Annotated in this window: 52 protein-coding genes (1 of these 52 only partly in view); 36 read left to right on the top strand and 16 right to left on the bottom strand. The window is 71.7% G+C overall.

Features of this window, described 5'->3' with window-relative positions:
* Both smc and ABGB10_RS05455 read left to right on the top strand, forming a co-directional pair.
* Positions 1-3,361: the 3' portion of a chromosome segregation protein SMC gene (gene smc / locus ABGB10_RS05460; RefSeq protein ID WP_347659753.1), read on the top strand. It extends 254 nt beyond the left edge of the window; the window shows 3,361 of its 3,615 coding nt (coding positions 255-3,615); the start codon falls outside the window, past its left edge; it ends in the stop codon at positions 3,359-3,361.
* The gene (locus tag ABGB10_RS05455) at positions 3,361-3,981 is read left to right on the top strand and encodes an HAD-IA family hydrolase (protein WP_347659752.1); all 621 of its coding nucleotides are present in this window, start codon (positions 3,361-3,363) and stop codon (positions 3,979-3,981) included. Before smc ends, ABGB10_RS05455 begins: the two co-directional genes overlap by 1 nt.
* A gap of 80 nt (positions 3,982-4,061) precedes the next feature.
* Here the strand turns inward: ABGB10_RS05455 and ABGB10_RS05450 are convergent, their stop codons facing one another.
* A complete protein-coding gene (locus tag ABGB10_RS05450; RefSeq protein ID WP_347659751.1) occupies positions 4,062-5,012 on the bottom strand; it encodes a superoxide dismutase in 951 nt (316 codons plus the stop codon).
* Between the two features lie 76 nt (positions 5,013-5,088).
* Between ABGB10_RS05450 and ABGB10_RS05445 the strand changes: the two genes are divergently transcribed.
* Positions 5,089-6,063, top strand: a complete 975-nt coding sequence (locus ABGB10_RS05445; protein WP_347659750.1) for a helix-turn-helix domain-containing protein — start codon at positions 5,089-5,091, stop codon at positions 6,061-6,063.
* Between the two features lie 12 nt (positions 6,064-6,075).
* Here ABGB10_RS05445 and ABGB10_RS05440 read toward each other — a convergent pair whose 3' ends face one another.
* From ABGB10_RS05440 to ABGB10_RS05420, 5 genes are all read right to left on the bottom strand, one after another.
* Positions 6,076-6,597, bottom strand: coding sequence for a DinB family protein (locus ABGB10_RS05440; RefSeq protein ID WP_347659749.1), 522 nt, complete (start codon positions 6,595-6,597; stop codon positions 6,076-6,078).
* Between the two features lie 44 nt (positions 6,598-6,641).
* The gene (locus tag ABGB10_RS05435; RefSeq protein WP_278137909.1) at positions 6,642-7,136 is read right to left on the bottom strand and encodes a universal stress protein; all 495 of its coding nucleotides are present in this window, start codon (positions 7,134-7,136) and stop codon (positions 6,642-6,644) included.
* 9 nt (positions 7,137-7,145) lie between these two features.
* Positions 7,146-8,765, bottom strand: coding sequence for an MDR family MFS transporter (locus tag ABGB10_RS05430; protein WP_347659748.1), 1,620 nt, complete (start codon positions 8,763-8,765; stop codon positions 7,146-7,148).
* A gap of 147 nt (positions 8,766-8,912) precedes the next feature.
* Positions 8,913-9,353, bottom strand: a complete 441-nt coding sequence (locus tag ABGB10_RS05425) for a MarR family transcriptional regulator (protein ID WP_347659747.1) — start codon at positions 9,351-9,353, stop codon at positions 8,913-8,915.
* Between the two features lie 10 nt (positions 9,354-9,363).
* Positions 9,364-11,088 carry an alkaline phosphatase D family protein gene (locus ABGB10_RS05420; RefSeq protein ID WP_347659746.1) on the bottom strand — a complete coding sequence of 575 codons (1,725 nt, stop codon included), beginning with the start codon at positions 11,086-11,088 and terminating at the stop codon, positions 9,364-9,366.
* Between the two features lie 182 nt (positions 11,089-11,270).
* Here ABGB10_RS05420 and ftsY point away from each other — a divergent pair, with 182 nt between their 5' ends.
* The 9 genes from ftsY to ABGB10_RS05375 all read left to right on the top strand — a co-directional run bounded on the left by ftsY (position 11,271) and on the right by ABGB10_RS05375 (position 22,433).
* On the top strand, positions 11,271-12,452 hold the full coding sequence (ftsY, locus tag ABGB10_RS05415) for a signal recognition particle-docking protein FtsY (RefSeq protein WP_278137913.1): 1,182 nt from the start codon (positions 11,271-11,273) through the stop codon (positions 12,450-12,452).
* A 6-nt stretch (positions 12,453-12,458) separates the two neighbouring features.
* Entirely contained in the window at positions 12,459-13,322 is an 864-nt protein-coding gene (locus ABGB10_RS05410; protein WP_347659745.1) for an aminoglycoside phosphotransferase family protein, read from the top strand.
* Between the two features lie 276 nt (positions 13,323-13,598).
* A complete protein-coding gene (locus tag ABGB10_RS05405) occupies positions 13,599-15,011 on the top strand; it encodes an ammonium transporter (RefSeq protein ID WP_347659744.1) in 1,413 nt (470 codons plus the stop codon).
* Between the two features lie 25 nt (positions 15,012-15,036).
* Positions 15,037-15,375 (top strand): P-II family nitrogen regulator, encoded by a 339-nt coding sequence (locus ABGB10_RS05400; protein WP_172862163.1) that lies wholly within the window; start codon positions 15,037-15,039, stop codon positions 15,373-15,375.
* A gap of 17 nt (positions 15,376-15,392) precedes the next feature.
* Complete coding sequence (locus tag ABGB10_RS05395) at positions 15,393-17,669, top strand: [protein-PII] uridylyltransferase (protein ID WP_347659743.1); 2,277 nt, start codon at positions 15,393-15,395, stop codon at positions 17,667-17,669.
* A 173-nt stretch (positions 17,670-17,842) separates the two neighbouring features.
* Positions 17,843-18,994, top strand: a complete 1,152-nt coding sequence (locus ABGB10_RS05390) for a sensor histidine kinase (RefSeq protein WP_347659742.1) — start codon at positions 17,843-17,845, stop codon at positions 18,992-18,994.
* The gene (locus tag ABGB10_RS05385) at positions 18,991-19,647 is read left to right on the top strand and encodes a response regulator transcription factor (RefSeq protein WP_347659741.1); all 657 of its coding nucleotides are present in this window, start codon (positions 18,991-18,993) and stop codon (positions 19,645-19,647) included. Before ABGB10_RS05390 ends, ABGB10_RS05385 begins: the two co-directional genes overlap by 4 nt.
* 114 nt (positions 19,648-19,761) lie before the next feature.
* Positions 19,762-21,321, top strand: a complete 1,560-nt coding sequence (ffh, locus tag ABGB10_RS05380) for a signal recognition particle protein (protein ID WP_347659740.1) — start codon at positions 19,762-19,764, stop codon at positions 21,319-21,321.
* Positions 21,322-21,353: 32 nt separating this feature from the next.
* Positions 21,354-22,433, top strand: a complete 1,080-nt coding sequence (locus ABGB10_RS05375) for an amidohydrolase family protein (RefSeq protein ID WP_347659739.1) — start codon at positions 21,354-21,356, stop codon at positions 22,431-22,433.
* A gap of 303 nt (positions 22,434-22,736) precedes the next feature.
* On the opposite strand, the gene ABGB10_RS05370 is transcribed toward ABGB10_RS05375, so the two are convergent.
* Both ABGB10_RS05370 and ABGB10_RS05365 read right to left on the bottom strand, forming a co-directional pair.
* Complete coding sequence (locus ABGB10_RS05370) at positions 22,737-23,333, bottom strand: TetR family transcriptional regulator (RefSeq protein WP_347659738.1); 597 nt, start codon at positions 23,331-23,333, stop codon at positions 22,737-22,739.
* Between the two features lie 21 nt (positions 23,334-23,354).
* Positions 23,355-23,912 carry a hypothetical protein gene (locus ABGB10_RS05365; protein WP_347659737.1) on the bottom strand — a complete coding sequence of 186 codons (558 nt, stop codon included), beginning with the start codon at positions 23,910-23,912 and terminating at the stop codon, positions 23,355-23,357.
* 69 nt (positions 23,913-23,981) lie between these two features.
* Between ABGB10_RS05365 and proS the strand changes: the two genes are divergently transcribed.
* The 12 genes from proS (at position 23,982) to ABGB10_RS05305 (ending at position 32,299) form a co-directional block, all read left to right on the top strand.
* A complete protein-coding gene (gene proS, locus ABGB10_RS05360; protein ID WP_347659736.1) occupies positions 23,982-25,388 on the top strand; it encodes a proline--tRNA ligase in 1,407 nt (468 codons plus the stop codon).
* Positions 25,389-25,464: 76 nt separating this feature from the next.
* Positions 25,465-26,112: a DUF402 domain-containing protein gene (locus tag ABGB10_RS05355; protein WP_347659735.1), complete on the top strand. Its 648-nt coding sequence runs from the start codon at positions 25,465-25,467 to the stop codon at positions 26,110-26,112.
* A gap of 229 nt (positions 26,113-26,341) precedes the next feature.
* Positions 26,342-26,815, top strand: a complete 474-nt coding sequence (gene rpsP, locus ABGB10_RS05350) for a 30S ribosomal protein S16 (RefSeq protein WP_347659734.1) — start codon at positions 26,342-26,344, stop codon at positions 26,813-26,815.
* 1 nt (position 26,816) lies between these two features.
* The gene (locus ABGB10_RS05345; RefSeq protein WP_013284588.1) at positions 26,817-27,050 is read left to right on the top strand and encodes an RNA-binding protein; all 234 of its coding nucleotides are present in this window, start codon (positions 26,817-26,819) and stop codon (positions 27,048-27,050) included.
* A complete protein-coding gene (rimM, locus tag ABGB10_RS05340) occupies positions 27,050-27,655 on the top strand; it encodes a ribosome maturation factor RimM (protein ID WP_347659733.1) in 606 nt (201 codons plus the stop codon). Before ABGB10_RS05345 ends, rimM begins: the two co-directional genes overlap by 1 nt.
* Before the next feature lie 11 nt (positions 27,656-27,666).
* Positions 27,667-28,440: a tRNA (guanosine(37)-N1)-methyltransferase TrmD gene (gene trmD, locus ABGB10_RS05335; RefSeq protein ID WP_347659732.1), complete on the top strand. Its 774-nt coding sequence runs from the start codon at positions 27,667-27,669 to the stop codon at positions 28,438-28,440.
* Between the two features lie 143 nt (positions 28,441-28,583).
* Positions 28,584-28,940, top strand: a complete 357-nt coding sequence (gene rplS / locus ABGB10_RS05330; protein WP_074317771.1) for a 50S ribosomal protein L19 — start codon at positions 28,584-28,586, stop codon at positions 28,938-28,940.
* A gap of 181 nt (positions 28,941-29,121) precedes the next feature.
* Entirely contained in the window at positions 29,122-29,994 is an 873-nt protein-coding gene (gene lepB, locus ABGB10_RS05325; RefSeq protein WP_347659731.1) for a signal peptidase I, read from the top strand.
* A 10-nt stretch (positions 29,995-30,004) separates the two neighbouring features.
* Positions 30,005-30,640, top strand: coding sequence for a signal peptidase I (gene lepB, locus ABGB10_RS05320; protein ID WP_347659730.1), 636 nt, complete (start codon positions 30,005-30,007; stop codon positions 30,638-30,640).
* 47 nt (positions 30,641-30,687) lie between these two features.
* Complete coding sequence (locus tag ABGB10_RS05315; protein WP_347659729.1) at positions 30,688-31,173, top strand: NUDIX domain-containing protein; 486 nt, start codon at positions 30,688-30,690, stop codon at positions 31,171-31,173.
* A complete protein-coding gene (locus ABGB10_RS05310) occupies positions 31,167-31,979 on the top strand; it encodes a ribonuclease HII (RefSeq protein ID WP_347659728.1) in 813 nt (270 codons plus the stop codon). Before ABGB10_RS05315 ends, ABGB10_RS05310 begins: the two co-directional genes overlap by 7 nt.
* Positions 31,976-32,299, top strand: coding sequence for a DUF2469 domain-containing protein (locus ABGB10_RS05305; protein WP_007075222.1), 324 nt, complete (start codon positions 31,976-31,978; stop codon positions 32,297-32,299). The genes ABGB10_RS05310 and ABGB10_RS05305 overlap by 4 nt, the downstream gene beginning before the upstream one ends.
* A gap of 54 nt (positions 32,300-32,353) precedes the next feature.
* On the opposite strand, the gene ABGB10_RS05300 is transcribed toward ABGB10_RS05305, so the two are convergent.
* Positions 32,354-33,481 carry a sulfite oxidase gene (locus ABGB10_RS05300; RefSeq protein WP_347659727.1) on the bottom strand — a complete coding sequence of 376 codons (1,128 nt, stop codon included), beginning with the start codon at positions 33,479-33,481 and terminating at the stop codon, positions 32,354-32,356.
* Positions 33,482-33,708: 227 nt separating this feature from the next.
* On the opposite strand from ABGB10_RS05300, the gene ABGB10_RS05295 reads away from it, so the two are divergent.
* Positions 33,709-34,350, top strand: coding sequence for a peptidoglycan DD-metalloendopeptidase family protein (locus tag ABGB10_RS05295; RefSeq protein ID WP_347659726.1), 642 nt, complete (start codon positions 33,709-33,711; stop codon positions 34,348-34,350).
* 40 nt (positions 34,351-34,390) lie between these two features.
* Here ABGB10_RS05295 and ABGB10_RS05290 read toward each other — a convergent pair whose 3' ends face one another.
* Together ABGB10_RS05290 and ABGB10_RS05285 are read right to left on the bottom strand one after the other, a co-directional pair.
* A complete protein-coding gene (locus tag ABGB10_RS05290) occupies positions 34,391-35,572 on the bottom strand; it encodes an aminotransferase class V-fold PLP-dependent enzyme (RefSeq protein ID WP_347659725.1) in 1,182 nt (393 codons plus the stop codon).
* A gap of 43 nt (positions 35,573-35,615) precedes the next feature.
* Complete coding sequence (locus ABGB10_RS05285) at positions 35,616-36,707, bottom strand: tyrosine-type recombinase/integrase (protein ID WP_347659724.1); 1,092 nt, start codon at positions 36,705-36,707, stop codon at positions 35,616-35,618.
* An 807-nt stretch (positions 36,708-37,514) separates the two neighbouring features.
* Between ABGB10_RS05285 and ABGB10_RS05280 the strand changes: the two genes are divergently transcribed.
* Both ABGB10_RS05280 and ABGB10_RS05275 read left to right on the top strand, forming a co-directional pair.
* The gene (locus ABGB10_RS05280; RefSeq protein ID WP_347659723.1) at positions 37,515-41,240 is read left to right on the top strand and encodes an ALF repeat-containing protein; all 3,726 of its coding nucleotides are present in this window, start codon (positions 37,515-37,517) and stop codon (positions 41,238-41,240) included.
* Entirely contained in the window at positions 41,237-41,821 is a 585-nt protein-coding gene (locus ABGB10_RS05275; RefSeq protein ID WP_347659722.1) for a hypothetical protein, read from the top strand. Before ABGB10_RS05280 ends, ABGB10_RS05275 begins: the two co-directional genes overlap by 4 nt.
* Here the strand turns inward: ABGB10_RS05275 and ABGB10_RS05270 are convergent.
* From ABGB10_RS05270 to ABGB10_RS05260, 3 genes are read right to left on the bottom strand one after another with little or no spacing between them, the layout of a single operon-like run.
* Entirely contained in the window at positions 41,796-42,992 is a 1,197-nt protein-coding gene (locus ABGB10_RS05270; RefSeq protein WP_347659721.1) for a DNA-protecting protein DprA, read from the bottom strand. The genes ABGB10_RS05275 and ABGB10_RS05270 overlap by 26 nt on opposite strands.
* Complete coding sequence (locus tag ABGB10_RS05265; RefSeq protein WP_347659720.1) at positions 42,989-44,509, bottom strand: YifB family Mg chelatase-like AAA ATPase; 1,521 nt, start codon at positions 44,507-44,509, stop codon at positions 42,989-42,991. The genes ABGB10_RS05270 and ABGB10_RS05265 overlap by 4 nt, the downstream gene beginning before the upstream one ends.
* A gap of 32 nt (positions 44,510-44,541) precedes the next feature.
* The gene (locus tag ABGB10_RS05260; RefSeq protein WP_347659719.1) at positions 44,542-44,901 is read right to left on the bottom strand and encodes a YraN family protein; all 360 of its coding nucleotides are present in this window, start codon (positions 44,899-44,901) and stop codon (positions 44,542-44,544) included.
* Positions 44,902-45,247: 346 nt separating this feature from the next.
* On the opposite strand from ABGB10_RS05260, the gene ABGB10_RS05255 reads away from it, so the two are divergent.
* The 5 genes from ABGB10_RS05255 (at position 45,248) to frr (ending at position 50,315) form a co-directional block, all read left to right on the top strand.
* On the top strand, positions 45,248-46,396 hold the full coding sequence (locus ABGB10_RS05255) for a hypothetical protein (RefSeq protein WP_347659718.1): 1,149 nt from the start codon (positions 45,248-45,250) through the stop codon (positions 46,394-46,396).
* A 485-nt stretch (positions 46,397-46,881) separates the two neighbouring features.
* Positions 46,882-47,784, top strand: a complete 903-nt coding sequence (rpsB, locus tag ABGB10_RS05250; protein ID WP_347659717.1) for a 30S ribosomal protein S2 — start codon at positions 46,882-46,884, stop codon at positions 47,782-47,784.
* 134 nt (positions 47,785-47,918) lie between these two features.
* Positions 47,919-48,746 carry a translation elongation factor Ts gene (tsf, locus tag ABGB10_RS05245; protein WP_347659716.1) on the top strand — a complete coding sequence of 276 codons (828 nt, stop codon included), beginning with the start codon at positions 47,919-47,921 and terminating at the stop codon, positions 48,744-48,746.
* Positions 48,747-48,907: 161 nt separating this feature from the next.
* Entirely contained in the window at positions 48,908-49,675 is a 768-nt protein-coding gene (gene pyrH / locus ABGB10_RS05240; RefSeq protein ID WP_347659715.1) for a UMP kinase, read from the top strand.
* An 82-nt stretch (positions 49,676-49,757) separates the two neighbouring features.
* Positions 49,758-50,315: a ribosome recycling factor gene (frr, locus tag ABGB10_RS05235; protein WP_278137942.1), complete on the top strand. Its 558-nt coding sequence runs from the start codon at positions 49,758-49,760 to the stop codon at positions 50,313-50,315.
* Between the two features lie 77 nt (positions 50,316-50,392).
* Here the strand turns inward: frr and ABGB10_RS05230 are convergent, their stop codons facing one another.
* A complete protein-coding gene (locus tag ABGB10_RS05230; protein ID WP_347659714.1) occupies positions 50,393-50,836 on the bottom strand; it encodes a hypothetical protein in 444 nt (147 codons plus the stop codon).
* Between the two features lie 382 nt (positions 50,837-51,218).
* Between ABGB10_RS05230 and ABGB10_RS05225 the strand changes: the two genes are divergently transcribed.
* From ABGB10_RS05225 to ABGB10_RS05215, 3 genes are all read left to right on the top strand, one after another.
* Complete coding sequence (locus ABGB10_RS05225; protein WP_347659713.1) at positions 51,219-52,673, top strand: phosphatidate cytidylyltransferase; 1,455 nt, start codon at positions 51,219-51,221, stop codon at positions 52,671-52,673.
* Positions 52,674-52,777: 104 nt separating this feature from the next.
* Entirely contained in the window at positions 52,778-53,935 is a 1,158-nt protein-coding gene (gene rlmN, locus ABGB10_RS05220) for a 23S rRNA (adenine(2503)-C(2))-methyltransferase RlmN (RefSeq protein WP_269680629.1), read from the top strand.
* A gap of 31 nt (positions 53,936-53,966) precedes the next feature.
* The gene (locus ABGB10_RS05215; RefSeq protein WP_347659712.1) at positions 53,967-55,151 is read left to right on the top strand and encodes a DivIVA domain-containing protein; all 1,185 of its coding nucleotides are present in this window, start codon (positions 53,967-53,969) and stop codon (positions 55,149-55,151) included.
* Between the two features lie 85 nt (positions 55,152-55,236).
* On the opposite strand, the gene ABGB10_RS05210 is transcribed toward ABGB10_RS05215, so the two are convergent.
* Positions 55,237-55,458: a DUF2631 domain-containing protein gene (locus ABGB10_RS05210; protein ID WP_088946662.1), complete on the bottom strand. Its 222-nt coding sequence runs from the start codon at positions 55,456-55,458 to the stop codon at positions 55,237-55,239.
* Positions 55,459-55,656: 198 nt separating this feature from the next.
* Between ABGB10_RS05210 and ABGB10_RS05205 the strand changes: the two genes are divergently transcribed.
* Complete coding sequence (locus tag ABGB10_RS05205; RefSeq protein ID WP_347659711.1) at positions 55,657-57,237, top strand: Rieske 2Fe-2S domain-containing protein; 1,581 nt, start codon at positions 55,657-55,659, stop codon at positions 57,235-57,237.
* The last annotated feature ends 126 nt before the right edge of the window (positions 57,238-57,363 follow it).

Here is a 57,363-nt window from a genome sequence, read left to right as displayed (position 1 = left end):
CAACACCGACGGCGCGTTGCCGATCGAGTACACCGAGGTCTCCATCACCCGCCGGATGTTCCGCTCCGGTGAGAGCGAGTACGAGATCAACGGCAACTCCTGCCGGTTGCTCGACATCCAGGAGCTGCTGTCCGACTCCGGCATCGGCCGGGAGATGCACATCATCGTCGGGCAGGGCCGACTCGACGGCATGCTGCACGCCAAGCCGGAGGACCGCCGGGCGTTCATCGAGGAGGCGGCCGGCGTCCTCAAGCACCGCAAGCGCAAGGAAAAGGCCCTGCGCAAGCTCGACGCGATGCAGACCAACCTCAACCGCCTCACCGACCTCACCGCCGAGCTGCGCCGCCAGCTCAAGCCACTGGGCCGGCAGGCCGAGGTGGCCCGTCGCGCCGCCGCCATCCAGGCCAACCTGCGCGACGCCCGCCTGCGCCTGCTCGCCGACGACCTGGCCACCCTGCGCACCACCCTCGACCGGGAGATCGCCGACGAGACCGCGCTGCGCGAGCGGCGCGAGCAGATCGAGGGCGAGCACGTCGAGGTGCAGGGCCGACTCGGCGAGCTGGAGGCCGCCCTCGCGGAGGACGCGCCGCTGCTCGCCGCCGCACAGGACACCTGGTACAAGCTGTCCGCCCTCCAGGAACGCTTCCGCTCGATCGAGCAGTTGGCCCGGGAACGGCTGCGCCACCTCAGCGCCAGCGGCGACGACGAGCGGCCCGGCCGCGACCCGGACCAACTGGAGGCCGAGGCCGAACGGGTCCGCGAGCAGGAGGAGGAACTGCGCGCGGCGCTCACCGACGACCAGATCCGGCTGGCCGAGGCGGTCGAGCACCGCCAGGAGCTGGAACGGCAGCTCGCCGCCGCCGAACGGGAGCTGGTCGCCGCCGCCAAGGCCATCGCCGACCGGCGGGAGGGGATGGCCAAGCTCACCGGCCAGGTCAACTCGGCCCGCGCCCGCACCACCAGCGCCGGCGAGGAGATCGAACGACTCGCGGTCGCGCACGCCGACGCGCTGGGCCGCGCCGAGCAGGCGCAGGCCGACCTGGACGCGGTCGCCGCCCAGTCCACCGAGGCCGACCGGGACAACGCGGACCTGGACGCCCGGCACGCCGAGGCGGTCGCCGTGCAGGAGCGGGCGCAGGCGACCGTACGCTCACTGGCCGACTCCGAGCGGGCGGCGGAGAAGGACGCCGCCACCTGGAAGGCCCGCGAGGAGGCGCTGGCGCTCGGGCTGCGGCGCAAGGACGGCGCGGGCGCGCTGCTCGCCCGCGCCGACGACGTACCCGGCCTGCTCGGCAGCCTCGCCGGGCTGCTCACCGTCGCGCCGGGCCACGAGGCCGCGCTGGCCGCCGCGCTCGGCGGCCTCGCCGACGCGGTCGCCGTCAGCGGGGTGGACGAGGCCGTCGAGGCGATGCGGCTGCTGAAGATCTCCGACGCCGGTCGGGCCGGCCTGCTCGTCGGGAGCCCGGCGGGCCCGGGCATGACCGGCTCCGCCGACGCGCTGCGCCCGAAGCTGCCCGACGGCGCCCGCTGGGCCCCCGACCTGGTGGAGTGCAGCGCGGAGCTGCGTCCGGCGGTGCACCGGGCACTGCGGGACGTGGCGCTCGTCGACGATCTCGCCGCCGCCGCCGACCTGGTCGCCAGCAACCCCGAGTTGCGGGCGGTCACCCCGGACGGTGACGTGGTCGGGGCGTACGCGGCGGCTGGCGGGTCGGCCAAGGCCCCCAGCTACATCGAGGTGCAGGCGGCCGTCGAGGAGGCTCGCGCCAACCGACTGACCGCCGAGCGCGCCGGCGCGGAACTGCGGGACCAACTCGTCGAAGCGCGCGCCGAGGTGACTGCCGCCAAGGAGGCCGTGCAGCACGCCGCCGCCGAGAAGCGGGAGGCGGAGAGTCACCGCAACGCCGCCGCCCGCCGGCTGGCCGAGCTGGGCGCGGCGGCCCGCTCGGCGAAGGCGGAGACCGACCGGCTGGGCGAGTCCCGGTCCCGCGCCGAGGCCGCCCGACAGCGGGATCTCACCGCGCTCGACGAGCTGGAGGAGCGGCTGCGACTGGCCGAGGAGACGCCGGTCGACGCGGAGCCCTCCACCGAGGAGCGGGACCAACTCGCGGCCATGGTGCCGCAGGCCCGGCAGAACGAGATGGAGGTCCGGCTCGCGGTCCGTACCGCCGAGGAGCGGGTCTCCTCGATCGCGGGCCGGGCCGACTCGCTGGCCCGGCAGGCCACCGCCGAGCGGGCCGCCCGGGAACGCGCCGCGGCCCGGCGGGCCGCCCGCACCCGGGGCGCGGGCATCGCCCGAGCCGTCGCCGGCGGTGCCCGGGAGGCGCTCACCCGACTCACCACCTCCATCGCGACGGCCGAAGAGCACCGCGACGCGGTCGCCCGGGAACGCGCCGCCCGCGAGGCGGAGCTCCAGGAGGTACGCGGCGCGGCCAAGCGACTCGGCGCGGAGCTGGAGCGGCTGACCAGCCAGGTGCACCGCGACGAGGTCGCCCGCGCGGAGCAACGGCTGCGCATCGAGCAGTTGGAGGCGAAGGCCGCCGAGGACTTCGGGTTGGACGTGGAGACGCTTGTCGCCGAGTACGGCCCGACGCAGCCGGTCCCGCCGACCCCTGTCGACATCGCCACGGCCGAACGCGACGGCCTGCCGGTGCCCGAGCCGGTCCGTTACGAGCGGCCGGTGCAGGAGAAGCGGGCCGCCAAGGCGGAACGGGAGCTGACCCTGCTCGGCAAGGTCAACCCGCTCGCGCTGGAGGAGTTCGCCGCGCTGGAGGAGCGTTACAAGTTCCTCTCCGAGCAGTTGGAAGACCTCAAGGCCACCCGCCGGGACCTGCTCACCGTGGTCAAGGACGTGGACGAGCGGATCCTGGAGGTCTTCGCCAGCGCGTTCGAGGACACTGCCCGGGAGTTCGAGCAGGTGTTCAACGTGCTCTTCCCCGGCGGCGAGGGGCGGCTGATCCTCACCGAGCCGGAGGACCTGCTCACCACAGGCGTCGAGGTGGAGGCCCGCCCACCGGGCAAGAAGATCAAGCGGCTGTCGCTGCTCTCCGGTGGCGAGCGGTCGCTGACCGCGGTGGCCATGCTGGTGGCGATCTTCCGTGCCCGGCCCAGCCCGTTCTACATCATGGACGAGGTGGAAGCGGCCCTGGACGACGTCAACCTGGGCCGGTTGATCACGTTGATGGCACAGTTGCGGGAGAAGAGCCAGCTGATCGTCATCACGCACCAGAAGCGGACGATGGAGATCGCTGACGCGCTCTACGGGGTGACCATGCGCAGCGGGGTCACCCAGGTGATCAGCCAACGGCTCAACCGGGCCGACGAGGACGACGAGCGGCACGGCCGCGGCGAGGAGAACGGGTAGTGGCTCGGGAACGCGCGACGGCGCTCCTGCTGGATCTGGACGGCGTCCTGCGCCGGTTCGACCCGGCGGTGGCCGCCGGGGTGGAGCGGGAGTACGGCCTCGCCGACGGGGTTCTTCTCGAGATCGCCATGCAGTGGGGCCGGCTCCGGCCGGTGCTCACCGGCCAGGTCAGTCACGCCCAGTGGGTGGACAGCGTGGCCGACGCCCTGGCCGAGCCGGCCGGCGGCCCGGACCGTGCCCGGGCGGCGGTGGAGCAGTGGCAGCGCTACCGGGGCGAGGTGGACACCGAGGTGCTCGACTTCGTCCGGGAGGCGCGCACGGCCGGCATCAAGGTCGGCCTGGGCACCAACGCCACCGACCTGCTCGACGCCGACCTGGCCGCCCTCGGCCTGGCCGGTGAGTTCGACGTGGTGGTCAACTCGTCGACGTTGGGCGTGCACAAGCCCGCCCCGGAGTACTTCGAGGGCGCCTGCCGGGCGCTGGCCACCCCACCGGCCCGGGTGCTCTTCGTCGACGACGAGGACTGGGCCGTGCGGGGTGCCCGCGCCGCCGGGCTGTCGGCGCACCGCTGGGGCGGTCACGCCGACCTCCGCTACCTGCGGGCCGCCCTGGACTACTGAGCGGGGTGACCTCGGCGCGGTCGTCGATGTGGCGGTGACCCATTCATGGTGACGCCGCCACGTCGGCGCGTCGGGGCGGGTCAGCGCAGGCCGGGGACCTGGGTGACAGTGAAGGGTGGTGCCGGGGTGGGCGCGTTGAGCTGGCTGTTCACCCAGAGCAGGCGACCGGCGTCGCGGACGACGGTGGTCGGTGACTGCGACAGGTCGGCGGGGCGCGACTGCCGTACCACCCGGGCGGTTCGCCGATCGGCGTCCAGCATCGCCAGATTCACCGCGAAGGCCCAGCCGCCGGCGCCGTCGGGGAAGTTCACCACCCCGTAGAGCCTGTCGCCCTCCAGCAGCAGCCCGTCGGCGCCCATCTGTCCGTCGACCACCTCGACGGCCGTCGCCGTCCGCTCGACCAGGTCGACCCGCCACAGCCGCTCGGTGCCGGGCTGGCCACTGCCCTGGTCGGCCACGAGCGCGATCCGTCCGCCGTCGGTGACGACGATGCCGTTGAGGAAGCCCGGCGCGACCGGGAAGTCGGCGGCGGTGAGCCACCGTACGAGGTTTCCGACCTCCGGGCCGTTCAGCGTTGCCCGCCACACCGTGCCGGTGGCCGAGTCGGTGAGGTAGACCGCGTCGGCGGTCAGCGCCACGTCGTTGAGGGCGGCACCCGGTCCCGTCCGGCGGGCCAGCAGCTCACCGTCCGGGGCGTGGACGAACAGCGCGCCGGTGTCCCAGCCGGCGACGAAGAGCCGGCCCTTCCGGTCGACGTCCAACCCGGCCGCCCGGGTACGCCCGTCCGCCCCCGAGGGCAGGAATGGTCGCAGCTCCCGGTTGCGGACATGACCACGGTAGACAGCACCGGTGCCGACACTGGAGACGTAGAGGGTGCCGTCCCGGTCCACCGCGATCCCCTCGGGCAGCACCCCTGGTTCCCGGGAGACCACGTACGTGTGGGGGCGCGAGCCGACGGCGAGCGCCGGCGTGGGCACGGCGACGGTCAGCACGGCCAGGCCGGCGGTGGTCGATGCGAGCAGCTTCTTCATCCGCAGAGGATCACCGCACCGCCGGCCAGTCTCCAGCCCCTTTCATACCTGGCCGAAAGGTGGCTAGCGTCGAGCCATGGTGACCCTGCACCTGAGCGCGGCGGACCTCAGCCGCACCGTGCTGCGCTCCGAGCCGTCGGTGCTGCTGGAGCTGGGAGCGTCCGGGCAACGGGTGTTCCAGACCACCGTGCCGGAACACCTGGTCGCCTGGCGGGCACGCACCCGGGCCGCACTGCGTCCGGTCATGTGGCCCTACCTGGACCTGTGCCGCCAGGAGCGGTGGTTTCCGGACTTTCTCACCCCGCCCAGCTTCGGCAGTGAGCTGGGTCCAGCGCTGGCCGAGGTCGCGGCAACCCCCGCGGCGACCCTCACCGCGGAGCTACGGCCCGGGATCGAGGCCGGCGAGCTACCACCCCGGGTCGGTCCGCTCGCCGCCGGTGAACCGGCTGCGGTACGCCGCCTACTCGATGCGATGGAGGCGTTCCACGCCGTCGCGATAGGTGCGTACTGGGAGACGATCGTCGCGGCGGTGCACGCCGACCGGGCGGTACGCGGTCGAGCCATCGTGGACGCCGGGCTCGACCGCGTGCTCCGTGGCCTCAGCCCTCATCTGCACTTCACGCCGACGGGGGACACGTACGAGCTGTCGTACCGGTGCGCCTTCGGTGGCGACGTCGGTCTTTCGCCGGGCGGCAAGGGTGTCACGCTGGTGCCCTCGTACTTCGTGCCCCAGCCTGCGGTGCTCGACGACCCGACCGGCCCGCTGGTGCTGAGCTACCCGATCCGGCCTGCCCGGCGGGAACTGGCCACCGGCCAGCCGCTCGCCAACCTGCTCGGGCGGAGCCGGGCCGCGGTGCTGGGAGCGGTCGTCGATGGCCTCAGCACGTCACAGGTGGCCCGAGCGGTGGGCATCTCGATCGCCTCCGCCAGCGAGCACACCAGCACCCTGCGCCGGGCCGGACTGATCGCCACCCATCGGGCCGGTTCGTCGGTGGTGCACACGCTGACCCCGCTGGGCGAGCACATGCTGCGGGCGGGGCGGCCAGACTGACGGGTGGACCGGTCACTCGCCGGTGACGCCGTCGATGCGTTCCCGGAGCAGGTCGGCGTGGCCGTTGTGGCGGGCGTACTCCTCGATCATGTGCACGTACACCCAGCGCAGGTTGAAGGTGCGTTTCTTCGCGCCGACCTCGGTGAACGTCTCGTCGAGCGAGTGGCCGGCGGCGGCCTCGCGGGCCAGTGCCACCTCCCGGTGGAAGATGGCGAGGTCGGCCTCGGCGTCGGCGTCGCTGACGTCGTGGTCGGCGTCCGGCGTCTCCGGGGTGTAGTACGGGTAGTCGACCTGCTGGCCGGCGAAGTTCTCCCGGAACCACCAGGCCTCCACCTCGGCCAGGTGTCGGACCAGGCCGAGCAGGGTCAGCCCGGAGGGCGGCACGCTCGGCGTCCGCAACTGCTCCTCGGTCAGCCCGGAGCACTTGAGCAGCAGGGTCTGCCGGTGGTAGTCGAGCCAGCCGTCGAGCATGGTGCGCTCGTCGCCGACGTACGGTTCAGGGGTCCGGGTGATCTCCGGTGCGGTCCACGTCATGCCGCGCATCCTGCCCGGCACACCTGACATGTCGCGACGGGTTATCAGGGCACCACGACGACGGGCCAGCGACCAGCGCGCACCAGGCGGGTGGCGACCGAGCCGACCAGCCGGTGACCGGCCTGCTCGGAAGCGCCCACCAACACCATGTCGGCCTGGAACTCGTCGGCCGCCGCGCACAACTCGCCGTACGCGTCGCCGCGCCGGCAGACGAAGGTCACCGGGATGCCCCACTGCTCGGCCCCACGCCGGCACTCCCGGCGCAACTCGTCGGCCAGCTCCTCGTGGGTGCGCTGGACCGCGCCGGCGTCCATGCCGGGCACCAGGGCGGTCAGGCCGCTCGCCGAGCTGACGAAGACCACCACCAGGGCGGCGCCCTGCCGGCGGGCCAGACCCGCGGCGTAGGAGCCGGCCCGCTCGGAGGTACGGGTGCCGTCGATGCCCACCATGATCACCCGAGGGCCGTCCGTGCCCCGTTCGAAGGGCAGCGGTCGGGTCCGGGGGCCGTACTCCTCGCGGTCCGGTGCTCCCACGCCCATGGTTCTACCTCACCTCTGCTCGCCGGTACGGACCACGGCCGCGCCAGCGCCGGCAGCGAGTGTCGATTCCCGCTCGACCTCCGCCGAAACCGGGTCGCCGTTGTGCTGCCGCAGCGGTACCTCCTTGATGAAGGCCACCGCGATCAACGCGATCAACGCGAAGGGTGCGGCGGCCAGGAAGATGTCACCGGCGCCGTGGCCGTACGCGCTCTCCACCACGGCCCGCAGCGGGCCGGGCAGGGTGTGCACGTCGGGTAGGGCGCCCCCGGACCCGGAGCTGGAGGCGGGGATGCCGAGTTGGGCCAGCCCGTCGGCGGTGTAGTCCTTGACCTTGTGGGCGAGGACCGCGCCGAGGGCGGATACGCCGATCGCGCCGCCGAGGCTGCGGAAGAAGGCGACCACCGAGCTGGCCGCGCCGAGCTCGTGCGGGCCGACGGTGTTCTGCACGGCGAGGACCAGGTTCTGCATGGTCAGGCCCAGGCCGACGCCGATCAGCACCATGTAGACGCTGAGCAGGGTGAAGCTGGTGTCCGCGCGGAGGGTGCCCATCAGCGCGAAGCCGATGGTGAGCAGCGTCGAGCCGATCACCAGGAACCGCTTCCAGCGACCGGTCCTGGTGATGATTCGTCCACCGACGGTGGAGGCGACCAACAGGCCGAGGATCATCGGCAGGGTCATCAGGCCGGACATGGTCGGGCTCTGACCGCGGCTGATCTGGAAGTACTGGCCCAGGAAGATCGACGCGCCGAACATGCCCACGCCGACCGCGATGCTGGCGACGACGGCGAGGGTGATGGTGCGGTTGCGGAACAGCCGCGGCGGGATCATCGGCTCGGCGGCCCGGGTCTCGACCCGGATCGCCAGGGCGCCGAGGACCAGGGCGCCGAGGACCATGGCGGCGGTCTGCCAGGACGCCCAGGCGAACTGGTCACCGGCGAGCGAGACCCAGATCAGCAGCACCGACACGGCAGCGGTGATCAGGGTGGCGCCCCACCAGTCGATCTCGGCCTTCCGCTTGACCACGGGCAGGTGCAGGGTCTTCTGCAGCACGATCAGCGCCACGACGGCGAACGGCACGCCCACGTAGAAGCACCAGCGCCAGCCGAGCCAGGAGGTGTCCACGATCACGCCGCCGATCAGCGGGCCGCCGATGGTGCCGACGGCCATAACGGCACCGAGGTAGCCGCTGTAGCGGCCCCGCTCGCGCGGCGCGATCATCGTTGCCATGATCACCTGGGCCAGCGCGGTGAGGCCGCCGGCGCCGACGCCCTGCAGCACGCGGCAGGCGATCAGCTCGCCGGTGCCCTGGGCGAGGCCGGCCAGGATCGAGCCCAGCACGTAGATGCCCAGGGCGAGCTGGACGAGTGTCTTCTTGCTGGTCAGGTCGGCCAGTTTGCCCCAGATTGGGGTGGTCGCGGTCGTCGCGAGCAGGGCTGAGGTGACCACCCAGGTGTACGCGGACTGGCCGCCGTGCAGTTCGGTGATGATCCGCGGCAGCGCGTTCGAGATGACCGTGGAGGAGAGAATCGCGACGAAGAGGCCCAGCAGCAGGCCGGAGAGGGCCTCCAGGATCTGCCGGTGGGTCATGGTCGCGGCGGTCGCCTGGGGAGGCGCTGTCGCCTGGCTCATCGTTTGGTGCCTCCGAGCGGAGTCGAGGTGGAACAGCGGCGGGCTGGTGCGCACGGGCCGCCTGAGAGTTGCCTGAAGCAACCGTATGCCTTGGTTGCCTGAAGCAACAACTTGGCGGATCGCCGTGCTATTCCCCGGTCGGTGGCCCTACTGCCAGGAGTCGTTGAACCGGCCGAGCAGCCGGGCGAACTCCTCGACGTCCCGGTCCGGCCAGCCGTCCAGCGCGCGCAGGAACTCGCCCAGCCGGGCAGACCTGGCCACGTCGAACCGACGCTGCCCCTCCTCGGTGAGGCTGATCTGCGCGGCCCGCCGATCACTCGGATCGGGGTCGCGGTAGACCAGGCCCAGGACCTCCAGGGCGTTGATCTGCCGACTCAACGTCCCCTTGCCCACACCGAGCCGCGCCGCCAACTCGGTCAACCGGATCGACCCACTACGCCGCAACCAGAGCAACAACCCGTAGGTGTTCGGCTCCAGGTTCGGGTGCACCTCGCGGGCGATCTCCCAGGAGACCGCCCGCCCACGACGCAGCAGGGCGGTCAACTCGTGCTCGACCGCCCTGATCGGTTCCGGCAGGTGCTCGTCCACGGCGTAGAGACTACGGCGAGGTCGGCGGGGAGGCCGACAGCCGACGCCGCATCACGGTGCGTAGGTGCCCGTCCTTCGTGGTGCCCTCGATGACCACGTCGGCCCCGCGCCCCCGATGCGTCAGGGTGGCGACCGCGTTGCCGAAGTAGGGCCCGGCCAGCTTGCGCCACCGCACCCCGGGCCGGCGCACACCGGCGGAGCGAGCCAGCGCCCGGGTGGCACCGGCCGGACCAGCCGACCAGCCCAGGCGCATCAGCGGACGAATGCCAGCCGGTACCTGGTTGTGGATCGGTGAACAGGTGAGCTGGTGCACGGGCGTGACCACCGCCGGGTCGCCGAACCGGGCCCGGGCCACGTACGAGTGGTGCACATCCCCGGAGAGCACACTGATCGACGCCGGTGGGGCGTACGCCGGACCGGCGCCGACCCGTGCGCCGGACTCCCTCGGAGTGCCGGTGCCGATCCGGGCGAACGTCTCCGCGAGCCCCTCGAAGGAACGCCGGAACGCCGCCCAGTGCTCCAGGTCCAGTGCGCGGCGCAGCTTCTCCGCCCCGCGCGCCACCCAGGGGCGGGGCGAATCCGCCAGCTTCTCGTTCCACGCCTCGATGTGGTGGATGCCCTGCGGCAGCAACCAGGGCAGCGAAGCGCCGACCACCAGGTGGTCGTAGACCCCGTGCGCCTGGTCCAGGAACCAGGACCACTCGCCCGGCGGCAGCATCGCCCGGCCGCCCGGGTCGAGCACCCGACTGCACCGGTTGTCGAGCATGACCAGGCGGGTACGGCCCAGGTCCAGTGCGTAACTCCACTGGTACTGCACCGCGCGCCAACGCTCGGTGTCGTGCGCCACGTCCGACTCCTGGTCGACCCGGTGCCCGAACTCGCGCAGCACACCTGTCGCGTCCTCGGCGGCGGCGACCTTCGCGAAGACCGGGTCGGCGACGACCTCGTCCGGAGAGAGGTTGCCCAGGTGCTGGTAGACCCAGTACGAGGCCAGCCCGCTGCCGATCCGCTCCTGCCACCACGGCTGCGCGCGGACCTCCGCTCGCCACGCCGCCGAGGTGTTCCAGTCGTCGATGATCTCGTGATCGTCGAAGATCATCACGCTCGGCACGGTGGAGAGCAGCCAGCGGATCTCCGGGTCACGCCACGACTCCAGGTAGAGCTTGGTGTACTCGTCGAAGCTCACCACCTGGTCGGCCGGTGCGCCCTTCGGACGCCGCCGCCGCCGACGCAGCAACCGGCGCACCGTGGGTGAGGTGACGTCGGCGTAGACCTGGTCACCGAGCAGCACCAGCAGGTCCGGAAGCGGGTTCGACTCCGGGTCGGCCATCAACCGTCGGGCGTACGCGTCCAGTGCGTCCGGTGGCAGCTTGCGGGTCGTGGCGTGCTGGGTGGTCTCCCGGCACGAGCCGAAGATCAGGCTGACCGGCTGGTCCCGGTCGTCGGCGGCCCGCGTGCGGATCACGCTCGGCGGGAAGCCGCTGCTCGGCACCGGCCAGACCACCTCGTCGTCGACCAGCACCTCGTAGGTGGTCGCACTGTCCGGAGTGAGCCCCTCCACGACCACGAGCGCGTAGTGGTGGTCGTACGCCGAGAAGGTGGGCGCGGTGCCGGTGGCGCCGCCCGCGGTCCGGACGCTGACCACGGCGGGCGCGGCGGTCTCCACCCAGATGGTCGCTCGGGTGTCCACCACTCGCCGCAGGAGTGGGCCGATGAGGAGGTGGGCGGCGGGCATGCGGCCGAGCCTACCGCCGGTTTCCTGCGCAGGCCGGAGTGCGGTGGTTGCGACCCCCGGCACCGCTCGGGGTGCGGTGGTTGAGGCTCCGGCACCGCCGGGGGTGCGGTGGTTGAGGCTCCGGCACCGCTCGGGGGTGCGGTGGCTGGGACGCGGTCGCCCGCATCTGACAGGATTCCGGCATGGCCGAATATCTCGTCCTCGCTCTGGTCCTGCTCGGTGTGCTGATCGCCGGCACAGTCGGGCTGGTCGTGCCGCGATTGCGGCGGCGACCTGAGCCCCCGTTGCCGCGCACGGAGGTCGACACCAGGGCAGAGGAGGATCTCGCCGGCCCGCCGGTCGAGGCACCGGAGTCCGATCTGTCCACCGGCGTCCTGGTCGAGCCGCCGCCGGTCGTCGAGGCACCCGTCGAGGTGCCCGAGCCGACCGCCGGGCGGCTGGTCCGGCTCCGCTCGCGGCTGTCCCGCTCGCAGAACGTCTTCGGCAAGGGACTGCTCGGCCTGCTCGCCCGCGACCACCTCGACGAGGACGTCTGGGAGGAGATCGAGGACAGCCTGATCACCGCCGACGTCGGCGTCGACGCCACCCGCGACATCGTCGACCGGCTCCGCGAGCGCACCCGGGTGCTCGGCACCCGCTCGGCCTCCGAGCTGCGGGCACTGCTCGCCGCCGAGTTGGTCAACGCGCTCGACCCGAGCATGGACCGGTCGTTGCGGACCGCGCCGAAGGAGGGCGTGCCGGCGGTCGTCCTGGTCGTCGGCGTCAACGGCGCCGGCAAGACCACCACCTGCGGCAAGATCGCCCGCGTGCTGGTCGCCGACGGCCGCAGCGTGCTGCTCGGCGCCGCGGACACCTTCCGGGCCGCCGCCGCCGACCAGCTGGAGACCTGGGGCTCGCGCGTCGGAGCGGAGACCGTCCGGGGGCCCGAGGCCGCCGACCCGGCCAGTGTCGCCTTCGACGCGGTCAAGCGCGGCATCGACACCGGCGTGGACACCGTGCTCATCGACACCGCCGGACGGCTGCAGAACAAGGTCGGCCTGATGGACGAGCTGGGCAAGGTCAAGCGCGTTGTCGAGAAGCAGGGCCCGATCGACGAGACACTGCTCATCCTGGATGCCACCACCGGCCAGAACGGCCTGGAGCAGGCCCGGGTCTTCACCGAGGTGGTCAACGTGACAGGTGTCGTGCTGACCAAGCTCGACGGCACCGCAAAGGGCGGCATCGTGATCGCGGTGCAGCGCAAGCTCGGCATCCCCGTGAAGCTGGTCGGCCTCGGTGAGGGCAAGGACGACCTGGCCCCGTTCGACCCGGCGCAGTTCGTCGACGCGTTGCTGGGGACCGAGGCCACCGGACGGGACGCGTAGTCTCGGGTGTCCAGTGACAACCGCGCGTACGCGGGCTGGCGTGAACCCGGCCACCCTTCGCAGCGCCTCGGGAGACCGTACGTGACTTCGCAGGAGATCCCGCTGCACGGCGGCAACGTGAGCACCGTCGTCCGCGTCGGTGACACGGTCCGCCGCAACGCCGGGCCATGGACACCGTCCGTGCACGCCCTGCTGCGGCACCTGGAGTACGTGGGATTCACCGGTGCCCCGAGAGCGCTCGGCATGGACGAGCGCAACCGTGAGGTGCTGTCGTACCTGGAGGGGGAGTGTGGGGAGTACCCGCTCGCCCCGCACTGGGTGACCGACGAGGCGCTGGTGACCGTCGCCACCATGCTGCGAATGTTCCACGACGCGCAGTACGGCTTCACCCCGGCGCCGGGGGCGGTCTGGCGCTCGTTCGGCCCCCCTCCGCCGGACACCGAGGTGATCTGCCACCACGACGCCGCGCCGCACAACGTGATCTGGCGGCCGGACGGCACCCTCGGGCTGATCGACTTCGACCTCGCCTCGCCCGGCGCACGGATCTACGACGTGGCGTACGCGGCCTGGACCTGGGTGCCGATCTTCGCGGACCGGGACTCGATCACGCTGGGTTGGAAGCACCCGGACCGGCCGCGCCGGCTCCGGCTCTTCGCCGACGCGTACGGGCTGATCCCCCGGGACCGACACCGGCTGATCCGGACCATCCGCAAGCGGATCGTGGACCATGTCGAGGGGATCCGCCGGATGGCCGCCGCCGGTGAGCCGGCGTTCGTCCGGATCGTGCACAAGGGCCACCTGCGCCGACCGATGCGCGATCTGCGGCTGCTCGACTACGAGCGGCACGCGCTGGAGAACGCCCTCCGCTGAGGGTCGACCGGTCGATGCTCGGACGGTTCCGTCGAGCGGACCGGTCGATGGGTCGGGCCGGTCAGCCATCGACGTCCGCCGTCCGGTCGATCCACCTTCGTCCATGCTGCTGACTGTGCGGAGTTCGTGACACGTACGAAACAACCCGTCACGAACCGGAAACCCGCACGGGACCCTGGGTGAAACAGCCGGCCGCGAAGCTTCCGCGCAACCGGCCTACGGGCGACGCTGCCCCGGAAAGCCGCGAAGGAGGACTTCACCCTTTAGGAGGCCAGCGTGCCTGAAGCACCGACGATCGACGGCGCCAATACCACGTGGCTGCTGGTTTCGACCGCGCTCGTGCTGCTCATGACCCCCGGACTGGCGCTGTTCTACGGCGGCCTCAACCGGGCCAAGGGCGTACTCAACATGATGATGATGAGCTTCTCCGCCATCGGGCTCATCTCTATTCTGTGGTGGTTCTACGGTTTCAGCGTCGCCTTCGGGACCGACGTGAACGGCTTCTGGGGTGACCCGGGCGCGTACCTCGGCACCAAGACCTTCCTCGCCGAGACCGACCTGTGGGGGGCCACGGCGGAGAACCCCAGCGGCATCGGGGTCCCGCTCTACGTGTTCATGGCCTTCCAGATGGTCTTCGCGGTGATCACCGTCGCGCTGATCAGCGGTGCCATCGCCGACCGGGCCAAGTTCGCCGGCTGGCTGCTGTTCGCCTTCGGCTGGGCCACCCTGGTCTACTTCCCGGTCGCCCACTGGGTGTGGGGCGGCGGCATCATCGGCGCCGACATCCACGCACTGGACTTCGCCGGTGGCACCGCGGTGCACATCAACGCCGGTGCGGCGGCCCTGGCCGTGGCGCTGGTCCTCGGTAAGCGGCTCGGTTGGCCGCGCGAGGGCATGAAGCCGCACAACATCCCGCTGGTCGCGCTCGGTGCGGGCCTGCTGTGGTTCGGCTGGTTCGGGTTCAACGCCGGCTCCGAGCTGACCGTCGACTCGGTCGCCGGCCTCGCCTTCATCAACACCCAGCTCGCCACGGCGGCTGCGGTGCTCGGCTGGATCGCGGTCGAGTGGGTCAAGACCCGCAAGCCGACGATGGTCGGTGCCTCGTCCGGCGCCGTCGCCGGCCTGGTCGCCATCACCCCGGCCTGTGGCTTCATCGCCCCGTGGGCGTCCGTCCTGCTCGGCATCGTCGCCGGTGCCGTCTGCGCGCTGGCCGTCAGCCTCAAGTACAAGCTCGGCTACGACGACTCGCTCGACGTCGTCGGGGTGCACTTCGTCGGTGGCTGGATCGGGTCGCTCTGGCTCGGCCTGTTCGCCACCAACTCGGTCAACGCCGCCATCACCGACGTGGTGGGCGCCTCCGACGGGCTCTTCTACGGCGGCGGCGTGACCCAGCTCGGACGGCAGGCGCTCGCTGGCGTGATCGTCACCGTCTGGTCGTTCGGCATCGCCTGGGTGCTCGCCTTCGTCATCGAGAAGACGATCGGCTTCCGGGTCAAGGCCGAGGCGGAGGTCGAGGGCATCGACATCGGCGAGCACGCCGAGAGCAGCTACGACCTGTCCCCGGCCGGTGGCGGCACGGGCAGCGCCTTCGCGATGGCTGGCATCGGCACCCCCGGTGGCGGCACGACCAGTGGTGCCAAGCCGGAGGCGGAGCCCGCCGAGCCGGTCAACGAGAAGGTCGCCGGTTAACGTTCCTGGGATGGAGGGGTTGGACATGAAGCTGGTGACCGCAGTCATCAAGCCGTACCAACTGGACGCAGTGAAGGAGGCCCTGCACGCCCTCGGGGTGGCCGGGCTGACCGTCAGCGAGGTCCAGGGGTACGGGCGGCAGAAGGGGCACACCGAGGTCTACCGGGGTGCCGAGTACACGGTCGAGTTCCTGCCCAAGATCCGGGTCGAGGTCCTCACCGACGAGATCGACGTCGACAAGGTGGTGGACGCCATCGTCGGGGCAGCTCGTACGGGCAAGATCGGTGACGGCAAGGTCTGGGTCACCGGTGTCGAGGAGGTCGTCCGGGTGCGTACCGGCGAGCGCGGCCTAGACGCCCTCTGACGACGACCACGACCGACATGACCTCGTTGATCAAGAAGAACGCGTCAGGGCACGCCGCCGATGGTGACGCGAACCTCTTGATCAACGAGGTCGTCGGTGTCAGCGGGGGGATCGGGGAGGCCGCGCGGCTCGCGCGGGCGGCGGCGTACGACGAGTTTCTGCGCGGGTTGCTGCCTACGCGGGACGGGGTGGCGCTACTCGCCGTCGGTGGGTTGGGTCGGCGGCAGTGCGCCCCGTACGGCGACCTCGATCTCGTTCTGCTGCACGCCGGGGTGCCCGGCACCGACGAGGTGGCCGCCTCGGTCTGGTACCCGATCTGGGACGCGGGCCTGCGGCTCGACCACTCCGTACGCACCGTCTCCGAGGCGCTCTCCGTGGCCCAGGACGACGTCAAGGTCGCCCTCGGGCTGCTCGACGCCCGCCTGGTGGTCGGCGACCGGGCGCTGGCCGACTCGCTGATCCGCACCGCCGCCGACCACTGGCGGCGCACTGCCGTCCGGCACCTACCCGGCCTGCGAGAGGTCACCGAGGCCCGCTGGCAGGCGCACGGCGAGCTGGCTTTCCTGTTGGAGGGCGACCTCAAGGAGGCCGCCGGTGGTCTGCGCGACGTGGGGCTGCTGCGGGCGATCTCCGCCGCCGGCATCACCGACGCGTTGCGTCCCGCCGTGCGCGCGGCTCACCTGCGCCTGCTGGACACCCGGGACGCGCTGCACCAGCAGGTCGGCCGCCGGGTCGACCGGCTGGTCGCCCAGGAACGTGACGGAGTCGGCCGACGGCTCGGGCTGGAAGACGGTGACGCGCTCCTACGCCGGGTCGCCGGTGACGCCCGTACGGTCAGCCACGCGCTGGACGACGCGTTCCGTGCCGCCGACCGGTTGCGCTCCGGCCGGTCCCGGGGTGGCGGCGGTCGCCCCGCGCGCCGCCCGGTGGCCCGTGACGTGGTGGAGCACGACGGCGAACTGGTGCTGGCCCGGACGGCGATCGGGGCACGGCCCGACCCGAGCCTCTCCCTACGGGTGGCCGCCGCGGCGGCCACGACCCGACTGCCGATCGCCCGAGCCACCTGCGAGTGGCTGGCGGCGTACTGCCCGCCGCTGCCCGCGCCCTGGCCGGCTGACGCCCGGGCCGCGCTGACCACCCTCCTCGGCGCCGGTCCCGGCCTGGTGCCGGCCTGGGAGACCTGCGACCGGTACGGACTGATCGACAACTGGCTGCCCGAGTGGACCCGGTTACGCAGCCTGCCGCAGCACAACCCGGTGCACCGCTACACCCTCGACCGGCACCTCGTGCAGACCGCGTACGAGGCGAGCCAGCACGCCCGCGAGGTCGAGCGTCCGGACCTGCTGCTCCTCGGCGCACTCCTGCACGACATCGGCAAGGGACTCACCGGTGACCACAGCACGGTCGGCATACCACTGGCCCAGGCGGCGGCGACCCGGATCGGTCTGCCCGCCGCCGAGGTCGAGCTGATCGGCACGCTGGTCCGGTTGCACCTGCTGCTGCCCGACGTGGCCACCCGCCGCGATCTGGCCGATCCGGTCACCATCGCCTCGGTGGCCGAGGCGGTGGGGGACACCGCCACCCTCGACCTGCTGCACGCGCTGGTCCGCGCCGACGCGGCGGCGACCGGGCCGGCGGCCTGGTCGGACTGGAAGGGTCGACTCGTCGCCGAGCTGGTCGCCCGGGTCCGCACCGCACTGGACACCGGCGTACTCCCCGAACCGCCCACCCCGGACCCGGCGCTGCTGGCCGGGCCGCTGCCGGTCGTCCACCTGACCGGCGACCGGGTGTCGGTCGCCGCGGCCGACCGGCGGGGCCTGCTCGCCACGGTGGCCGGCTGCCTGGCCCTGCACCGCTTGGAGGTGATCTCCGCGGACGCCTCGGTGGTCGACGGCCGTGCCCTGGTCGAGTGTCGGGTGCAACCCCGCTACGGCCTCCCGCCGGACCCGGTCCCGCTCCGCGCGGACCTGCGTCGGGCTGTCGGCGGTGACGTGTCGGTGACCCAGCGGCTGCGCGGCCGTGCGCTCGCCGCCCGGGGCGGCGGGGCTGCTCCCCGGGTGGTCTGGCACCGCGAAGCGGCCACCGACGCGGTGCTGCTGGAGTTGCGGGCCGCCGACGCCGCCGGGTTGCTCTACCGGGTCGCCTGCGCGCTCGACGAGGCGGGCGCGCTGGTCCGCGCGGCCCGCATCTCCACTCTCGGCGCCGACGTGGTCGATGCCTTCTACCTGGTCGGCGGCTGGCCGGACGATGCCACCAGGGCCCGCCTGGAGGCTGCGGTCCTCGACGCCGTCTGAACGGCGGTCGCTGCCGTCACTCGGGCTCGACGCCGGGCCGTCGGGCTCCCCGCCGCGACCCGACGCGGAGAAGCGGCGGGCCCCGCTGGTGGCGGCCGATACGTCGGCGGACGTAGCGGCGGTGCCGCCGACGGACGCACGCCGAGGCCGGTCTGCGCGGGCAGAATGACGGCATGTGGCGCGGTGGTCAGCGGGGGTGGCGGTGGGCAGCGGCGGACGTCGCGCTCGCCCTGGCGCTGCTCGTCATCGGGTTGGTCGGCACCGACCTGGCCGGCGAGGACCAACCCGGATCGAGGCCGGTGGACGCCGGCTGTCGGGTGTTGATCGTGGTCGCCGCGCTGGCCCTGACGCTGCGGCACCGGGCGCCGGCGGCCGTCCTCGCCGTGGTCAGCGTGGCCACCACGATCTACCTGGTGATCGGGTACCCGTACGGGCCGATCCTGCTGACGCTCCTGGTGGCGGTGTACACCGTCGCGACATGGTTGCCGGTGCGCCCGGCGGCACTCGCCACCGGTGGCGCACTCGTTCTGCTCCTCACGCACGCCTTCCTCCCCCTCGGCCCGGCCTCCGGTTGGACGGCGACGCTGCCCACGTCGGCCTGGGTGGTCGTACCGTTCGCGGTGGGGGTGGTGGTGCGGGTCAACCGCGAGACGGCCGCGCGCAGCCTGGAGGAGGAGGCCCGCGGTCGCGCCGAGCAGGCTCGGCGGCAGACCGACGAGGAGCGGTTGCGCATCGCGCAGGAGGTGCACGACGTGGTGGGGCACGGGCTGGCCGCGATCAGCATGCAGGCGGAGATCGCCCTGCATCTGCTGCCGAAACGGCCGGAGCAGGCGGAGACCGCGTTGACCGCGATCAGTCGGACCAGCCGGGAGGCACTGGACGAACTCCGGGTCACCCTCGGCGCGGTGCGGCAGGGCGCCGAGCGAGGGCCGGTGCCCGGCCTGGCCCGGCTCCCGGCGCTGCGTGACCGGCTGGCCGGCGCCGGGCTCGCCGTCGACACGCGAGTGATCGGTGACCCTCGCGAGCTGCCGACCGCCGTGGACCTGACCGCGTACCGGGTGGTGCAGGAGGCGTTGACGAACGTGCTGCGGCACGCGGGGGTGACCAGCGCGGAGGTGACCGTGGACTACCGCGCCGACGAGGTGACCGTCGAGGTCACCGACCGGGGGACGGGCGCCGGGGCAGCTCAGGCCGACGAGGGCGGGCACGGTCTGGCCGGGATGCGGGAGCGCGTCGCGGCCCTGGGCGGGCGGCTGGCCGCCGGGCCGCGCGTCGGCGGCGGGTTCCGGGTGTACGCCCGGCTGCCCGTGGAGCCGACCGCATGATCCGGGTGCTGGTCGCCGACGACCAGGACCTGGTCCGGCTCGGGCTGCGGGCGCTGGTGGAGAGCGAGGACGACCTGGCGCTCGCCGGTGAGGCCGCCGACGGGCTGCGGGCGGTCGAGCTGGCACGCCGGGAACGGCCGGACGTGGTGCTGATGGACATCCGGATGCCCGGCATCGACGGCATCGAGGCGACCCGGCGAATCGTCGCGGACCCCGACCTGACCGGCACGCGGGTGGTGGTGCTGACCACCTTCGAACTGGACGAGTACGTCTTCGACGCGCTGCGGCACGGCGCGAGCGGGTTCCTCACCAAGGACACCCGACCGGTCGACCTGCTGCGCGCGATCCGGCTGGTCGCCGAGGGAGAGGCGCTGCTGTCACCGTCGGTGACCCGCCGGGTGGTGCGGGAGTTCGCCACCCGGCCGTCCCGGGTCCTTCGTCCGCATCCCCGGCTGGGCGCGCTGACCGATCGGGAGCGCCAGGTCGTCGGCCTCGTCGGTGAGGGCCTGAACAACGAGGAGATCGCCGCACGGTTGGTGGTCAGCCCGGCGACCGCGCGGACCCACGTCAGCCGGGCGATGGGCAAGCTGGGAGCCCGGGACCGGGCCCAGCTCGTCGTGTTCGCGTACCAGTCGGGGTTGGTGTCGGGGTGAGGCCCGGGCCGGGCGACAGCGGCCTTGCGGGCGGGCGGTTACCCTAGCGGTGGCCGGACTCCGCAGTGCCGGCCGCGTTGTGCCCGCCGGAACACTGACAAACGGGATGTTCGCGTGTTTGACACCTTGAGTGACCGCCTGTCCGGGATCTTCACCAAGCTCCGCGGCAAGGGTCGGCTCACCGACGCCGACATCGACGCCACCGCGCGCGAGATCCGCCTCGCGCTGCTGGAGGCGGACGTCGCGCTGCCGGTGGTCAAGGGCTTCATCGCGGCCGTCAAGGAGCGGGCCCGCAGCTCCGAGGTCTCCCAGGCGCTGAACCCGGCCCAGCAGATCATCAAGATCGTCAACGAAGAGCTGATCAACGTGCTCGGCGGTGAGGGGCGACGGCTCCAGTTCGCCAAGCAACCGCCGACGGTGATCATGCTGGCCGGTCTCCAGGGTTCCGGTAAGACCACCCTGGCCGGCAAGCTGGCCCGCTGGCTGAAGGCCCAGGGGCACCAGCCGCTGCTGGTCGCCGCCGACCTCCAGCGCCCCAACGCCGTCGGGCAGTTGCAGGTGCTCGGTGGCCGGGCCGGTGTCGAGGTGTACGCCCCGGAGCCCGGCAACGGCACCGGTGACCCGGTGCAGGTGGCGCGCGCGTCGATCGAACACGCGAAGCGGGCTGCCCGCGACATCGTCATCGTCGACACCGCCGGCCGGCTCGGCATCGACGCCGAGATGATGCAGCAGGCCGCCGACATCCGCGACGCCGTCTCGCCGGACGAGGTCATCTTCGTCATCGACGCGATGGTCGGTCAGGACGCCGTCCGCACCGCGGAGGCGTTCCGCGACGGCGTCGGCATCACCGGCGTGGTCCTCTCCAAGCTCGACGGCGACGCCCGTGGTGGTGCCGCGCTGTCGGTCCGCGAGGTCACCGGGCAGCCGATCCTGTTCGCCTCCACCGGTGAGAAGCTGGAGGACTTCGACGTCTTCCACCCCGACCGGATGGCCAGCCGGATCCTCGGCATGGGCGACGTCCTCACTCTGATCGAGCAGGCCGAGCAGGCCTTCGACTCGGATCAGAAGGAGAAGATGACCGCCAAGCTGATGGGCGGTGAGCAGTTCACCCTGGACGACTTCCTCGACCAGCTCATCGCGGTGCGGCGGATGGGCCCGATCGCCAACGTGCTGGCCATGATGCCCGGCATGGGGCAGATGAAGGACCAGCTCGCCGAGTTGGACGACAGCCACTTCGACCGGGTCACCGCGATCATCCGGTCGATGACCCCGGGCGAGCGGACCAACCCGAAGATCATCAACGGTTCCCGCCGGGCGCGCATCGCCAACGGCTCCGGGGTCACCGTGATGGACGTCAACCAACTGCTCAACCGCTTCGCCGACGCGCAGAAGATGATGAAGCAGATGGGCGGCATGATGGGCCTGCCCGGCGGTGGCCGACGCAAGGCGACCAAGTCTCCGAAGAACAAGCGCAAGGGCACCAAGGGTGGCGGTCGGCCGCGTACCGGCGCCGGCGCCGGGATGCCGGGCGGCTTCCCGGGTGGCATGCCGCAGCTCCCGCCGGGGATGGACCCGAACGACCTCGCCGGTGGCCAGGGCCTTCCGCCCGGGTTCAAGCTGCCGAAGATCGACTTCAACAAGCTCGGCAAGGGCGGCGACAAGGGCCCGCGCTGACTCGTGTCGCGTGATCGGGTAGGACTGTGCGCATGGCTCTTCATGTGCGCGGCGTGCTGCTCCCCGACGACGAGGTACGGGATCTCTGGCTGGTCGGCGACCGGGTGACCTTCACCCCGGTGCCGGACGCGGAGACGGTGGTCGACGGCGGCTTCGTCCTGCCCGGGCTGGTCGACGCGCACTGTCACATCGGCATCGCCCGAGGCGGCGCCCCGATCACCTCGCTCGACCAGGCCCGCGAGCTGGCCCACCTCGACCGGGACGCCGGCGTGCTGGCGATCCGTGACGCCGGTTCGCCGTACCCGTACCCAGAGTTGGACGACGAGCCGGACCTGCCGCGACTGGCCCGCGCGGGCCGGCATGTCGCCCCGCCGAAGCGCTACCTGCGGGACATCGGCGTAGAGGTCGCCGCGACCGAGGTCGCCGCGGCGGTGGCCGCCCAGGCGACGGCCGGCAACGGTTGGGTCAAGCTGGTCGGCGACTGGATCGACCGGGGCGTGGGCGACCTGGCGCCGGCCTGGGACGCGGACACCCTCACCGCCGCCGTGCGGGCCGCGCACGACGCCGGGGTACGCGCCGCGGTCCACACCTTCTCCGAGTCCGCCGTCGAGATCATGGTGCGGGCCGGGGTGGACTCGGTGGAGCACGGCACCGGGCTCAGCCTCGACCTGATCGACGAGATGGCCCGGCAGGGCACCGCGCTCGTCCCCACAATGATCAATATCGCCACCTTCGGAGGCATCGCCGAGCAGGCGCGGGGCAAGTTCCCCGGGTACGCCGAACACATGCTCGCGCTGCGCGACGGTTTCCCCGAGGTGGTGCGCGCCGCGTACGAGGCGGGTGTGCCGATCTACGTGGGCACCGACGCCGGCGGTGGCATCGACCACGGGCTGGCCGCCGAGGAGATGATGCTGCTGCACGAGCGGGCGGGAATGGCGCCGATCGACGTGCTCGCCGCCGCCTCGTGGGGCGCGCGGGAATGGCTCGGCTTCCCCGGCCTGATCGAGGGCGGCCTCGCCGACCTGACTGTCTACCCGGAGGACCCCCGCCTCGACCTGCGCGTCGTCCGCGCCCCGTCCCGCACGATCCTCCGCGGCCGCGTCGTCTGCTGACCCGCGCTCCGCGCATAACCCCCGCGCCGTGCGCCCCGCCCCCTGCCCCGCGCGCCCGGCCCGCGCCCTGCACCTCGCCCCAAGATCCGCGCAACTTCGGTGAAGTTGCTGCCTCAGCGTGCGACAAGCCAGCACTTTCCCCGATGTTGCGCGGATCTTGGACGGGCAAGGGTGTGCGGAGCGGTCAGCTCCCGCGCGGAAGGGTGTCCCGGCCCCAAGATTTCGCAAGAACCAGGATGTAGTGGTGTCGGCGCGTCGGTGAGGCCCCGAATTTCCTGGTTCGTGCGCGGGGCGCGGGGCGGGTCAGCGGGGTGGGCGGACGGCGGCGCTGAAGAGGTGTACGGCCAGGTCGGCGAGGGCTGTGGCGGTCTGGTCGATCGGGGAGCGGGGGAGCACGATGTGGCTCACCACCAGCCGGACGACCGCGTCGGCGGCGAAGGCCAACGCGGCCTGGTCCGCTCCCGGCAGGTGGTCGCCGGCCCAGTCGATCAGCGCGCCGGACGCTTCGGTGAGCACCACCTCGGCCCGGGTCGTGAGGTACGGAAGTAGCTCGTCCGAGCCGCCTCGGGCGCTGCTCAGGATGGCTTTGACCAGGGGGTTGTCCGCCGCGGTGGTGAGGGTGTGCGCGATCGCCGCGTACGCGCCGGCCCGCACGTCCGAGCCGTGTGCGAGCAGTGCGGCACGGACGTCGCCGACGAAGCGGTCCACCTCGTGCCGCGCCAGCGCCTCGGCCAGCCCGGCCTTGCTGCCGAACTCGTTGTAGACGGTCTGCCGGCTCACCCCGGCGGCAGCCGCGACGGCGCCCATCCGGACACCGCCCCACCCGGTCGCGACGGTCAGTGCGCGGGCGGCGTCGACGATGCTGTCCCGCACCGGGGTGGCGCCCCTCTGCTCAATCATGGTGGTCGAAGTGTAGGCGGTTCAGCGCACGTCGATCTGGTACTGCGCCTCGACCCAGAACCTCCCACCGTCGGTGCCACCGAAAGTCAGCTCGTGCTGACCGGGGGCGGGCGGCGGTACCAGTCCCCACAGGCCCCAGCAGGAGACCTGCATCGGCCACGGCCAGACGGTGACGACGTTGTTGAAGAAGCCGCGAACCGGGAACGACGTGGCCGAACCGGCCTCGCTCAGGGCGACGGCCACTCCGTCGAGCTGCGCGTGGCCGGTCGCGCCGTCCATGGGCTCCGCCGGTTCGGCCGTGCGGCCGACCTGCCACCAGTTGAACGCCGGGAAGAACAGCGGCCGTCCGGCGGGAACCACGCAACGCCGTTGCGCAGAGCCACCGAACGTGCCCGCGAGGAACCACACGTCGGCGGGTTGGTGGTGCCCGGCGTGCCGGCCGGACCGGTCGGCGATCGGATTGGCCGGTTGCCGGTGCCGGGCCACCCAGCGCACCCATCGGGTCGCGAGGTGTGCCAGCTCGGCAGGGTCGGGCGCCGGGTTGAAGGCCGCGCCGGGGTGCGGATCGAGGGGGGTCATGACGGCAGATGCTAACGATGCCGCGCCCGAGCGCACTGCCCCGACGAGCGGCGCATAGGATGTGCGGTCATGGCACGCGTGCTCACTCCCCGTGCGGAGGATTTCCCCCGCTGGTACCAGGACCTGATCGCCAAGGCAAAGCTGGCCGACAACGGCCCGGTCCGCGGCACCATGGTCATCCGACCGGCCGGCTACGCCATCTGGGAGCGTATGCAGGCCGAGATGGACGCCCGGATCAAGGCGGCGGGTGCGGAGAACGCGTACTTCCCGCTCTTCATCCCGGAGAGCTACCTGAAGCGTGAGGCCCAGCACGTCGAGGGCTTCTCGCCGGAGCTCGCCGTGGTCACCCACGGTGGCGGCAAGCCGCTCGCCGAGCCGGTGGTGGTGCGTCCCACCAGCGAGACGGTCATCGGCGAGTTCATGGCCAAGTGGATCGACTCGTACCGGGACCTGCCGCTGCTGCTCAACCAGTGGGCGAACGTGGTCCGGTGGGAGCTTCGTCCGCGCATCTTCCTGCGTACCAGCGAGTTCCTCTGGCAGGAGGGGCACACCGCGCACGCCACCCGCGAGGACGCCCGGGCGTACGCGCGGCGGATCCTGCACGAGGCGTACGAGGACCTGATGGTCAACGTGATCGGCATTCCGGTGGTGGTGGGTCTGAAGACGGCCCGTGAGCGGTTCGCCGGGGCAACGGCCACGTACACCTGCGAAGGCATGATGGGCGACGGCAAGGCGCTCCAGCTGGGCACCAGCCACGAGCTGGGTCAGAACTTCGCCAAGGCGTTCGACATCAGCTACTCCGCCAAGGAGGGCGGCCGGCAGCACGCCTGGACCACCTCCTGGGGCACCTCCACCCGGATGCTCGGCGGCCTGATCATGGCGCACGGCGACGACAACGGTCTGCGCGTGCCGCCGAGGTTGGCCCCGATCCAGGCGTACATCATGATCGTCAAGGACGGGGAGGGCGTCGCGGAAGCGGCGGCCAAGCTGCGCGACGGCCTGCGCGACGCCGGTGTCCGGGTCGCGCTCGACGACCGGACCGACACCGCGTTCGGCCGCCGGGCCGTCGACGCCGAGCTGCGTGGCTATCCGGTACGCGTCGAGGTCGGCCCTCGCGACCTGGCCGTGGGCAACGCGACGGTGGTGCGGCGTACCGACGGGTCGAAGTCCCCGACGCCGGTGGCCGACGTGGTCGCCGCGGTGCTGGCGGCGCTGGAGACCGACCAGCAGGTGCTGCACGACCAGGCGCTGGCCAACCGCGAGTCGCGCACGGTGGAGGTCGCCACCCTGGCCGAGGCGATCGAGGCCGCCGCGACCGGCTGGGCCCGGGTGCCGTGGTCGGCGGTCGGTGTGGCCGGTGAGGCCGAGGCGAACGGCCAGGGCGTCACGGTGCGCTGCCTGCTGCGCGCCGACGGCTCGGTGCCGGACTCCGAGGACGAGCCCGACCTGGTCGCCATCCTCGCCCGCGCCTACTGAGGCGTAAGGAAGGGCACCTTTTTAACGCCTGCGGTAGAGGAAGGGCCCCCTGCTAACAGCCCCGGAGGTGGGTGCGGTGCACTTCGCGCCGGGTCGGTTGATCATGCATCGGAACGTGCGGCACGGCCGGATCGGATGGGTCCGGCCGGGCCGCGTGGTCAGCGACGACGAGCGGGGTCTGCTGGTGTGGATCGCTCGGGACTCGCCGGTGGCCCACGAGGTGACCGAGGCGGGGCTGGGCATGCGGGCGATGCCCTTCGCCCAGTGGATCTCGTCGTCGTACCGGTTGGCACACGGGCGCTGGAACGGCCCGCCGCTGTTGAAGTTCCTGCCGACCGGGGCGGCGCACTCCGTCTGGTGGTTCCGCGACGCGCAGGGCCGGTTCGCCCACTGGTACGTCAACCTGGAGGAGCCGGGCGTCCGCTGGGACGACGGCTCGGTGGCCGGCGTCGACGTGGTGGACCAGGACCTCGACGTGCTGGTACGCCCGGACCTGAGCTGGGAGTGGAAGGACGAGGACGAGTTCGTCGAGCGGCTCGCCTTCGGTGCCGACTACTGGGTGACCGACGAGAAGGCGGTCCGGGCCGAGGGGGAACGGGTGATCGCCCTCGCCGAGGCCGGAGAGTTCCCGTTCGACGGCACCTGGTGTGACTTCGCACCCCCACCAGACTGGGACGTACCGGATGAACTTCCGCCGGGATGGGGTCGTCCGCCGGTGCGCTGAGAGGTGTCCCGCGTCACCGGTGACGCGGTGTCCGGGTCCGATGCGTGCGATCGGCATCGGATCTGGCAGAATGGGTCGCTGGTATCCGGCGCGCGTCCGGCGCCCTCTAACCCGGGCACGTCGCTAGTCCACCGAGTAGTCTCCGGCCCAACCCCACGGGTCCGGTCGGCGCTCACCCATGCACACCGCCCGCACGGGCCGGTGAGATCGCAACAGGAGCGAAACAACTGTGGCCGTAAAGATCCGGCTCCTGCGGATGGGCAAGATCCGCAACCCGCAGTACCGCATCGTCATCGCCGACTCGCGCACCAAGCGTGACGGTCGGGCGATCGAGTTCGTCGGGGTTTACCAGCCGAAGGAAGACCCTTCGATCATCGAGGTCAAGTCGGAGCGGGTCCAGTACTGGCTGTCCGTCGGCGCTCAGCCGAGCGAGGCGGTTCAGCGGCTGCTGGAGCTGACCGGTGACTGGCAGAAGTACAAGGGCCTGCCGGCCCCGCCGCCGCTGCTGGTCGCCCCCGAGCGGGCCGACCGCAAGGCGGCGTACGAGGCTGAGGCGAAGGCTGCCGCCGGGCTCGCCCCGGAGACCCCGGCCAAGCCGGCCAAGAAGGCCGCCAAGGCCGCCGAGGCTCCGGCCGAGGCGCCGAAGACCGAGGCTCCGGCCGAGGCCCCGGCTGCCGCTGCCGACGCTGGTGAGCAGGCCTGACATGCCTCTGCGTCCGGCGTTGGAGCACCTGGTCAAGGGCATCGTCGACCACCCGGACGACGTCCGGGTGCGGATGGTCGATTCCCGTCGGGGCAAGCGGCTCGAAGTCCGCGTGCACCCCGAGGACCTCGGCACGGTGATCGGGCGGTCCGGCCGGACCGCCAAGGCGCTGCGTCAGGTGATCGGCTCCATCGGCGGGCGCGGCGTGCGCGTCGACATCGTCGATTCGTACTGATGCAGCTCGTCGTCGGCAGGATCGGCAAGCCGCACGGTGTCCGCGGTGAGGTCACCGTGGAAGTGCGGACCGACGAGCCCGAAGCACGGTTCGCCCCCGGCACAGTGCTGCGCACTGCGCCGGGGGCGACGCCCCCGACCCCTCCGCGCAACACTGTGCTGGGAACTGAGCCGGGGGCGACGCCCCCGCCAGCCACCGATGAGCCCGGCGTTCCGTTCCGGGTTCCGGCGGAGCTGACCATCGAGGAAGCCCGCTTCCACCAGGGCCGGGTGCTCGTCGCGTTCGACGGCATCCTGGACCGCAACACCGCTGAGGCGCTGCGCGGGACGCTGCTCGTGGTGGACAGCGCCGACGTGGCCCCACCGGACGACCCGGAGGAGTTCCACGACCACCAGTTGGTGGGGTTGGCAGTGGTGACCCCGGCCGGCGAACGCCTGGGCGAGGTCGCTCGGATCGACCACGCCCCCTCCTCGGACCTGCTGGTGCTGCGTCGCCCCGAGGGGCGTACCGCGTTGATTCCGTTCGTCCGGGCGATCGTTCCCGAGGTCGACCTGGCCGGTGGACGTGTGATCGTCGACCCGCCGGCCGGCCTGCTCGATCTTTAGGACCGCCCCGCATGCGTGTCGACGTCGTGTCGATCTTTCCGGAGTACTTCGCCCCGCTGGACCTGTCGCTGATCGGGCGGGCGCGGGCCAACGGCGTACTCCAGCTCGCTGTGCACGACCTGCGGACCTGGACCCACGACGTGCACCGCACGGTCGACGACACCCCCTACGGCGGCGGGCCGGGGATGGTGATGCGTCCGGAGCCATGGGGTGCGGCGCTGGACGCGCTCGCGCCGGCCGAGGCCCCGCCGCCCCGGTTGCTGGTGCCGTCGCCGGCCGGTGCCCCGTTCACCCAGGCCATGGCGTACGAGTTGGCCGCCGAGTCGCATCTGCTCTTCGCCTGCGGCCGGTACGAGGGCATCGACCAACGTGTGCTGGAGCACGCCGCCACCCGGATGCCGGTCACCGAGGTCTCGCTCGGTGACTACGTGCTCTTCGGCGGCGAGGTCGCCGTGCTGGTGATGGTGGAGGCGGTCACCCGGTTGCTGCCGGGGGTGCTGGGCAACGCGGGTTCGCTGGACGAGGAGTCGCACGCGCACGGGTTGCTGGAGGCGCCGATCTACACCAAGCCGCCGAGCTGGCGTGGGCACGACGTGCCGGAGGTGCTCCGCTCCGGAGACCACGGCAAGATCGCCCGTTGGCGGCGCGAGGAGGGCCTGCTGCGGACCGCCGCCCGTCGCCCCGACCTGCTGGCGGCCCTGCCCGCCGATCGGCTCGACAAACGGGACATCGCGGCCCTGGACCAGGCCGGATTTCAGGTGCCGCCGGGGGATGTGGCAAAGTAGGGGGGTTGCCGCATCCGTCCGCGCCCGTGGGCGGCTGCGAGGATCCCCGACCGGGGTCGGCCCGCCGACCACCACCCGGAGATCAGAATCACCCACCCGCGCACCGAGTGACGGTGCGCCGTGAGCCTTACGAGGACGCAGCGATGAACATCCTGGACGCCCTTGACGCCCAGTCGAAGCGGACCGACCTCCCCGACTTCCGGGCCGGTGACACCGTCAAGGTGCACGCCCGCGTCGTCGAGGGCAACCGGTCCCGTGTCCAGATCTTCCAGGGCGTCGTGATCCGCCGCCAGGGTGACGGTCTGCGCGAGACCTTCTCGGTCCGCAAGGTCAGCTTCGGTGTCGGCGTCGAGCGGACCTACCCGCTCAACGGCCCGGGCATCGACCGGATCGAGATCGTGACCCGTGGCGCCGTGCGCCGCGCCAAGCTCTACTACCTGCGCGAGCTGCGCGGCAAGAAGGCCAAGATCAAGGAGAAGCGGGAGAAGCAGCCCAGCTGACTTCCCGCTCGCCACGCCGCCTGAGCTGCGCGTATGCCGTACCGACCAGACCGCACTACCCTGGTCGTACGGGCGCAGCGAGGCGGCGGCCCCGCCCTCGTGGCGGGAAGCCGTTCACTACCGCCCGTGGAGCCTCGTCGAGGCTCCCGGGCGGTAGTGCTTCTGTGGACCGGGGAGTGGCGTGGTGCAGACGCTTGACGAGGACGGCACCGTCGATCCGTGGCGCCGGCGGTCTCGCCGTACCCGCCGCCAGATGCCGCTCTGGCAGGAGCTTCCGCTGCTGCTGGTGGTCGCGTTCTGCCTCGCCGTGCTGATCCGCACGTTCCTGCTCCAGGCGTTCTTCATCCCGTCCGGCTCGATGGAGGACACTCTCCTCATCGGGGACCGGGTGCTGGTCAACAAGGTCGTCTACGACGTTCGCGACCCGGTACGCGGTGAGGTGGTGGTCTTCCGGGGCACCGACCGCTGGGCGCCGCAGGTCGACGAGCAGCCGAAGCCCGGCGTCGCCGGTCGACTCGCCCGCACCGTCGGCGACCTGGTCGGGGTGAGCCGCCCCGGCGAGAAGGACTTCATCAAGCGGGTGATCGGTCTGCCCGGGGACCGGGTCGCGTGTTGCGACAGCCAGGGGCGCGTGACCGTGAACGGCACGCCCCTCAACGAGCCGTACGTGCTGCGGGACTCCCCACTGGACCTGCCGCCCAACCCGTCGGAGTGCCGCTCCCGGCGCTTCGACGAGGTCGTCGTACCGCCCGGTCAGCTCTTCGTGATGGGTGACCACCGCGAGGTTTCCCAGGACGCGCGTTGCCAGGGCCCGGTGCCGATCGACAACGTCGTCGGTCGGGCCTTCATGGTCGTCTGGCCGTCGTCGCGGTGGAGCGCGTTGTCGGTGCCGTCGACGTTCGACGACGTGTCCGGGCCGGCCACGGCCTCCTCCGGCGCACCGCCGGTGCGACCGACTCCGCAGGGCAGTGTGCTGCTGATGATTCCGCCGCTGGTAGCCGCACTGCGTGGTTCCCGCGCGTTCCGGACGATGACGTCCAGCCCGGCAACGTAGGCTCCTTGGCGTGATTGACGAGCAGACCGACAAGCCGCGCAGCTCCTTCTGGAAGGAGTTGCCGATCCTGCTGGGTGTGGCGATCCTGGTTGCGGTTCTGGTCCGCGCCTTCGTGCTGCAGACCTTCTTCATCCCGTCCCCGTCCATGGAGAACACACTCAAGATCGATGACCGGGTGTTGGTCAACAAGCTGGTCTACGACTTCCGGTCGCCGCACCGCGGCGAGGTGATCGTGTTCAAGGCCCCCACCACGTGGAGCGGCAACCCCGACGGTGAGGACTTCATCAAGCGGGTGATCGGCATCCCGGGTGACCACGTGGTCTGCTGCGACCCGCAGGAACGGCTGGTGATCAACGGTAGGTCGCTGGACGAGCCGTACATCTTCTCCATGGACGGGATCCGCGACAAGCCCGCCGACCAGGAGTTCGACATCACCGTGCCAGAGGGTCGGCTGTGGGTGATGGGTGACCACCGTTCGGCCTCCGGTGACTCGCTGGAGCACTGGCAGCAGTCCGGGCAGAACATCACCGAGGCCACGATCCCCGAGGACGACGTGGTCGGGCGGGCGTTCACCGTCTTCTGGCCGGTCAGCCGGGCCACCTGGCTGACCGTGCCCGATCAGTTCGACGGTATTCCCAAGCCGTAGACGACCGGGGCGTGGGCGATCCGCCGTCGGTCTGGCAGGCTGGTGCGGTGACCGTCTACACCCCTCGACGCGCGGCCCGCGTGCTGCTCGTCGACGCGGCCGGTCGGGTCCTGCTGTTCGAGGGCTTCGACCCGGCCCGACCAGGGCATCGATACTGGTTCACCCCCGGTGGCGGGCTCGATCCGTTGGAGACCCCGGCAGCCGGCGCGGCACGGGAGCTGGCCGAGGAGACCGGGCTGCGGCTCGACCCGGCGACGCTTGGTGAGGCGGTCTGGTCCGACACGACCGAGTTCACCTTCGACGGCACCTGGTACCGCCAGGAGCAGGATTTCTTCCTCCTTCGGGTGCAGTCCTGGCAGGTCGACACCACCGGCTTCAACGACATCGAGCAGCGCAGCATCGCCGATCATCGCTGGTGGTTCCCCGACGAGCTGGCGGCCAGCGGCGAGCGGTTCTACCCGCCCGAGTTGCCGGCCCTGCTGACCCGGCTGGGCCAGTCGACGGCCGCAGGTCGGGACGAGGCGTCGTGCTGACCCCGCCGCGCACGGTCGTGCGCCGGGAGGCCGGCCTCTACGCCCTGGAACGAGCGCTGCAGCGGCGCGGGTTCCGGCACGTGGCCGGCGCCGACGAGGCGGGCCGTGGTGCGTGTGCCGGCCCGCTGGTCGCCGCCGCGGCGGTGCTGCCCGAGGGGCGGCGCGGCGAGATCGAAGGGCTGGCCGACTCGAAGCTGCTCACCCCGGCCAGCCGGGAACGGGTGTACGCGGAGGTGGTGGACCGCGCCCTCGCGTACGCCGTGGTGGTCATTCCCTCCGACGAGGTCGACGCCCGAGGGCTGCACGTGTGCAACCTGGCGGCGATGCGCCGGGCGCTCGCCTCGCTCACCACCCGCCCGGAGTACGTGCTGACCGACGGCTTCGGCGTGGACGGCCTGGGCGTGCCCGGCCTGGCGGTGTGGAAGGGCGACCGGGTGGCCGCGTGCGTGGCGGCGGCCAGCGTGCTCGCCAAGGTCACCCGGGACCGGATCATGGTGGAGCTGGACGGGGTGTTCCCGGCGTACGGCTTCGCCGAGCACAAGGGTTACATCACCCCGGAGCACTCCGCGGCGCTGCGGGAGCACGGACCGTGCCGGGAGCACCGGTTCTCGTACGTCAATGTCGCCGCGGTCTCCGGCCGCGACGGCCGGCCGCCGCGCGCCCGACGGCCCGGCGGCCACGCCTCGGAAGAGCCGATGGAGCGCTCCTGGGCGTCAGGGGGTACCGTCGGCGTGGCGTTGGGCGAGCAGCCTCGGCCTCCGGCGCCGGTGGGGGAAGATGTGGCCATGGAAGGCGGAGTGCGATGAGCGCGGAAGATCTCGAGAAGTACGAGACCGAGATGGAGCTGCAGCTCTACCGGGAGTACCGCGACATCGTCCGCCAGTTCTCGTACGTGGTGGAGACGGAACGCCGGTTCTACCTGGCCAACCAGGTCGACCTGCACGTGCGTAACTCCGACGGCGAGGTCTACTTCGAGGTCGAGATGCACGACGCCTGGGTGTGGGACATGTACCGTCCTGCCCGCTTCGTGAAGAACGTCCGAGTGATGACCTTCAAGGACGTCAACGTCGAGGAGCTGGAGAAGCCAGACATCTCGCTGCCCGCCGACTCCGGCTTCGGCGGCTGACCGCGCCCGGCTACACCACGGGCCCCCCACCCGTGGTGTAGCACCTGCTGCCGATCACTCGGCCGGCACCACGACCTCGACCCGCTGCACCAGGTTGTTGGCGAAACCGCCGCGGTTCCACGGCTGCTCGACCGGCTGGGTCCGCCCGGACGCATCGGTCGCCCGGGCACCCAGCACATATCGGCCCGGGCTGGCGGTCCACTCGTACCGCCAGCGCCGCCAGGCGAAATCCCCGGCTCCCGCAGGGTCCAGCTCGGCGGACGCCCAGCTCTCCCCACCGTCGGTCGTCACCTCCACGGCCACCACCGGGGCGTGCCCGGACCAGGCCCGACCGTCGATGGTGCACCTGCCGGGACGCAACACGCGGCGGCGGGACATGAAATCGGGGAAACCAGGCGGGCGGACCAGCGCACGCGGCTCGATCCGGGTGACCGGCACGCCCGGGTCGTCGGCGTCCCGGCGTACCCGGTAGGCCACCGCGTTCTGGTACCCCTCGAACGGCTCCGTCCGGACCTCGATCGAGCGCAGCCACTTGACGTGCGCCATGCCGTACCAGCCGGGCACGATCAGCCGTAGCGGAGCGCCGTGCTGTGGCAGCAGGGGAGCGCCGTTCATCTCGTACGCCAGCAGCACCTCCTCGCGCAGCGCGTCGGCGACCGGCAGCGCACGCTGGTAGTCCTGCTCGACCCCGCGCTCGACGCCGTGATCGGCGCCGGTGAAGACCACGTCCAGCGCGTCCGGCCCGAGGCCCGCCTCCCGCAGCAGCGGAGCGAGGGGGGTGCCCGTCCACTCGGCGTTGCCGACCGCCTCGACCAGCCACGGCTGGCTGACCGGCCGGGGGTGCAGCAGGGCTCGGCCGTTGCCGGCGCACTCCAGGGTCACCTGTCGGGTGACCCGTGGCCGCTCGCGCAGGTCGGCGAGGGTGACCGTCAGCGGGCGGTCCACCACGCCCCCGACGGTCAGCGTGTGCGCCGCCGCGTCGACCTCCGGAATGTCGTAGTGGATCAGCAGGTAGTGCAGCCCGGCCGGCGTGACGTCGTAGCGCAGCGCCTCCAACGGGATGCCGTGGTTGCGGGCGGCGAGCTGCAACTCCTCGGCGCTGATCGCCTCGTCCGGCTCCGCGAGCCGGGACGGGTCGCTCACGTCGGCCACCGTCGGCGTGCGGTCATCGACAGTGGTCATGCCTGGGCCTCCCCGGTCCACACGGCGGCACCCGCCGCACGCCGCCCAGCCTAGGCCCTCCCTGGCAGCCCGAACACGGCCCGGCGGGATGGTGGGGTGAGGGCGGTGCTGACCGGGCCGTAGCAGATCGTCGGCGTCTCTGGGTGGTCGTCCACAGGACCTCCGGTTGTCCACAGCTCCGACGGACGGGCTGGCGGACGACCCGGCTCCGGCCGGAGGCTGCCGTCATGCGCCCGCCATCCACCCCTTCGATCCGCCGCACGGTGTTGCTCTTCACCGCGCTCCCGCTCGCACTGACCGTCCAGCTCTGCGGGCTGGCGGTGCTGGTCGCGGCGGTGCCCGGCCAACCACCGACGCCGACCGTGCCGGTCGCGGCCCTGGGGGAGCCGGTCGCGGCCCTGGCGGTGCCGGTGGCGGACCCAGCGCCCGCCGGGCGGTTCCGCTGGCCGGTCGACGGGCCGCCTCGTCCGGTACGCCGATTCGACCCGCCACCCCGGCCGTGGCTGTCCGGCCATCGCGGCGTCGACCTGGCCGCCCCGGCCGGAGCGGTGATCCGCAGCGCCGGTCCGGGCACCGTGCTCTTCGCCGGTCTGGTGGCCGGGCGACCGGTGGTCACCGTGGGGCACGCCGACGGGCTGCGAACCACCCACGAGCCGGTCCGACCCGCCGTACGTCCCGGCCAGCAGGTCACCGCCGGCACGCCGCTGGGCGAGCTGCTGCCCGGCCACCCGGGTTGCCCGGCCGCGGCATGCCTGCACTGGGGCCTGCGCCGAGGGACGGACTATCTCGATCCGCTGGCACTGCTCGGCCTCGGCCCGGTGCGACTGCTACCGGTCGGTGCGGCCGGCCCCCCGGCTGCCGGTCAATGAGGCCGGGCCTCCGCTGCCGGTCCGTGGGGCCTCCGCAAGGTCAGCGCTGGGCGAGCAGCGCGGGCAGCCGCACGGCCAGCCGCTCGTACTCGACGGCGGTGTTGTAGACCTGACCGGTGAGCCGCAACCACCCACGGCCGTTCCAGCTCATCACCGCCACCTCGGCGGCGAGCCGTTCGCCGATCCGCGCCTGCAACGCCCGCGCCGCGTCGATGGTGGCGGCCGTGCCGGCCGGCAACGGGATGAGGCGCAGAGACACCCCCGGTCCGCCGGGGTCGGGCAGTTGGGCGGGAGGCACCCCCAGCGCGTCCCCCACCACCCGCTGGCCGTACGCGGCGAGCGCGGCGTTGTGCGCCCGTACCCGGTCGAGGCCGAGACTGCGCAGCGTGAACAGCCCTGCCGGGGCGGCCAGCCAGGACGTGTAGTCGAGGGTCGCCTGCCATTCGATCCGGGCCGGGAAGCCCGACTCCTGCTCCCAGGAGACCACCAGCGGCTCGATCCGGTCCCGCCACTGGGGTGCCACCGTCAGCAGGGCGGTTCCGCGCGGGGCGTACGCCCACTTGTGCAGGTTGCCCACCCAGAAGTCGGCGCCGATGCTGGCCACCGTCGTGGCCAGCATCCCCGGGGCGTGTGCGGCGTCGACCAGGACCGGTATGCCGTGTTCGCGAGCCACCCCGACGATGGCGGCGGTCGGGAAGAGCTTGGCCGTGGCCGAGGTGAGCTGGTCGACGACGAACAGTCGGGTCCGGCCGGGGCGCAGGCCGTCGCGGACGATCTGCACGAGCTGCTCGTCGCTCGCGGCCAGTGGAATCGGCAGGACCCGGCTGACCGCCCCGGTGCGACGGCACTCGCGCTGGATGGCCAGGCTCACCGCCCCGTACCCGTGGTCGGTGCTGAGCACCTCGTCGCCGGGTTGCAGGCCCAGCGACTGGAGCACCACGGCGACGCCGGTCGTGGTGTTGCCCACCAGGGCGCTGCCGTCCGGGTCGGCACCGAGGAACCCGGCGAGGTGCCGGCGGGTGTGCGCGATCCGGTCGACCAGCCCCTGGGTGAAGAAGCGCAGCGGGTTGGACTCCATCTCGTCACGCAGCCGCTGCTGGGCTCTCTGCACCCCGATCGGGACCGCGCCGAACGAGCCGTGGTTGAGGTGACTGACCGCCGGGTCCAGGGAGAAGAGCAGGCGGGCGCCCGGAATCGGCTCAGGGGACTGCGGGACGCTCACTTGATGATCGTAACCGCCAGGGGCCCCGCCCTGCGGCGCTTGATCAGGCGCGCGGGTGGGCCTGACGGTAGGCGGCACGCAGCCGCTCCACCGAGACGTGCGTGTAGATCTGTGTGCTGGCCAACGACGAGTGGCCGAGCAACTCCTGCACCGCGCGCAGGTCCGCACCACCCTCCAGCAGGTGGGTGGCCGCCGAGTGGCGCAGACCGTGCGGGCTCGTCCGGGGCAGGCCGGTGGCCTCGGCGTACGCACCGACGATCTGACGGGCGGTCGTCGGGTTGAGCCGACCACCCCGGGCACCCAGCAGCAGCGCCGCCCCGGAATGCGCGCTCACCATCGCCGGACGTCCCCGGTGCAACCAGTCGTCCAACGCCCGCTGTGCGGGCACCCCGTACGGCACCGAGCGCTCCCGTCCGCCCTTGCCGAACACCCGGATCACCCGTCGACCGTGGTCGACGTCCCCGACGTCCAACCCGCAGGCCTCACTGACCCGTACGCCGGTGGCGTAGAGCAACTCCAGCAGCACCCGGTCGCGCAATGGCACCGCGGTGTCCTTCGGTGTGCCCGCCGCCGGGTCGGTGCGTGCGGAATCAGTGCGGGCTGGGTCTGGGCGTGGTGGGTCTGTGCGGTCTGTGCGTCGTGGACTTGTGCGTGCTGGCTGTGGCTCCGGCAGGTCTCTGGGTGCCGGGTTGGTGGGTGTTGCTCGCCGGGCCGGCGCCTCGACCAACGCGGCCGCCTGGTCGGCGCGCAGCACGCTGGGCAACTCCCGGTGCGCCCGCGGGCTGGCCAGCGCCGCACCGACGTCGACGGAGAGCAACCCGGCTCGGTGCGCCCAGGCGCTGAACGCCCGCGCCGACGCGGCCCGCCGGGCCAACGAGGTGCGCGCCGCGCCGGTCGTGCGCTGCCGCGCCAGCCAGCTGCGCAGCACCGACAGGTCCAGCTCGGCCAGGTCGACACAGCCCATCCGTACCGCATGGTCGAGCAGCGAGACCAGATCGGTGACGTACGCGCGGACGGTGTGCGTCGACCGGCTCCGCACCCGGGACAGGTGCTCGGCGAAGTCGTCGACGGCGTCCCGCAGCGCTGGCGGTAGTGCCTGGTGCATGGCCCGGGTGCTCCGGTCGGGCCGGCTCATCGCGGACGCGCCGGTCTGCCGGCCGGTTCGTCGGCCCCGGCGCCCTCACTGGCAGCTGACACGCCACCAGCCTACGGCCGATGGGTGCGCTCCACCGGTCACGATGATGCCGATGTCCGGGCCCATGGCTATCGGCGGTTGCTCCTCTTGACCAGGAACACGACCAGGCCCACGACGAGCACAGCGGTCGTGACGAGACAGCACAGGATCGTGACGTGCCACGGCTTGATCGCACCCATGACCACGCACCGTACCGGTAACGCCCACGGCCCGGTGTCCCCTGCCGAGACAGCCTCAGGCCGATCCGGACCGTCCCGTCAATTCACCGTTGATACCGAGCATGTCGATCTCGATGAGGAACAATATTCATGACAGCCGTTGCCAAACCTCTGTCGAGCATCAAGGATGTAGCGCGACGCGGCATACACGCGGATCCCGGTGAACGGGTCCCGTGGGCCAAGCGGGGGCACGCCGCGCGATCACGGGGAGTGGTAGATGCGCGAACCAGTGCCGATCTGTCTGTCGAGGTCACGTACGGGTGCCTCAGTGGCACCTCCCATGCTTCGGCGATTCGCCTACTGAATCGGGCTGCCGCCCACCTGGTCGCCTCGGTAAGCGACATCGACGCCTGATTCCTCCGCCAAACCCGTTGCGGGCTCCTCCCCGACATCGTGCGGCGGCCGGGCCTGAATTGTCGGTCCAGGGGTGCTCGCCCCGCGATCCGACGCCCCATGCGCCGACCTCTCGTCGGCTCGACTTCACAGCCAGAGCGACTCAGCTCAACAACGATCAACATCGGGGACAAGTATGCGAACGGTTGGTAGGTGGCGGACTCCGGCACGCCTTCGGAGGCTCGGAACAGCGATGTTGGCGGGAGTCGTCGCTTCTGGACTCTTGGTCGCACCGGCGAGGGCAGTCGAGACCGCACCGGAATTCAGCGCGCGGCAGACCGTTCTGCGGATGATGCTCAACGGCAGCACCAACGTGTCTCGTGCTGCTCAGGCTGCACTGGTCGGTTCTGACGCGGACGTTACCGAGTTCCTGCGTACCGGTCTGGGTGTCGCTGGTGACCAGGACGACAAGGTGCGGATCGAGGAGATGATCGCCATGGGCGGTCCTGCTCTGACTCCGGTAGCCCAGACCGCCCTCGCCGGGACGACTGTGGACCGTCAGAAGTTCCTGGCGGGCGGCTGGGAGCCGTACTGGGAGCAGGACGAACGGGTTCGGGTAGCCCGCGTGATCACGGTAGGCGGACCCAGTGTCCAGCAGGCGGGCCAGAACGCGCTGAACGCCGGCAACGACGCCATTGCCGAATTCCTCAACACCGGGCAGTTCACCGCGCAGGCGATCGACGACCGGATCCGGGTCGCGCAGATCATGGCGGCCGGCGGCCCCGAGGTCAGGGCCGCGGCGCAGAGTGCGTTGAACGGCGCGCCCGAGGAGATGCGCGAGTTCATCGAGTACGGGCAACACGTCGCTCGCGCCCGCGATGCCGAGTTGTTGACCGTCTCTCAGCTGGCCGGTCTAGCCAAGGAGGCCAGCCAACTCGCGGCGACCGAGACGCAGCAGGCCGAGGACGCCGCGCAGCAGGCAGTACGGGCGGCCGCTGCGGCGAAGGCGGCGGCTGAACGGGCGGCAGCGGAGACGGCTGCGGCGCGGGACTCGGCAGCCAAGGCGTCCGCAGCCGCAGGGCGGGCTGCCGACTCGGCGGCACGGGCGGCGAAAGCGGCGCAGACCGCGATCGGTGCCGCGAACGCCGCGTCGGCTTCAGCCCGAGTGGCCTCACAGGCCGCGGCGAAGGCGGCGAACGCTGCGGCGTTAGCAGGTGATGCGGCGTCCCGGGCGCAGACGGCGGCGTCGGCGGCCTCCTTGGACGCGGGTAAGGCAGCCGACGCTCGCGCGGCGGCGCAGCGGGCGCGGGACGCAGCGGCTGGAGCCCGGAAGGCGGCCGACGCGGCGAAGCAGGCGGGCGTCGCCGTGCGGGCGGCGGCAGATGCCGCCACGGCTGCTGGCGGTGCCGTCACGAACGCAGAGGCGGCCGCCGCTGCGGCAATGGAAGCGGCCGGACAGGCCGGAGTGTCGGAGGCTGAGGCGGCCAGGGCGCGGGCTGCTGCGGCCAAGGCGAGGACCCAGGCCCAAGCCGCGAGGCGGGCCGCCAACTCGGCGCAGACGCTGGCTCGTCAGGCTGCGTCTGCAGCCGATGACGCGCAGCGGTTCGCGTCCGACGCCGCCGCCCACGCGGAATCGGCGGCCAGGGCCGCCGATGAGGCCGCCGACCAGGCTGGACAGGGAGCGGACGCGGCGGCCCGAGCGACCGCGCACGCAGCTGCCGCGATGACGGCGGCAGAGGCGGCTGCGGCCGCAGTGGCGAAGGCTCGGCTCGTCGAGGAACAGGCACGTGTCGCGGACGCCGAGCGGTTGGCAGCCCTGACCGACCAGGCGACCTTCGAGGCGGACCTGGCGCGGCAGGAGGAACAGAAGCGACTCGGGCAGGCTGCCTGGGACGCTGAGGAGCAGACCCGCCGCGATGCCGAGACGGCGCAGTGGCTGGCGCAGGCACGGGCTCCCGGAGCACCACGGGCGACGGTGGTCACCAACGGACGCCTAGCCGCAGCGCGACTGGCGGTCAGCGGCGGGCCTTGGTCGAAGGCGGCTGCCGAGCGGGCACTGGTGGGCGATGACGACAACGTCGTGCAGTACGTGACCAGTGGTGCCGATCTCGCGGCGGAGCAGGACGATCGGGCGAAGGTTGGTCTCGTTGCCGACAGTGCCGAGAAGCCGGCCCTGAAGACGGCGGCCGAGCAGGCGCTCTCCAAGCCCATCGCGGACGTCCGGACGTTTCTCCGTACTCGCGCCTACCCGGGTAAGGAGACCGATGACCGGGTGAAGATCGCCCAGGTGATCAGCGCCGGTGGGCCGGCCACGAGAGTGGCAGCCGACGCCGCTCTCAACGGCACCGATGCCGATCGGCAGGCATTTCTGACCTCTGGCCAGTTCGCCGCGGCGGAGACGGACAATCGGATCCTGGTGGCCCAGGCGATCAGTGCGGGTGGCCCCGAGGTGAAGGCTGCAGGGCAAATTGCCCTCGCCGGGCCGCGATCCGCCATCCGGCACTTCCTCACCGTTACCCGCTTCAAGGCTGAGCAACGTGACGCCGAAGCGGCGGCGCATGCTTCCAAGATCCGAGCGCTGATCCTGGACGCCGCACGCGATTCCAGTACCGCTTTCAAGGAGGCGGCGAAGGCCGCCGAGGCCGCTGCCCGGGCCCGCAACGCGGCTTCCGAGGCGGCTGGCTACGCCGAGCGGGCGGCCGCGTCCGCGCAGCAGGCCGAGGGGTATGCCGTCGAGGCCGCGGACGCGGCAACGCAGGCGAGGCAGTCCGCCAACCAGGCTGCGGCATCCGCGCAGACGGCCCGGGAAGCGGCCGCCCGAGCCGCTCAAGCAGCCGCCAACGCGGACGTTTACGCCAAGCAGGCGACCGCCTCTTCGTATCGAGCCCGAGCTTCGGCGAACAAGGCGCAGAAGGCTGCGGACGACGCGCAGGCATCGGCCGAGGCGGCCGGGAAGGACGCGGCGGAGGCTGCTCGACTGGCTGCCGAGGCAGTCAAGATCAGCATCGACATGCAGCGCGCCGAGGAGGAGGCACGCCGTGCGGCTGGTCAGGCGGACCCGACTCCGCTGCCGGAGTGCAACCTCGCGTACAAGCTGCACGGCATCCAGTGCAGCGGCGGCGAGTTGCTTGACGCCCTGGCGAACGGCGAGAACTCCTGCACCCTGCAGTTTGGGCACCGGGACATCTGCGACCAGGTGATGGAGTACTACGACGAGAAGAACGCGCACGAGCGCGAGCAGGCCTTGGTGATCATCCAACTCGTACTCGCGGTCTGCGGATTCATCCCGGTGGCCGGCGAGGTCTGCGACGGGCTCGACGCGGTCATTGCTCTGCTCAACGGTGACAACAAGGGTGCTGCCCTGAGCCTGCTGGCGATGATCCCCGGCGCCGGAGAGCTGTTCGGTGGGGCACGCGCGGCCGATTTGTTGAGACAGCTCAAGCGGTTCAAGAAGACCGGATGCGTGGTCGGTGCCGCGACCGCCGGTTTCACTCTGATGACCAGTGCCGCCGCCGATGACGCGTGCACGCCGTTCTCGAACAAGATGGGCCATCTCCTGGAGCAGGAACTGAGGCGCGTCGACGAATTGGGCGTCAAGCCCACCAGGCCGGGAACGGCCGAGTTCGACCGCGCGATCAATGCGGACACCGCCGAGATGGGTAAGGTCAAGTGGGCAGTGCTGACCGATGGCACCCTCGTGGTCGTACCGAAATTCGTCGGGGGCAATGAGGAAATTCCGCACACTGCCCTCACTCGGGGTGCCGACGTGTTGGCCGCAGGCGAGGCGGTCGTGGTCGGCAACGCCCGCGACGGTTACTGGGGAGTTGAGATCGATGAACACAGCGGCCACTACCGACCCGACGCCGGCACCAAGAAGCGTGGCATCGACGCCTTCGCGAAGCTCGGTGTCCTGTTCCGGTGACTGCTGACTGGAAGCAGGTGACGAGGCTCGACCGGTCGAGCCTCGTCACCTGGCTCCTCTCCTCGAAGCCCGACCACGTCCACTGGACGGGCAACGAATGGTTGGGCTTACTGCAACTGTTCACGATGCGACTCACTCAGGAGGGCGCCGAGGTTTCGTTCGCCGAGTGGCCCTCCCACTCCAACGCCTACGACGTGCTGCTCCGGCGGACCCAACACGCCAACGGCATCGACGCGCACGAAGCGGCCGTCCGGCGGCTGCTCCTGACCAGCATTGCCCTCAGCCACGCTGGCCCCACCCGCGAGGTCGCGCTGCTAGATCCCGGGCATGCGATTGCCGCATTCCGGGCCTCTCTGCCGATGCCAACGGAGGTGGCAGTTCGCGTCGCACCGCAGTGGCGCGAGTTGGCCCCCGACGACCTACGTCGGTTGTTCCGAGCCGCCGGCCTGGTCACCGCGGCTGGCGCTCTGAAGCCGTACCTCGACACATCCGACCCCGGCAGCAGAGGCTTCGCGGCGGACCTGGCGGTCTGGGAGTGCGACGTACTTGTCCATCTCAGATCGGCCCCTCCCTCTTCGTGACGGTTGGCAGGGAGGCAAGGGCGTAGCCGTCGTCGCGACGGACCACCATGGACAGCTCCTCCAGCAGGGACAGCTTGCGCATCGCGGTGCGGACGTCGAGCCCGGCCCGGGCCGCGAGGGCGTCCACACCCCGGGCACCCCGGCGGGGCAGCGCCTCCAGCAGTGACTGTGCGTCGTCGTCGAGCGCGTCGGTGGGCCGCTGCGGGCCCCGCGCCGGCGGGGCCAGGTCCGCGCCGATCCGGCCCACCTCCTCGAGGACGTGTGCCACGCCGGTGACCAGCCGGGTCTTGGGGTTGTCGCGGAGGAACTCGTGCGCGCCGACGGACATCGCCGAGGTCACCGGCCCGGGCACCACCATGGCCACCCGATTGGAGTAGACGGCTCGCCGCGCGGTCTGCGTCGCGCCACTGCGCGCCGACGCCTCCACCAGGACGGTGCCCAGGGTGCCTGCGGCGATCACCCGGTTGCGGATCAGGAACCGGGGCCGCAGCGGCTCGGCACCGGGCGGCCACTCGCTGACCAGCAGCCCGGTGTCGGCGATCCGGTCGAAGAGCGCCGCGTTACCCATCGGGTACGGCCGGTCCAGTCCACAGGCGAGCACCGCGACGGTCAAACCGCCGGCGTTGAGGGCTCCCCGGTGGGCGGCGGCGTCGATGCCGAACGCGCCACCCGAGACGACTGTCCAGTCCCGCTCGGCCAGCCCGTATCCCAGCTCGGTCGCGACGTGCTGGCCGTAGCCGGTCGCCGCCCGCGCCCCGACCACGGCCACCGAACGATCCAGGGCCTCGCCCAGCGGCCAGCCTCCGCGTACCCAGAAGCAGAGCGGTGGTGCGGTCTCAACGTCCACCCGCCGGGTGACGTCCGGCAGACGCAGCGTGGCCAGGCCGGCAACCCGGGCGGGCCACTCCTCGTCGTCCGGCGTGACCAGTCGGGCACCGAGCCGGTCGGCGCGCTCCAGCGCCTCGGCCGCCACCGTCCGTGCGTCGCCGCCCGCCAACCGGGCGGCCACCGTGCTGTGCAGCCAGCCGTCCGGGCTGCCCCCGTCGAGCAGCAGATCGAGGGTCGCCACCGGCCCGAGCCGTTCGACCAGCCGGTACACCGCGCGGGTGCCTGGCTCGGCCAACCAGGTCAGCGCGACCCGGGCCAACCTGCGCTCTTCGTCGGCACTCACATCGCTTCTCCCGTCCGGAGTTGGATCGCTTCCCGCACGTCGTCCTGGTCTGGCCGGTCTCGGCCGTCCAGGTCGGTGATGGTCCATGCCATCCGGATCACTCGATCGAAGCCGCGTGCCGACAGTGAGCCGGAGTCGAGCCGGCCGCGCAGTTCGGCGGTGACCCGGGCGGGCAGCCGCCACGGCGGTCGACGCAGGTGCGGCCCGTCCACCTCGGCGTTGAGCCTTCGGCCGAGGCCCGCCCAGCGGGTCGCTGCCGCCTGTCGGGCCGCCGCCACCCGCGCGGCGACCGTCGCCGAGGGCTCGACGTCGCCGTGGGATGCCATCAACTCCGCCGCCCGCACGGGCGTCAGCCGCACCTGCACGTCGATCCGGTCGAGCAGTGGCCCGGAGATCCGTCCCAGGTAGCGGCGACGGACCAACGCGGTGCACTCGCAATGTGAGTCGCCGGCCGGTTTCGCGCAGGGGCATGGGTTGGCTGCCAAGACCAACTGGGTCCGGGCCGGGTAGACAGTGCCGCCCCCGCTGCGGCTCAGCTGGATGCGACCGTGCTCCAGGGGTTGGCGCAGCGCCTCCAACGCGCCCTTGCTGAACTCGGGGGCTTCGTCCAGAAACAAGACCCCACGGTGGGCCAGCGACACCGCGCCGGGCCGGGCCAGCCCCGAGCCACCACCGACCAGCGAGGGCACGGTCGCGGTGTGGTGCGGTGCCTGGAACGGCGGGCGTCGCAGCAACCGGCCGCCCGGCGGCAGCAGCCCAGCAACCGAGTGCAGTGCGGTCACCTCCAGCGCCGCGTCGTCGTCCAGCTCGGGCAGGATCGACGGCAGTCGTTCGGCGAGCATCGTCTTGCCGGCACCCGGAGGGCCGAGCAGGGCCACGTGGTGCCCACCGGCGGCGGCCACCTCCAACGCGCGCCGGCCCAACTGCTGCCCGGCGACCTCGGCGAGATCCGGTCCACCGACGACGGGCGTCGGTTCGGCCGCCGGTGGTTCGATCAGCGGGGTGCCGTCGCGGACGAAGGCGACCAGCCGGTGCAGGTGGTCCACCGCTCGCACCCGTACCCCGGGGATGACCGCGGCCTCGGCGGCGTTGCCGACGGGGACGATCACCCGCTCGACGCCGGCCTGGGCCGCGGCGGCGACCATCGGGAGCACGCCGCGCACCGGCCGGACCGTGCCGTCGAGCCCCAACTCGCCGAGGACCACCACACCCTCCAGGGGGAGCAGCGGCAGCTCACCCGAGCCGCCCAACAGGGCTGCGGCGATGGCCAGGTCGAAGGCCGAGCCGAACTTCGGCAGCGTGGCGGGCAGCAGGTTGAGGGTGATCCGCCGGTTGGGCCAGCGTTGGCCGGAGTTGACCACGGCGGCGCGGACGCGGTCGCGGGCCTCGTGCAGGGCGGTGTCCGGCAGGCCGGAGATCACCACTGCCGGCAGGCCGGCGGCCAGGTCGGCCTCCACCTCGACCAGGTGGCCGGTCACCCCGACCAGGCCGACACAGAGCACCTTCGCGTAGCTCATGACGCCGTCACCGATCCTTCGGAGTACGCATCTCAGAACGCGCCCTTGAGGTGGTCGACCTGTGCCGGGCCGGCCTCGGGCAGCCGCACCGACAGCACGTCGAAACGCACCTCCTCGGCGGTCGTGCCGGTCTCGCTCAGCCAGCGCGCGGCGAGCCCTCGCAGCCGGCGGGCCTTGGCCGGCACGACAGCCTCGGCCGGGGTGCCGAAGTCGTCGCTCCGGCGGGTCTTCACCTCGCAGAAGGCAAGCACCGGCCCATCCCAGGCGATGATGTCGATCTCTCCGGCCGGGCAGCGCCAGTTCTGGGCGACCGGGCGCAGCCCTGCCTCGGTCAGGTGCCGAACGGCACACCGCTCCCCGTACGCGCCGACTGCCTGGTTCCGCTTCGTCATGAACGGCACGGTGCCCGTCGGAGTGCGGATGCCGCGACTCCGCGACGGCTCGCCTGTGGACAACCGGTGGCCTGTGGACAACCAGATGATCAAGCCCGCGCCGTGCTAGGGCGCCTCGGCCGAAACTGGCCAGCGACCCTCAGCCATGGCGGGATTCACCATGATCAGGTGATGGAAAGTAGCTTCCGGGATGACTGGGCACCTACTTTTCATCACCTGATCAACGCTTGCGTCGGCGGCGGCGCGGTCCGGGCGCGTTCCCGTCCGATCGTGTCTACCGTGCGCGGTCGGCCGCGGGGTCGGGCCGAAATGGCGCGGGCGTGGTTGGTCGCATACGGTGCCTGACGTGGACGGACGACGGAGTTTTCCGGAAGATCAGGAGTCGCGCTGGTACCCCGATGAGCGGGGTCGCGGTTACGGCGAGTCGGAGTGGCGCGGTGCGGGCGAACCGCGGTACCGGGACGGCGAGATTCCCGAGCAGCAGCATGGCCCCGACGGGAGCCGCTCCGTCGAGGACACCGGCGTCGGCCGACGCCGCGAGCCGGACTCCGGGCGCTTCGGCGCCGTGGACGCGGGCCGTTTCGGCGGTGCGCCAGAGTCGGATCCGGGTCGGCTGACCGCGGTGGACGCGGGCCGTTTCGGCGGTGTGCCTGAGTCGGACCCAGGTCGCTTTGGTGCTGTGGACGCCCAGTCCGGCCGGTTCGGCGCGAGCGAGCCCGACTCGGGACGGTTCGGCGCGGTCGACCCGTTGGGGGACGCTCGGCCGGAGACCGACGGATACCGGGCCGCCCGGTCGCGGCGGGCTGACCGGGACCCCTCGGAGACCTCCGGTGAGTTGCCCGGTCGATGGGCCGCCCGGGAGGCGGCCGGGACAGGAGCACCCCTCACCGTCCGGGACCCCTCGGAGACCTCCGGGGAGCTGCCCGGTCGTCGGGCCGCCCGGGAGCCGGCCGGAACGGATGCGCCGCTGACCGGCGGCCGCGAGGAGGCCGGCAGTTCGGCGACGCCGGCCGGCGTGCTCGCCGACCAGACTCGCCCCGCCCCACTCAGCGGGTACCCGATCATCGAGCCCACCCGAGGTGGTGGTGAGACGCCGCATCCGCTGGAGATGCCGACCGGCGCGATGCCGGGGATCGGTCCCCGCCCCGACCTGCCCACCGGCGAGCCGCCGGTGTATCCGCCGGCCGCCGACGGCGTCTACCGGACCCGTCGGCCCGTGTTGGCCGCACTCTTCGCCCTGCTGGTGTTGATCTTCGAGGTTCCCGCGCTGCGGGTGCTGCTCGCGGGCGTGACCGGCGATCCGGTGGACGCCGGGAACGTCGTGGTGGGGATCGCCCTGGTCGCCGGGCTGCCGATCTTCGCGATCGGGCTCTACGGGCTCCGAACCGGAGGTCTGGCGCTTTCCGACACCGGCCGGGGCTGGCTGCGCCCACCGACGGCCTACCTGACGGTCGGCCTGGTGCTCTTCATCGCCGCCGCGCTCGCCGCTGGCTGACCCGCCGCGCTCGCCGCTGGTTGACCCGCCGGCCTGTCGCGGTCGCGGCCGAAGATTCGCACAACAACCAGGAAATAGTGGCCTCCGCGTCGTCGGAGGCCACTATTTCCATGAACCTGCGCGATCAGGCAGCAAACGGGCGAGCGATCAAGGTGAGCGAGCGATCGAGCGGCAAGCGCCGAGCGGGCGGGCGACCAAGGCGACCAAGGCGGGCGAGCGATCGGGCGAGGAGCCACCGAGCGGGGGAACGGGAAGCGACGGCGCAGCGCACCCCGGGGCGGCTGAACGGGTGAGGGGCGTACACTGGCCAACTGGCGACCGCCTCGTGCGGTCGACCTCGCGCGCCCTCTTCACGAATCGTCGTGGAGCGACGGCCTCCCTGGTCCCGATCTTGATCGGGCCCACCATGGGCCGGCGACCAGGCGCCAGGACGCCCGGCCACCGGCCGGGCGTGACAACCAGGGATCTAGAGGAGCACCCCAACCATGGCCGTCGTGACCATGCGCCAACTGCTGGAAAGCGGTGTCCACTTCGGGCACCAGACCCGGCGCTGGAACCCCAAGATGAAGCGCTTCATCATGACCGAGCGCAACGGCATCTACATCATCGACCTGCGCCAGACCCTCGACTACATCGAGAAGGCGTACGAGTTCGTGCGTGGGACCGTCGCCGAGGGCGGCAGCATCCTGTTCGTCGGCACCAAGAAGCAGGCCCAGGAAGCGATCGCCGAGCAGGCGACCCGGGTCGGCCAGCCGTACGTCAACCACCGCTGGCTCGGTGGCATGCTGACCAACTTCCAGACGGTGTACAAGCGGCTCCAGCGGATGAAGGAGCTGGAGGGCCTGGGTGACCTCAGCGGCACCGCCGCCGGTTACACCAAGAAGGAGACCCTGCAGCTCTCCCGCGAGAAGATCAAGCTGACCCGCACCCTCGGTGGTCTGCGGGACATGCAGAAGCTTCCCGCCGCGGTCTGGATCGTCGACACCAAGAAGGAGCACATCGCCGTCGACGAGGCCCGCAAGCTGGGCATCCCGGTGATCGCGGTGCTGGACACCAACTGTGACCCGGACGAGGTCGACTTCCCGATCCCGGGTAACGACGACGCGATCCGCTCGGCCGAGCTGCTGACCAAGGTCGTCGCCGCCGCCGTCGCGGATGGTCTGATCGCGCGTTCCGGCCGTCGCCGGGGCAACGACGAGAAGCCCGAGGGTGTCGCGAGCGACGAGCCGCTGACCGAGTGGGAGCGCGAGCTGCTCGAGCCGAAGAAGGCCGACGAGTCGGCTGCCCCGGCCGAGCAGCCCGCCGCTGCCGCCGCCGAGCAGCCCGCCACCGCGGAGCAGCCGGCGCAGGCCGCCACCGAGCAGCCGGCAGCCGCTACCGCGGAGTGATCGCACCGTCGCTGCCCCGCCGTCCGTTCTTTCGGAATCGGGGCAGCGACGGTACGCCGGGCACCATCCGCCCGGATCCGGGTAACCGGCACCTCTGACCATCCACACGCCGTCTCAACACCGAAGAGAGAGCCATGTCCCAAATCACCGCCGCGGACGTCAAGAAGCTCCGCGACCTCACCGGCGCCGGCATGATGGACAGCAAGAAGGCGCTGACCGAGGCCGAGGGCGACTTCGACAAGGCCGTCGAGATCCTGCGCGTCAAGGGCGCCAAGGACGTCGGCAAGCGGGCCGGTCGTACGGCCGCCAACGGCCTGGTCGCCCACTCCGGCAAGGCCCTGTTGGAGCTCAACTGCGAGACCGACTTCGTCGCCAAGACCGAGTCGTTCATCGCGCTGGCCCAGCAGCTCGTCGAGCACGGTGAGCGCTCCGGCGTGAACACCGCCGAGGAGCTGCTCGCCAGCGAGCTCGACGGCAAGGTCGTCGCCGACCTGATCCAGGAGCAGTCCGCCAAGATCGGCGAGAAGCTGGTCCTCAACCGGTTCGCCAAGGTCGAGGGCACCACCGCCGTCTACCTGCACCGCAAGGCCCAGGACCTGCCGCCGGCCGTTGGCGTGCTGGTGTCGTACACCGGCAAGAGCGACGAGGCCGGCGACGCCGACGCCCGTGGTGTGGCCATGCAGATCGCCGCGATGCGGCCGAAGTACCTCACCCGGGACGAGGTTCCGGCCGAGATCGTCGAGTCCGAGCGGCGCATCGCCGAGCAGACCGCCCGCGAGGAGAACAAGCCCGAGGCGGCCCTGCCGAAGATCGTCGAGGGTCGGGTGAACTCCTTCTTCAAGGACTACGTCCTGATCGAGCAGTCGTCCGTCGCTGACAACAAGAAGTCGGTGAAGCAGGTGCTGGCCGAGGCCGGCATCGAGATCACCCGCTTCGTGCGGTTCGAGGTCGGCCAGGCCTGAGCCGTCACCGGGCGCCGTGGGCGCCCGTGGGCAGGAGACGTCGACGAGGAGGCCGCCGGTGTACGTGACAGGCACCGCGGCCTCCTCGTCACATAGGGTCGGCAGCGGCAGGTTCGCGGTACGCGCCGCACGGGGCGTGCGCGTGGTGAAGGGCGGGGCGGATGACGCAGGTTGTGAGTGACCGGACGGCGGCGATGGACGATCCGACGGCACCGCCGCCGGGGCGGGCCCGCCGGGTGGTGCTGAAGCTCTCCGGTGAGGTTTTCGGTGGCGGCGCGATCGGCGTCGACCCGGACGTCGTCCAGGCCATCGCCCGGCAGATCGCCACCGTGGTCCGCCGCGGCGTGCAGGTCTCCGTGGTGGTCGGCGGCGGCAACTTCTTCCGCGGCGCGGAGCTGCAGAAGCGCGGGATGGACCGGGCCCGCGCCGACTACATGGGCATGCTCGGCACCGTGATGAACTGCCTCGCGCTCCAGGACTTCCTGGAGAAGGAGGGCATCGAGACCCGGGTGCAGAGCGCCATCACGATGGCCCAGGTCGCCGAGCCGTACATCCCGCTGAGGGCGATCCGGCACCTGGAGAAGGGCCGCGTGGTCATCTTCGGCGCCGGCGCCGGGATGCCGTACTTCTCCACCGACACGGTGGCCGCCCAGCGGGCTCTGGAGATCCGGGCCGACGTGGTGCTGATGAGCAAGAACGGCGTGGACGGCGTCTACACCGCCGATCCCCGGATCGATCCCACCGCCAGCAAGCTCGACTCGATCACCTTCTCCGAGGTGCTGCGCCGCAACCTGCGGGTGGCCGACGCGGCGGCGTTCAGCCTCTGCATGGAGAACGGCCTGCCGATGCTGGTCTTCGGTGCGCAGGGTGACGACACCATCATCCGCGCGGTGGGTGGCGACAAGATCGGCACCCTGATCACCGCCTGAGCCGCGCCGTCGGCGACGGCAGCGGCGGTGTGACGACTTTCAGCAGAGCCCACGACGAGCACAGAAGGAGGCGAGGAGACCGGTGATCGACGACACCCTCCTCGAGGCCGAGGAAAAGATGGAGCGTGCGGTCGAGCACGCCAAGGAGGAGTTCGGCGCCATCCGCACCGGTCGCGCCAACCCCGCCATGTTCTCCAAGGTCATCATCGACTACTACGGCACGCCCACCCCGCTGACCCAGATGGCGTCCATCGCGATCCCCGAGCCGCGCATGGCGATCATCAAGCCGTACGACAACTCGCAGATCAACGCGATGGAGAAGGCGATCCGCGACTCGGACCTCGGGGTGAATCCGAACAACGAGGGCAGCCAGCTGCGCATCCTGCTCCCGCAGATGACCGAGGAACGCCGCCGCGACATGATCAAGGTGGCCCGGCACAAGGGCGAGGAGGCCAAGGTGGCGATCCGCAACGTCCGCCGCCGTGGCAAGGAGGAGCTGGACCGCATCGTCAAGGACGGCGAGGCCGGCGAGGACGACGGTCGCCGCGCCGAGAAGGAACTCGACGACCTGACCCAGCGCTACGTCGCCAACATCGACGACCTGGTCAAGCACAAGGAAACCGAACTGCTCGAGGTGTGACCCGCCGGCCGCTCCGGCGGTTGAGCTGCCACGAGGCCCGTCCCGACGCCGGGGACGGGCCTCGTGTCCGTCGTACGTCAGCAGGGGATCCAGACGGTCCGGGTATTCTCGGCCAACTGCTCCCCGGTGTACAGATCACGCAGCGCGAAGCGGACGGTGGCCTTGCCCGGGTGCAGCACCGGTTCTCTGCGGGCGAAGCCCATCCCGAGCGCGACGGTGCCGCCGTCGCACTGGATCTCGCCGGCGCCCCGTCCCGAGGTGGCCCAGAGGGTCGGCAGGCCGTCCTGCACCAGCGAGGCCGACATCAGGTACGGGCCGGCTGGGCAGTTGCGGGCGGTGGCGTCGACGCTGGTCGCCGGGTACGCCTCGCCGGGCTCGGCCAGCGGCGGTTCGAACAGGTACAACTCGCTGGCGTGGCGGTCGATGGTGATCCTGGTACCTGTCGTGGCGGCGGCGGCCGGTGACCCCGCTGCCAGGACGATGGCGGCCACGGTCAACGCCGCCAGGCTGATCTTGTACACGTGTGTGCCCTTCCCCCGTCGGACGCGCCGGCAGGAGCCGGCACTTTCCCAGCGGATCACGTCGGGTGTGCTCGACTCAGTTCCTGATCCGGCAGTTGACGGGTCGGATCGATGGCTGCGGATTCCGCTCGTGGTGCCGTACCGGGTGGGTGTGTTCCGCCGTCCCGCGGGCCGACGACCAGGGCGGGGCCCGTCAGCGTGCCCTCGTCCGCCGTGCCGTCGCGGCGGGTGCAGTAGGCTCGGCAGGATTCCCGGCCACCGGGTGGTGAACCCCGGGAATCGACCGACCGTCGGGGCGGTCAACCGGAGGAACATCGCGCCTGTAGGGGATGCTTGTGGTCGTGCGTCATGTGGTGGTTCTCGCGCCCCGTCGCGGTGTGTGATGTCCCGCCCCGACCCCTACGGCAGCGAGCCTCGCGGCTGGGACCGTCCGGAGCGCCCGGTGGCGCTGCCCTGGCCCGACCAGGAGCTGGACGCCGGCCAGTGGAGCCGCCGCCCCACCGCAGGCCCCGAGCTGTACGCCGACCCGCACGCCCGGCCGTACGCCGAGCCGCACCCGACGGGCCCGTACGACGAGCGCGGCCGTGCGGTGCGCCCGGACGACCGGGACCGTTTCGACGACCGTGACCGGCGCGACCGCTTCGACGACCGTGATCGGCACGAGGACGACCGGAACCAACCCGACCGGTACGAGGACCGGGGCCGCTCCGGCTGGCACGGCGATCGTTCGCCGGTCGGCCCGGACGGCGCCCCCACCCGACCGGAGCGGTACGACGAGCCCGGCCGGTACGACGAGCCCGGTCGGTACGACGAGCCCGGTCGGTACGACGAGCCCGGTCGGTACGACGGTCCGGTCCGCTACGACGACGACGCATACCCGACCGCGCAGCTCGCGCCCATCGGTGCCGAACTGGCGCCGGACCCGGAGCCGGCGGACGAGCCGGAGCCGCCGGCCGGTCGACGGACGAAGGGCCGGCGTCGGGCCAGCCTCGATCGACCGGCCACCCAGCAGGTGGGCAACGGGCGGGCCGGCCGCAATCTCCCGGCGGCGATCGGGGTCGGGCTGGGGCTCGGCGCGCTGATCGTGGTGCCGCTGGTGTTCTACCCGTTGGCGTTCCTGCCGGTGATCGCCGGTGCCGTCGCCATCGGCATCTGGGAGATGGCCCGGGCGGTCCGGCGTAGCGGGGCCCACCCACCCCTGGTGCCGCTGATCGCCGGCGGGGTGCTGACCGTGGGCCTGGCCTGGTTCGCCGGTCCGGACGCGCTCAGCCTGGGGCTGCTGGTCACCGTGCTGGGCACGATGATCTGGCGGCTCGGTGACGGTCCGGCCGGCTTCCAGCGGGACCTCACGGCCGCCACTCTGATCGCCGTCTACGTGCCGTTCCTCGCCGGCTTCGCGGCGTTGCTGGCGGCGGCCCCCGACGACGGTTGGATGCGGATCCTGGCCACCCTGGTCGCGGTGGTCCTCTCCGACACCGGCGGGTACGCGGCCGGCGTCTCGTTCGGCAAGCACCCGATGGCCCCGTCGATCAGCCCGAAGAAGTCCTGGGAGGGCTTCGCCGGCTCGGTCACCGCGGCGGCCGTGGGCAGCGCGTTGCTGCTGTGGCTGATGTTCGAGGTGGCTCCCTGGTGGGGTGCGCTGTTCGGGGTGGCGGTGTCCTGCGCGGCGGTCCTCGGTGACCTGGCCGAGTCGATGATCAAGCGGGATCTCGGCGTCAAGGACATGAGCAACCTGCTGCCCGGCCATGGCGGTCTGATGGACCGACTGGACTCGATCCTCTTCGCGGTGCCGACCGCCTACCTGTTCCTCGCCATCTTCGTGCCGGTGGTGAACTGAGGCATGGATCACGGCGTTCCGGTCATCCGGCTGCGGCGGTCGCGGCCCGTTCGCCACCTCCGGATCGGCACCTGCCGCCGACGGCGTGACACACTAGACCAGCCATGACGAGCCTGCCGTTGATCCCCGCCATCTCGGACGCCCCCGCCGCGCGCCGGGCCTCCATGCCGCCGAAGCACCTCGCCGACCTGGACCTGGCCGGCCGCCAGGCGCTGGTCACCGAGTTGGGTGAGCCCGCCTTCCGTGCCAAGCAGGTGTCGAACCACTACTTCGGGCGGCTGGTCCGGGACCCGCAGGCCATGACCGACCTGCCTGCGGCGACCCGGGAGCGGTTGTCCGAGCAGTTGATGCCGACGCTGCTCACTCCGGTGCGTGAGCTGGCCTGTGACGACGGCGCGACCCGCAAGGCGCTCTGGCGGCTGCACGACGGTGCGCTGGTGGAGAGCGTGCTGATGGGTTACCCGGACCGGGTCACCGTCTGCATCTCCAGCCAGGCGGGCTGCGGCATGGCGTGCCCGTTCTGCGCGACCGGCCAGGCCGGGTTGACCCGCAACCTGTCCACCGCGGAGATCGTCGACCAGGCGGTGTACATGGCCGGGGTGGCGGCCTCCGGCGTGGTCGCCGGGTCCCCGCCTCGGCTGTCGCGTGTCGTCTTCATGGGCATGGGCGAGCCGCTGGCCAACTACAACCGGGTCATCGCGGCGATCCGTCGACTGGTCAGCCCTGCTCCGGAAGGGCTCGGCCTGTCCCAGCGGCACATCACCGTTTCCACGGTCGGTCTGGTTCCGGCCATCCGCCGACTGGCCAGCGAAGACCTCTCTGTGACCCTTGCGCTGTCGTTGCACGCGCCCGATGATGATCTGCGCGACGAACTCGTGCCGGTAAACCAGCGCTGGAAGGTAGCCGAGGTGCTGGACGCAGCGTGGGACTACGCCGCCCGGACGGGCCGTCGCGTGTCGATCGAGTACGCGATGATCAAGGACGTGAACGACCAGCCCTGGCGGGCCGACCTCCTCGGGCGGCTGCTGGCCGGCAAACTGACCCACGTGAACCTCATCCCGCTCAATCCGACGCCGGGCAGCCGCTGGGACGCGAGCCCGAAGCCGGTTGAGCGGGAGTTCGTCCGGCGGTTGCGCGACGCCGGGGTGTCCACCACCGTACGGGACACCCGAGGTCGCGAGATCGACGGCGCGTGTGGCCAGCTCGCCGCCGCCGAGGACAACGACACCAACACCGACCGCGCCGGAGAGGCACCGGCGTGACCGGGCGTGGCGAACGAGACCAGGAGACATAGTGGCGAGTCAGGGTCAGCGTTTCCGGCGCAAGGCGCTCCGCCGGGGATACAAGGTCGACGAGGTGGATGCCTTCCTCGACCGGGTCGAGGCGACGCTCGACGGCCGACAGGTCGGCGCGCCGGTGGCCTCCCAGGAGGTCCACGACGTCGTCTTCCGGGTCCGGTTCAACGGCTACGACGAGTGGCAGGTCGACCTGCACCTCGACCGGGTGGAGCGGCAGCTGGCCGAGCTGGAGGAGCGCAACAGCGCCGGGCGCGGTGTCGACCCCCGGATGGGTGACCGGTTGGGCCCACCGGACCGGATGGGGCCGCCGATGCGCGATGACCGGGGCATGGCCCCGCCGATGCCGCCGCGCCCGATGCCCGCCCAGGCCGGCCCGCCCGCCGACCGCTACGGCCGCTTCGACGAGCCGACCGGCGCCTTCGCCGGTGGGTACGACGGCCCCCGCGGCGGTTACGACGCCCCGCGAGGCCCGGCCGGCCCCGGCCCGATGGGTCCCGGGGGTCCGATGGGCCCGAGTCCGATGGGTCCCGGTCCGATGGGTGGACACGGTGCTCCGCCGCGTGGCCTCCCCGCCGGCCCTTCCGGCTACGGCCAGGACGATCAGCGCGGGCCCGGTGGCTACGGCCAGGACGACCAGCGTGCGCCGGGTGGCTACGGCCAGGACGACCAGCGCGCGCCCGGCGGGTACGGCCCGCCGGAGGAGCCGCGTTTCGACGGCTTCGAGGCCGGTCGGCACGGCCGCACCGACATGACCGCTGAGATCCGGATGCCCGAGCGGGAGCTGCGTGACATGCGCAGAGGCCCGGCCGGGCCGCCTCAGCTGCCCCAGCAGGGCATGGGTGGCCCGCCGATGGCTGGTCCGCCCGCGGTGGCCGGCCCTCCGATGGGTGGCCCTCCGATGGTCGGTCCGCCGATGGCCGGTCCGCCCGGCAGCGACCTGTACCGCGTCGACCAGATCCGCCGCAGCTTCCAGGTCCGTCGGTTCGGCAGCGGGTACGACCCGGACCAGGTGGACCGGTTCTTCGAGACCCTGCTCGGCGGCATGCAGCGCCGCAATCCGATGCCGGTCGACCCGAAGGACCTCGACACGCTTCGGTTCGGGCTGGTTCCGGGCGGCTACTTCGAGGCCGAGGTGGACGCCGCGCTGAAGGACGTGCAGGACATTCTCTTCGGGCGCTGACCCGACGCGTACGGACGAGGGCCCGTCCCCCGGGTGGGGGCGGGCCCTCGGCGTACGTCGGTCGGTCGCCTGTCAGACGGTCGGGTCAGGAGCGCAGACCGTTGCGCCGCAGCACGATGTCGCCGATCACGATGATCAGCAGCAGTGCGGCCAGGCCGATCAGCCAGAGGTCCTCGACCCTGCCCTCGTGGTTGCCGCAGATCATCGCCAGCAGCGCCAGCGCCGACAGCACCGCGCCGATCTGCCCGGCTTTGCGGTGCCCGGGCTTGTGCTGGTCTGGCGACGTTACCGGCTCGCTTCCTGCCACTGTCGGTCCTTCCCTCGCGATCGGATCTTTGGTTAGTCTGGCACGCCTCCCGCTCGGCGCGGCGAGGTGGGGGTTTCCTGGCCATCGGGCTCTGCCTGCCCGGGCCGGACGGCACTACCGGCGTCGCGGGGCGGCGGTCAGACTCGCTCCGGTAGCGTTTGGTGTACACCTGATTGTCTGTTTGAGGGGGACTGTGCGGTGCGAGTGACCGGAACCGGGCACGCCAGCATGCGGATCGACACGGCCGCGGGCAGCATCCTGTGCGACCCGTGGGTCAACCCGGCGTACTTCGCCTCGTGGTTCCCCTTCCCGGACAATTCCCTCCTCGACTGGGAGAGCCTGGGCCAGGTCGACTACCTGTACGTCTCCCACCTGCACCGGGACCACTTCGACGCGAAGCACCTGCGGGACTTCATCTCCAAGGACGCCACCGTCCTGCTCCCCGAGTTCCCCACCTCGGAGATGGAGGACGAGTTCCGGGCGCTGGGCTTCACCAAGTTCCTGAGGGCGCCCAACGAGCAGGTCGTGGAGCTCCCGGGCGGCCTGAAGATCATGATCCAGGCGCTGACCAGCCCGACCGACGGGCCGATCGGCGACTCGTCGCTCTGGGTCGAGTACGACGGGGTGCGGCTGCTCAACCAGAACGACGCCCGGCCGACCGACCTGAGCGTCTTCGCCGAGCTGGGGCACGTGCACGCGCACCTGCTCCAGTTCTCCGGCGCGATCTGGTACCCGATGGTCTACGAGCTGCCGCAGGCGGCGAAGACCGCGTTCGGCAAGCAGAAGCGTGACCGGCAGTTCGACCGGACGTGGCGCTACATCGACGACCTGAAGGCCGACCACGTCTTCCCGATCGCCGGTCCGCCGTGCTTCCTCGACGACGCGCTGTGGCAGTTCAACGACATCCACGGCGACGAGGGCAACATCTTCCCCGACCAGTCCGTGTTCCTCTCGGAGTACGCGAAGGTCGGCGGCACCAACGGGATCGTGCTGCTGCCGGGCAGCGTCGCCGAGGTCACCACCGAGGGCGCGAGCACCACCCACCCGGTGCCGGTGGAGGAGTTCTTCGCGAACAAGGTCGCCCACCTGGAGGAGATGCGGGAGCGTAAGCGTCCGATCATCGAGGCGGAGAAGGCGTCCTGGCGGCACCCCGAGGTGGACGTCCTCGGCGAGATGAAGCGTCGGATCGAGCCGCTGCTCGACGAGTCGATCTACCTGGCCAAGGGCGTGGGTGGTCCGGTCCGCTTCGATCTGGTCGGCTACGACGGCGAGAGCGTCGAGTCGATCGTGGTGGACTTCCCGGGCAAGGAGGTCCGGCCGTACGCCGACGAGAAGGTCCGCTACCGGTTCCGGACCGAGCGGTCGCTGATCGAGCACCTGCTCTTCATCGACGAGGTGGACTGGGTCAACTCGCTCTTCCTGTCCTGCCGGTTCTCGGCGGCCCGGATCGGCCAGTACAACGAGTTCGTCTACGCGTTCTTCAAGTGCCTGTCCGAGGAGCGTCTCCAGTACGCCGAGGGCTGGTACGACGAGCACGAGCGCAGCACCGACGCCGAGGACATCACCCTGGGCGACTGGGTGGTGCAGCGGCGCTGCCCGCACCTGAAGGCGGACCTGACCCGCTTCGGCATCGTCGACGGTGACCAGCTCACCTGCCAGTTGCACGGCTGGCGCTTCGACCTGCCCTCTGGCCGCTGTCTGACAAGTGTCGGCCACAAGGTGCGCGCCCACCGGGTGGACGCGGAAGCCCCCGCCCCAGCCGGCGAGTCCGCAATCTAACCCGCGCCCTGCCCCCAACTCGGTCGATCATGGAGTTATGGTGCCCGTTGTGCACCGTTAAGTTGCCTTTGTCCATCACCACAACTCCATGATCGACCCGGGCGGGCGGGGGGCGGGCGGGCGGGG

This window comes from Micromonospora sp. B9E7 (assembly GCF_039871815.1).
Lineage (GTDB): Bacteria > Actinomycetota > Actinomycetes > Mycobacteriales > Micromonosporaceae > Micromonospora.
Note: the sequence above shows the minus strand (reverse complement) of the source record. Positions and strands in the feature narration are given on the sequence as shown.

Coding starts and splice junctions, on each gene's coding strand:
- ABGB10_RS05445 (WP_347659750.1), top strand. CDS start 5,089: ATGGTGACCCTGCACCTGAGCGCGGCGGACCTCAGCCGCACCGTGCTG.
- rlmN (WP_269680629.1), top strand. CDS start 52,778: ATGACGAGCCTGCCGTTGATCCCCGCCATCTCGGACGCCCCCGCCGCG.
- ABGB10_RS05400 (WP_172862163.1), top strand. CDS start 15,037: ATGAAGCTGGTGACCGCAGTCATCAAGCCGTACCAACTGGACGCAGTG.
- ABGB10_RS05365 (WP_347659737.1), bottom strand. CDS start 23,912: ATGACCCCCCTCGATCCGCACCCCGGCGCGGCCTTCAACCCGGCGCCC.
- ABGB10_RS05435 (WP_278137909.1), bottom strand. CDS start 7,136: ATGGGCGTGGGAGCACCGGACCGCGAGGAGTACGGCCCCCGGACCCGA.
- ABGB10_RS05375 (WP_347659739.1), top strand. CDS start 21,354: ATGGCTCTTCATGTGCGCGGCGTGCTGCTCCCCGACGACGAGGTACGG.
- ABGB10_RS05370 (WP_347659738.1), bottom strand. CDS start 23,333: ATGATTGAGCAGAGGGGCGCCACCCCGGTGCGGGACAGCATCGTCGAC.
- ftsY (WP_278137913.1), top strand. CDS start 11,271: ATGGCCGAATATCTCGTCCTCGCTCTGGTCCTGCTCGGTGTGCTGATC.
- rplS (WP_074317771.1), top strand. CDS start 28,584: ATGAACATCCTGGACGCCCTTGACGCCCAGTCGAAGCGGACCGACCTC.
- ABGB10_RS05390 (WP_347659742.1), top strand. CDS start 17,843: ATGTGGCGCGGTGGTCAGCGGGGGTGGCGGTGGGCAGCGGCGGACGTC.
- ABGB10_RS05395 (WP_347659743.1), top strand. CDS start 15,393: ATGACCTCGTTGATCAAGAAGAACGCGTCAGGGCACGCCGCCGATGGT.
- rimM (WP_347659733.1), top strand. CDS start 27,050: ATGCAGCTCGTCGTCGGCAGGATCGGCAAGCCGCACGGTGTCCGCGGT.
- ABGB10_RS05280 (WP_347659723.1), top strand. CDS start 37,515: ATGCGAACGGTTGGTAGGTGGCGGACTCCGGCACGCCTTCGGAGGCTC.
- tsf (WP_347659716.1), top strand. CDS start 47,919: ATGTCCCAAATCACCGCCGCGGACGTCAAGAAGCTCCGCGACCTCACC.
- ABGB10_RS05305 (WP_007075222.1), top strand. CDS start 31,976: ATGAGCGCGGAAGATCTCGAGAAGTACGAGACCGAGATGGAGCTGCAG.
- ABGB10_RS05385 (WP_347659741.1), top strand. CDS start 18,991: ATGATCCGGGTGCTGGTCGCCGACGACCAGGACCTGGTCCGGCTCGGG.
- ABGB10_RS05440 (WP_347659749.1), bottom strand. CDS start 6,597: ATGACGTGGACCGCACCGGAGATCACCCGGACCCCTGAACCGTACGTC.
- ABGB10_RS05285 (WP_347659724.1), bottom strand. CDS start 36,707: ATGAGCCGGCCCGACCGGAGCACCCGGGCCATGCACCAGGCACTACCG.
- ABGB10_RS05420 (WP_347659746.1), bottom strand. CDS start 11,088: ATGCCCGCCGCCCACCTCCTCATCGGCCCACTCCTGCGGCGAGTGGTG.
- proS (WP_347659736.1), top strand. CDS start 23,982: ATGGCACGCGTGCTCACTCCCCGTGCGGAGGATTTCCCCCGCTGGTAC.
- ABGB10_RS05345 (WP_013284588.1), top strand. CDS start 26,817: ATGCCTCTGCGTCCGGCGTTGGAGCACCTGGTCAAGGGCATCGTCGAC.
- ABGB10_RS05430 (WP_347659748.1), bottom strand. CDS start 8,765: ATGAGCCAGGCGACAGCGCCTCCCCAGGCGACCGCCGCGACCATGACC.
- rpsB (WP_347659717.1), top strand. CDS start 46,882: ATGGCCGTCGTGACCATGCGCCAACTGCTGGAAAGCGGTGTCCACTTC.
- pyrH (WP_347659715.1), top strand. CDS start 48,908: ATGACGCAGGTTGTGAGTGACCGGACGGCGGCGATGGACGATCCGACG.
- ABGB10_RS05295 (WP_347659726.1), top strand. CDS start 33,709: ATGCGCCCGCCATCCACCCCTTCGATCCGCCGCACGGTGTTGCTCTTC.
- ABGB10_RS05225 (WP_347659713.1), top strand. CDS start 51,219: ATGTCCCGCCCCGACCCCTACGGCAGCGAGCCTCGCGGCTGGGACCGT.
- ABGB10_RS05300 (WP_347659727.1), bottom strand. CDS start 33,481: ATGACCACTGTCGATGACCGCACGCCGACGGTGGCCGACGTGAGCGAC.
- trmD (WP_347659732.1), top strand. CDS start 27,667: ATGCGTGTCGACGTCGTGTCGATCTTTCCGGAGTACTTCGCCCCGCTG.
- ABGB10_RS05265 (WP_347659720.1), bottom strand. CDS start 44,509: ATGAGCTACGCGAAGGTGCTCTGTGTCGGCCTGGTCGGGGTGACCGGC.
- ABGB10_RS05260 (WP_347659719.1), bottom strand. CDS start 44,901: ATGACGAAGCGGAACCAGGCAGTCGGCGCGTACGGGGAGCGGTGTGCC.
- ABGB10_RS05450 (WP_347659751.1), bottom strand. CDS start 5,012: ATGAAGAAGCTGCTCGCATCGACCACCGCCGGCCTGGCCGTGCTGACC.